Below are 56,325 nucleotides of genomic sequence, written 5' to 3'. Positions count from 1 at the left end.
CCGCGACTGGCTGAACCCGAACCTGGGCTACATCACCACCTCGCGGGCGCGGGCGAAGATCGTCCACTGGTTCAAACTGCAGGCGCGTGACCAGAACGTCGCCGCCGGCAAGACCTTGCTTGAACGCGAACTGGCGCGCCTGGGCCTGCCTCAGGTGGACTTCGACAAGCTGGCCGAAAAGGCCAACATGAAGATCGCCGAAGACATGTTCGCCGCCCTCGGCGCGGGCGACCTGCGCCTGGCGCAACTGGTCAACCTGGCCCAGCAACTGGTCGAGCCGGAGCGCGGCAACGAACAGCTGGAGCTGATCCCGCGCAAAGCCACGGGCTACAAGCCGGGCAAGCGTGGCGATATCCAGATCCAGGGCGTGGGCAACCTGATGACGCAAATGGCCGGCTGCTGCCAGCCGTTGCCGGGCGACGCGATTGTCGGCTACATCACCCAGGGCCGTGGCGTGAGCATTCACCGCCAGGATTGCGCCTCCGTGCTGCAGTTGGGCGGGCGCGAACCGGAGCGGATCATCCAGGTCAGCTGGGGCCCGGTGCCGGTGCTCACGTACCCGGTGGACATCATCATCCGTGCCTACGACCGTTCCGGCCTGCTGCGTGACGTCTCGCAAGTGCTGCTCAACGAGCGGATCAACGTGCTGGCGGTCAACACCCGCTCGAACAAGGAAGACAACACTGCGTTGATGTCGCTGACCATCGAGATTCCGGGTTTGGACGCACTCGGGCGGTTGCTGGGGCGGATTTCCCAGTTGCCGAACATCATCGAAACCCGGCGCAACCGCACACCATGAATAGCAGAATGATTGCTGACTGACATGTGGAGCTGTGTTCTGTGGGAGCTGGCTTGCCTGCGATAGCATCACCTCGGTTTAACTCAAGCACCGAGTCGCCGGCATCGCAGGCAAGCCAGCTCCCACATAAGATATTCAGCGGAAAGAGATACGATGTATTCACTCGAAGACCTGCTGCACCTGATGAACCGCCTGCGCGACCCGCAGTACGGCTGCCCGTGGGACATCAAGCAAACCTACGCCACCATCGTCCCGCACACGCTGGAAGAAGCCTATGAAGTGGCCGACGCCATCGAGCGCGGCGATTTCGATCACCTGCAAGGCGAGTTGGGCGACCTGCTGTTCCAAGTGGTGTATTACAGCCAACTGGCCCGCGAAGAAGGGCGCTTCGAATTTGCCGGCGTGATCGACAGCATTACCCGTAAGTTGATTCGCCGGCATCCTCACGTGTTCCCAACCGGCGACCTGTACGCGCCGCTGGATATCCCGCAGTTGAGCGAAGAACAGGTCAAGCAGCGCTGGGAGCAGATCAAGGCTGAGGAACGCGCAGAAAAGTCCGACGCCCCCGAGCAACTCTCCCTGCTCGATGATGTGCCCACCGCCTTACCGTCGCTGTCCCGCGCGGCCAAATTGCAAAAGCGCGCCAGCCAGGTCGGCTTCGACTGGCCGTCCGCATTGCCGGTGGTGGATAACGTGCGCGAAGAGTTGGATGAAGTGCTCGAAGCCATGGCCGATAACGACTCGGCAGCCATTGCCGATGAAGTCGGCGACCTGCTGTTTGCCGCGGTCAACCTGGCGCGTCACCTCAAGGTCGACCCGGAAACCGCCTTGCGCGGCGCCAATGCCAAGTTCGAACGACGTTTCCGATTTATCGAACAGGCATTGCGCGATACACACCAACCCATAGAAGATTGCACCCTCGAAGTGTTGGACGCCCTCTGGGGTGAAGCCAAACGTCAGGAAAAGAATGTGTCCAACTGCGGTTGAGCAGTTGCCTAAGTGAGTAAGCACCATGAGCCTTTCCCTTCGCGACCAGTTGCTCAAAGCAGGTCTGGTCAACCAAAAGCAGGCCAAGCAGGTCGGCAAAGAGAAACAGAAGCAGCAGCGCCTGGTCCACAAAGGCCAGGCCGAAGTCGATGACACCCAGGCGCGGCTGGCCGCCGAGGCCCAGGCCGAGAAGGTCAAGCGTGACCAGGAGCTGAACCGTCAGCAGCAGGAAAAAGCCGAGGCCAAGGCGCGTACCGCCCAGGTCAAGCAACTGATCGAAACCTCACGCCTGCCCAAGCTGACCACCGAGGACTACTACAACTTCGTGGATGACAAGAAGGTCAAGCGCCTGTCGGTCAACACGCTGATGCGCAACAAGCTGAGCAACGGTTCCCTGGCGATCGTGCACCACGGTGGCGGCTACGAGGTGATCCCGCGCGAGGCCGCGCTGAAGATCCAGGAGCGCGCGCCGGAGCGTATCGTGCAGCTCAACATCCTCACCGAAAGCCAGGTGCCGGATGAGGACGATCCGTACGCCGCTTACCAGATCCCTGATGATCTGATGTGGTAAGCATCTAGAAACGACAAACCCCGCCAAAAGGCGGGGTTTGTGTTTTAAGCGTGCAGCGTCAGCCTGTTACCAATCCACGGCGTAACTCAGGCTGAAGGTACGACCCTCGGCATTCGGGTACGGTGCACGGGCGTTGGCCTGGGCGAACATATTCTGGTAGTTGCGGTTGGTGAGGTTGTACACCGCACCTTCCAGGCGGCCTACCGGTAGCCTTACCGAGCCCAGCAGGTCAACCAGGGTGTAGCCCTGGATATCGCGACCGTTGTTGTCCTTGGCCGCCGCGTCGTAATTGGCCAGGCGCATGCCCTGCAAGCGCAGGCTGTAGTCGTCACGCTCATAGCCGACAAAGGCTGTGGTCTTGGCGGGAGAGATGCGGGTGGCAGGCAAGTCGATCCACTTGCCGTTCTGCTGGGTCTCGCCTTTGGCGTACGCGTAAGTACCGCCGACGGACCATTGGTCGGTGATGTTATAGGTCAGGCCGGTTTCGACGCCACGCACGCGCTCTTTCTGATTGATCAGGCGCAGCACACGATCATTGGCATCATAGAACTGCGTGACATCCGAGGTGTTTTCATACGCGGTGACACTGGCCTGCCACTTGTCCCAATCGCCACGCCAGCCCAGCTCGTAGCTGTCGACTTTAAGGGCCTGGGCGTTGAGGTCCTGGATATCGTATTTGCTGCTCACGTCACGCAGGAAGCGCTGGATATCCGGCAGGGAAAAGCCCTGGCTGAAGTTGACGAACACATCCTGGTTGTCGGTCAGGTGGTACACCGCACCGAGGTTATACAGCGTGTCATCGTATTTGAGCGTGCCACCGGGCAGTGTCGCGCGGTTGCCGGTCTGGACGATTTCGCCGTACGCGATGCTGTCGGAGACCTTGCTCTCAATCCACTCGCGACGTACGCCACCGCGCAAGGTCCAGTTGTCGATGTCGTAGGACAGTTGGCCAAAGATGGCTTTGGTGGTGGTCTCGATATCTGGGCCCAGTTCAAACGTGGTACCGGTTTTGGTGTAGGTCAGGCCATTGACCCGGTACTGGTCGCCACGCTGGCGTGAGGTTTCATGGTCGTAGTCCGCGCCCCATACCAGGTTGCCCGTTGCTGGGCCGATGTCTGGCATCTGGGTATCGATCGCCGCACGCAGACCGTAGACGTCCTGCACGCTGTTGTTGTCTGACACGCCTGCCCGGCCTCGGGACAGGTCCGGGAAGAACAGTGCATCCGCCCGCCGCCAGTAACTTTCGACCTGCAAGCCCTGGCCGTAAAAATCCTTGTCGGCGTAGTTGAGGTTGACCGCCTGGTTATGGGTGTAGGGTTGGTCGCCCAGGTCCAGGCCTTTTACGGCGACTGCGTCGCTGGTGATGCGTGGGTTCTTGGTGTAGCGGGTGTCTTGTTCGTCCTTGTAGTCTTGCAGCGACAGGCTGATCTTCTTGTCGTCATCAAGCTCATAGCCGAAGCGACCTTGCAGGTCGTAGGTATCGGTGTCCATGTTGCTGCCCTGGGACGTGTCCTGGGGAATGCGCTTGCCATTACCGTCGAACTGATCGTTGCGCTGTACGGTGTTGCCCGAGAGGTACCAGTCCACCGGGCCCTTGCGCCCGGTGGCGCTTTGGAACGCCTGGTAAGCGAACCCCTTGTGGCTGAGGTTGTTGCCGGCGGTCATGCCGATCTTGCTGCTGAACGCCAGGTCTTCACCTTGGTTGCGTTTGGTGATGATGTTGATGATGCCGCCCGATGCGCCTGCGCCGTAGACACTGCTGGCGCCAGAGATCACTTCGATACGCTCGATGCTTTCTGGTGCCACGCTGTTGAGCTGGCGGAAGTTATCGCGCGTGGCGTTTTGCGAAACCCCGTCGATCAGGATCAGGGTATTACGCCCGCGAAGCGTCTGACCGAAGTTGCTCATGCCGCCGCTGGAAGGCGCAATGCCAGGCACCAGTTGGCCGAGGATATCGGCGACCCGACGTCCTGCACCCGTCTGCTGGCGGATCTGCTCTTGATTGATCACCTGCACCGAGCCTGGAATCTGCGCAATGCTGGTTTCGCTGCGCGTGGCCGAAACCACTGTCGCCTGTAGTTGCAGGCTGGTCGGCGTTGCCGGTGTCTGCTCGGTTTGATCGGCCCAGGCAGGGGCGCTTATCGACCCAAGAAGTGGCAGCAGTACTGCCCATTGCGATGTGTTCATGATCATGTCTCAGAGTTATTAGAAGTATTGACAGAAAAATCGGATGTCTCAGGCGCTCGCGCAAACGAACGGATGGCGCGGATACTCACGGCGGCCAAGGCGTAGGTCAGTGCGACCAGCCAGAAGCTGTGCGCCAGGCCCACCCATCCCATGCCGATACCGCCCAACAGTGCGCCGCACAGTGCACCGGCTTTGGCGGCGCTGTTGCCCATGCCCAGGGCAAAACCCTGCTGGTTGTGCGCTACGGTAGTGGCGATCAGTGTGTAGGCCACGGGCAACAAAGCACCCTGCCACACGCCCCACAGCAGCCGGCTGGCGATAAAACCCGACCATTCACTGGCCAGTGCCGTGCAGGCCAGCGTGAGCGCGCAGGCCCAGGTGACCCACTCGATGATGCGCAGCGTATGGGCTGGCTGATGCCGATCGAACAGGCGGCCCCACAACGGCGCGGACAGTGCCAGGGTCAAGGCGCTGGCGCCATAGCTGGCGCCGATCAGCCACGCGGGTGCGTGCAAAACCTCGGCGACATACAGGGCGTAAAACGGTTGCGGCATCATCCTGGCTGCCTGGATCAATACGATGATCCCCAGCATCGCGCCAATCCAGCCTTTGGGGAGTGCGGCAGGCTGGGACGTGCGGGCGGGTCTCGATCGTGGTGAGTCGCTGGGTAAGAACGCGCTGATTATCGCGCACAACAGGCAGACGCCGGTGGCGCTGTAGCACAGCAATGCGAAACCGGATATGTCCATCAGCCAGCCGCCCAACACCGGCCCGGCCAGGGAACCTACGGCGGTGGCTGATTGCAGCCGGGCAAGAATGTGCCCCCGTCCGCCGTCACCGCAGCAGGCCAGCGCGTAGGCTTGGGCTGCGGCGATGAAACCGGCCAATGCGCCTTGTACTACACGGATAGCCACCAGCCACCATGGATCAGGCGTAATTGCAGCCAGCGCCTGGCACACCGCTAACGCCAGCAGCGCGCGGATAATCATGAGCTTATGGCCGGTGCGGTCGCCCAGTTTCCCCCACATGGGTGTGAGGATCATCGCCGCCATCATTGGCCCTGCATACACCAGCGAAGACAGCAGGCCGGTGTACTGGGCATTGGCAACGCCCAGCAGCTTCTGGATTTGCAGCGGCCAGAACGGGCCGCTCATTTCCATCGCTCCCATCGACACCAACTGAATCACCACCAGCAGCCGCAGCGCTGTGTTGTTAGTCGGCATTGGCGGCCGCGCTCAACGGGTTAGGCAGACGCCCGACGATATCGGCATGACTCTCCAGCAGGCGCATGCGCATGAACGACTTGGCCGGCCACGCGTGCTCCAGCAGTGCTTCGCGTTCGGTGGCCCAGCGCTGCGGATCAACCTGCGAGCGCAGGTCGTCAAAACACTGGCTGACCTGTGCCGATAGTTCATCCCAGAGCAGCGCCTGAGGGATGTCGAAGTGGCGCGCGGCAAGCAGGATGAGCTCGCCCAGATGGCACATAAATACGGTGTGCAGGAGTTTGTCCCGTACGAAACCGGCGTCGTCGTACAGCGTCATCTTCGGGTCGTGCAGTTCAATGTCCAGGCCATGGGCGTGCAAGGTCTTGCGGTCGATTCGGATATCGCCGAAGTCGCGCAGCAACAGGCGGCTCAATTGTCCGTCTGCGGCCATCACCATGAAGGAATTTTGCTGATGGGCCTCAAAAGCGATGCCGTAGCGCAAATACATGCCCAGCAGTGCTGGCACGGTGATCGCTGCGTAGTCATGGAAGAACGCGAGCATGGCCGCCGCGTCATCCTTGCCTTGGCTCAGGCGCACCCACTGGCGTAGCAGTGGCTGGCCGTGTTGATCAATGGCAAACAGGCTGCCCACCGGTACGGCCATTTCCCTAGGCTGGAGTTGGCTCTGGGGATTGTCGCGATAGAGCACCGCCAGGTGGCGAGCGTGCTCATCATTGGCCGGTTGTGGCTGGAAATGCACGCCGATCCGCTCGGGAACGATGTTCAGGCGTTTTTGAATGACCGGTTCGCGTTCCAGGATGCTCAGCAGCAGATGGCTGATCCGTGGACCCATGCGCGCTGAGCGCGGCGATACGGTGCGCTGTACGCTGGTCAGGCGCAGTGACACGGGCAGCTTGACCATCGGCGCATCGCGACGGCCCTCAGGTAACACGGTCCTGAATGACATGGTGGGGTGGGCGGTAAACGCGACGATATCGGTCAGCACCAGCAGCTTGTCGCCGATTTCGTTGGCGAACAGTTGGGGCAGCTCCTGGCGTGCCTGCCAAGGGTGGGCGGGCAATGGCAGATAATCGCCTGCCTCAAGACCCTGTGCTTGCAGGGCTGCGGTCAATTGCTGTGCCGCTTGCGGGAAGTGCTCGCTCCACCACTGCCAGTAATCGGCGGTACCGGCCAACTTTTCGACATGGGCAAACTGGCGATGTAGCGCACACAGCAGCACCGGGAAGCGTGCTTCGAACTCTGGCGAATAGTCGATGACTTGCTCGGTATTCAGGCCCAGTTTGGTCTTGTAGTTGGGGTGCCATGGATGACCCAATGTTCCCCACTGTTCAAGCACGGAAGTCGGGTTGATAACGCTCGGGCTGTTTTTGAGATGACTCAGCAGATTGTCTTGGTGCTCCGGGCTCATGGACGCATGCAACTTGAGCGTCCATTGCTCATGGAAGGCCAGGCACAAGGTGTCGTTGATGAAGCTGTCGTCGATCTCGACGTTGAGGCGGTTGAGCACTTCCCGGTCGGCAGGCGAAGCAAGGCTGGCGTTAAACAACGTCAACAACTGTGAGGGGAACTGGATTTTCTGTTCGGGCTGGCCTTCGCGCAACAGGATGACTTCGCCGCGCAGGTCCCAGCTTGCCATGCGGCCAGGACGCAAATGTTCGAAACGCAGTCGGGCCTGGCAAGGCAGTGTCAGCGAGCAATGCCCGTGTTCGTCATAAAGGAGGGTGCTGGGGTCCAGCAGGCTTTCACGAAACAAAGCTTGGATCAGGCGTTGGAAGCTACGTTCGGCGGCGGGTGCCAGCGTATTGATCAGGGTTTGGAGGCTGATGTGGCTGGCCTGAAATTGCTCGGTGGCAAGTGCTTCGCTCCAGCGTTCCAGTAACGCGTTTTCTGGCTTGCTGCTATTTCCATGCATCTAATTGATTCCCTGATTCGTGAGCCTGAATGAAAGGTGCACGAATGATATCGAGAATCATTATTTGTGTGTGTTTTTGTTACATTAATTTATGGCGATTATTGACAAAAAAACCGCGCTCCAAAGGCGCGGTTTCTTGTAGACGGCCCGGCTGCGTGGGCCGGGCGTCAACATGATTTCAGAGCTTCAGGAGCTCTTTGCCTGGCGTTGCAGTTCGAGAGTTTCGAGCTCGTTTTTATAATTATGGGCGTCGCTCTCGTTGTGAAACATGCCGACCAATACGTCTTGCTGATGGACATCCCAGATGTGAATCCCGTGGCCTACGGCTTCATGGGACATATGTTCATCGTCGCGTTCAGTTACTTTTACAGTCATCTGCTTGCTCCAATCTCTGGTTGATCTGCGGCAAGTCGTCGCAGGCCTCTGTTATATGATTTGTTAGCTTGCTAAGTAAACTGATTTTGCGCGCAATAATTCATTGCAGGAAGCGCAACAATGCTGGAGGCCGCGTAAACCAAGGCATTGCGTCGCCACCACCGGGGCTTTATGACAAAAGTTTCATGTTCCGGGCGGCCAGGTTGACCTCGGCACCGCCATCGCAGGCAAGCCATAGGTATCTACACAACTTTGTAGGCTGTAGCAGCAGACGGTAACCACGATGCGAAGCGAGCCGCTCTTGATCTGCTTTTGATTTTGATCTTAAGCGCCCCGTTAAACCACGCTGGCCGGAATTCGACAGGGATTTGGGGGGTAAACCGGCAGGGATGCCGGTTTAGCCGCCCCGCGCCATGGATGGCGCGTGGCGGCGGCCCCCCAAATCTCTGGCGGATTACGGGCACACCGAGCCTAAGCGAGGTGCCGAGTGGTGGGGCAAGAGCGTTTTGCTTACTTTTGCGCTTTTCAAAAGTGAGCCGCTGTCAGAGCGGAACCCTGGGTGGCCGTTACCTAAATAACGGATATGTACCCGGTCCAACTGTGTTGACTGTTAGGCCGTCTTCGCGAGCAAGCCCGCTCCCACAGGTTGATCGCGGGGTGCCAGATAGATGGGCGTCGGCTGTCCGGTCGTCACGGGAGCAAGCTCCCTCGCCACAGGTTTAGCGTCGTACCGAAGTTGTGTAGATACCTATGCTGCGATAGCGGTAGTGGCTCCTCCTAAAAATGCCAGGCAAAAAAAAGCCCCGCATTCAGCGAGGCTCTTTTCCGGTGCATCAGCAATCAGCTACCTTTGACGGCCTTACCGTCAACGGTGCCATCCTGCAGCATGATGTTGTATTCCTTGCCATCGGTCTCAACCTGACGCAGGGCAACCAGGATGCCGCCCTGGTTCTTGGCAAACCACATCTGGGTGATGCGCTTGCTCTGCGACGGGTCGCGCACGCGCTCGACCTTGATCGCGTCGATCGAACCGACCTTGGTCTGGACCTTTTCCGAGCCGATCACGCGGAAGTCGTAGGTATCGGTATCGGTACCCTCAACCACGCGGTAGCTCATGCTCTTTTTGCCCGCAGCCACATCACGCTGCAGGGCGAGTTGATAGGTGGACTTGTCGAGCATGCCGCTTTCGAGAGTGACATTGACCGGGTCTTTGTTTTCAAAGCCGGTGACTTTCTTGGCGCTCTGGTCGAAATCCAGGTTGATCTTCTTCGCCTTGCCCAGGCCGCCGCGTTCGAAGCTGTAGCTCTTGGGTTGCAGGGTGTCCTTGTCGAACAGGATCACACTGGTTTCGGTCAGGCTGGCAATCATCATCGAGGCCTTGAAATTCAAGGTCCAGGTACCGTCGCCATTCTTGGCCAGGCTGCGTTCAGCCGAACCGCTCATGGGCAGTTGTTTCCAGTCGGCGGTGTAGCTGACGGAGAAGGGGTGAAGGTCTGCCGCTTGTACGGCAGGCAAAGCGAACAGCGCAAAAGCGAAAAGCAGGGCGCGACGCATAAAATCTCCTAGGTTCGAATCAAGTGGCCGCTGGCCGCGAGTAACTGGCCGTCCAATAATGCACCCTGGTCGCCAAGAATCAACCGTCCTTCGGCAAACCAGCGAACAGCCAGCGGGTAAATCCTGTGTTCCTGGGTATGAACCCGTTGCGCAAGCGTCTGCGCCGAGTCGCCTGACTCTACCGGAACCACTGCCTGTACGACCAGAGGCCCGCCATCGAGTTCCTCGGTCACAAAATGCACGCTGCAGCCATGCTCACTGTCGCCGGCGTCGAGGGCGCGCTGGTGGGTGTGCATGCCTTTGTACTTGGGCAGCAGGGAAGGGTGGATATTGAGCAGGCGCCCTTCGTAGTGCCGGACGAAATCTGCGCTGAGGATGCGCATGAAACCGGCAAGGACCACGAGTTTGGGCTTGAAGGCGTCGATCAGTTCGATCAAGGCGCTGTCGAAGGCCTCGCGACCGTCGAACGCCTTGTGATCCAGGGAGCGAGTATCGATACCCGCGTCACGGGCGCGTTGCAGACCGTAGGCGTCGCTGCGGTTGGAAATCACCGCAGCGATGCGCACCGGGCTGTCGCCGGTGCGCGTGCTGTCGATCAGGGCCTGCAAGTTACTGCCGGTGCCGGAAAGCAGCACCACGACATCACAGGTCTGGGGCATCAGTGAGCCTTGAGGTTCTTCAGTTCAACCTGGGCTGCGCCTTCGGCAGCAGTGGCGATCTGGCCAATGACCCAAGGTTGCTCGCCGGCTTCACGCAGCACGTTCAGTGCGGTTTCAACGTGTTCCTGCGCAACGCAGATCACCATGCCCACGCCGCAGTTGAGCACGCGGTGCATTTCGGTTTCGTTGACGTTGCCTTTTTCCTGCAGCCAATCGAAGACTGCCGGGCGCTGCCAGCTGGCCACGTCGACAATCGCCTGGGCGCCTTTTGGCAGGACGCGCGGGATGTTGTCCAGCAGGCCGCCACCGGTGATGTGGGCCATGGCCTTGACGGCACCGGTGTCCTTGATCAGCTTGAGCAGTGGCTTGACGTAGATGCGGGTCGGCGCCATCAGCAGGTCGGTCAGTGGCTTGCCGTCGAGCTGGATGTTCTCGATGTCGGCGCCGGACACTTCGATGATCTTGCGGATCAGCGAGTAACCGTTGGAGTGCGGGCCGGACGATGGCAAGGCGAGCAGGGCGTCACCAGCGGCTACTTTGGAACCGTCGATGATCTCGGCTTTTTCCACCACGCCGACGCAGAAACCGGCCAGGTCGTAGTCTTCGCCTTCGTACATGCCTGGCATTTCAGCGGTTTCACCGCCCACCAGGGAGCAACCCGACAGTTCGCAGCCAGCACCGATGCCGGTCACGACCTGGGTAGCGGTCTCGACATTGAGCTTGCCGGTGGCGTAGTAGTCGAGGAAGAACAGCGGCTCGGCGCCGCACACCACCAGGTCGTTGACGCACATGGCGACCAGGTCGATGCCGATGCTGTCGTGCTTGTTCAGGTTCAGGGCCAGGCGCAGCTTGGTGCCCACGCCGTCGGTGCCGGACACCAGTACAGGCTGCTTGTAGCCGGCCGGGATTTCGCAGAGGGCGCCAAAACCGCCCAGGCCACCCATGACTTCAGGGCGCGCAGTGCGCTTGGCGACGCTCTTGATGCGTTCGACCAATGCTTCACCGGCGTCGATGTCTACACCGGCGTCCTTGTAGCTCAGGGAGGGTTGCTTGCTCATGATCCAGGCCTTTAGGGGGGATTTCTGGGTAACGACCGGGCGGGCGGGGGCTTTTGAAAAGGGCCCTGCCGTTGACGGTCTGCGAAGGCGCGCGATTTTATCAGGCTTGAGGGGCAGCGGCCATCCTCGGGCCGACGGGCAGGGCATATGAGCTCAAAAAAATGCAAATCGGGCCGGTAATCGTGCGTATTAAGGTATAGCCTTGAACTCGCTAGCGTTATGACAGTATGAAAACTTACCGGGACCCTGTGAATGTTTTACCGGTCGCTGTGTCACAGCCTTGCCAAACCGAGATCACGCGGTCTGTTCCAACCGCTAAATTTGTCGTTCGGGAATCTTCCATGCGTCTGTGTAAATTCTTCTTTGTAGGCTGCTTGTCGTTGGTCAGCCTGGCGAGTCATGCCGAAACCCTCAATGGCCTCTATCAAGTACTTGAACCAGTCAGCAGCCAGTCGCCCCAAGAGCGCGACCAAGCCACCCAGCGTGCCGTTCAGACCCTGGTGATCCGCCTGACCGGCGACGCCAAGGCCGCCGATGGCCCGGGCCTGGCGGCGATCCGCAAAGACCCGCAACAAATCATCAGCCAGTACGGCTACGACGCCGGCCCGCCGGAAAGCCTGCAAGTGGACTTCGACCCGGTCAGCACCGACCGCGCCTTGCGTGATGCGGGCCTGTCGATCTGGGGCAGCAACCGGCCGTCGATCCTGGGTTGGTGGCTGAACGATTCAACTGAAGGCAGCAGCCTGGTCGGCGATGGCCAGGCCGTTGCCCAGGCCCTGCGCCGGGCCGCACAACACCGGGGGCTGCCGCTGCGCTTGCCGTTGGGAGACCTGGATGAACAGGTAGTCGCCACCGCGCCGAATCTTGAAAGCCCGGACGCCACGCCTTTGCGTGCAGCCTCCGAGCGCTACGGTGCCGATGCGTTGCTGGCGGTGCATGCGCGTCAGGAAGGCAGTCAATGGCAGGCCAAATGGCGCCTGTGGCTGGGCGACAAGGCTGAGGAGGGCACCGCCCAAGGCGCTGACACTGCCGCGCTCGCCGACGCTGTCTTGCTGGCGGTCAGCCAAAAGCTGGCGCCACGCTTTGCGGTCAAGCCGGGCGTGAGCACTGAGCAACTGCTTGAAGTACAAGGCATGAACCTGGAGCGTTACGCTGCCCTGGGCCGCTTGCTGGAGCCCTTTGGCGGCCAGCCGCAGTTAGTGGATGGCAACCGGATCGTGTATCGCGTCAATGGCAGCGCTGAACAACTGCGCACCCAATTGAGCCTGGCCAAGCTGCAGGAAATTCCTGCTGGCGAAGCCCCGGCCCAGCCAGCCGTGGTCGATGGCGCGCAACCGGCTGCTGCACCTGAGCCTCAGGCGCAACTGCGTTTTCGTTGGTAAACGGTGTTCCTCCTTCTATATAGAAGAAGGGCGTAGATAACAGATGGAGTGGTTTATGGCGGATACGCGTCGTTGGGTGTGGCTTGGCGGGATTGTCCTGCTGTGCGTTTTTGTGTTCTTGCTGCATTCGATCCTGACGCCGTTCCTGGTGGCGCTGCTGCTCGCCTATCTGTTCGATCCCGTGGTGGATCGCCTGGAAAAAGTCGGCATGTCGCGCACCTGGGGCGTGATCACGGTGTTTGCGCTGTTCACGTTGATCATCACGGCGCTGGTGTTGATATTGGTGCCGATGTTGGCCAAGCAGCTGTTCCGTCTTTATGAACTGGCGCCGCAGATGCTCGACTGGTTGCAGCACACGGCAATGCCGTGGGCCCAGTCCAAGTTCGGGCTGGCGGATGGCTTCTGGAAGTTCGACAAGGTCAAGGCGGCCATCAGCGAGCATATGGACAAGACCACCGACATCGTTACGGTGGTGCTCAGCCAGGCAACCGCGTCGAGCCTGGCGCTCATCGGCTGGTTGACCAACCTGGTGCTGATCCCGGTGGTGGCGTTCTACCTGCTGCGAGACTGGGACATCATGATGGCCAAGATCCGCAGCCTGCTGCCCCGTGACCGTGAAGAGCGCGTGGTTTCCCTGGCGGCGGAGTGTCATGAGGTGCTGGGCGCGTTCGTGCGTGGCCAGTTGCTGGTGATGCTGGCGCTGGGCGTGATTTACGCTGCCGGCCTGATGGCGATCGGCCTGGAGCTGGGGCTGTTGATCGGCTTGATCGCGGGCCTGGCGGCCATCGTGCCGTACATGGGCTTTGTGATCGGCATCGGCGCGGCGTTGGTGGCGGGGCTGTTCCAGTTTGGCGGCGACCTGTACCCGATGCTGGGGATTGTCGCGGTGTTCATGGTCGGCCAGGCCTTGGAAGGCATGGTGCTGACGCCGCTGCTGGTGGGCGATCGAATCGGCCTGCACCCGGTGGCGGTGATCTTTGCGATCCTGGCGGGTGGCGAGCTGTTCGGCTTTACCGGCATCCTGCTGGCGTTGCCGGTGGCGGCGGTGATTATGGTGCTGGTGCGCCATGTGCACGACCTGTACAAGGATTCGGACGTGTACACAGGGGTGGATGAGCCCGAGTTGTAATCGCAATGTCACAAACCCGGCCCTGGCCGGGTTTGTTGTTATTGGCGCCGGGTGCGTCAAACAATTCGCGTAAACCTGCGAGTTAACGCAAACCTTTGATTTTGCTTGTGGTCTGCTGCATTGTGCGCCCGGCGTCACGGGTATAAACTTTGCAAACTTTACACAGAGGCCACTAACGGTTCGATGGGAGCCGTTCAGTCAGCATGAAACCGATTCAGCTGCCCCTAGGTGTGCGTCTGCGTGATGACGCTACCTTTATCAACTACTACCCAGGCGCCAATGCCGCTGCACTCGGCTATGTCGAGCGGCTCTGCGAAGCCGACGCCGGGTGGACTGAAAGCCTGATCTATCTGTGGGGCAAGCATGGCGTGGGGCGCACCCACCTGCTGCAGGCCGCGTGCCTGCGTTTCGAACAGATGGGCGAACCGGCGGTGTACCTGCCCCTGGCAGAGTTGATGGACCGCGGCATCGGCATCTTCGATAACCTTGAGCAGTACGAGCTGGTATGTCTCGACGACCTGCAGGCAGTGGCCGGCAAAGCAGAGTGGGAAGAGGCGCTGTTTCATCTGTTCAACCGCCTGCGTGACAGCGGCCGACGCCTGCTGATTGCCGCCTCTACTTCTCCCCGTGAGCTGCCAGTGAAGCTGGCTGACCTCAAATCGCGGCTGACCCTGGCGCTGATCTTCCAGATGCGCCCGTTGTCCGACGAGGACAAGCTGCGTGCGTTGCAACTACGTGCATCCCGTCGTGGCCTGCACCTGACCGACGAAGTCGGGCACTTTATTCTCACCCGTGGTACCCGCAGCATGAGCGCGCTGTTCGATTTGCTTGAACAGCTCGACCAGGCTTCTTTACAGGCGCAAAGAAAATTGACGATCCCTTTCCTCAAAGAAACCTTGGGTTGGTAAGGTCTTGATTTTCCATATGTCGGCATTTTCAAGGCGTCAGAAAACCTGCGTTTGAGCCTTAAGGGCTACGCAGCTGAAGCAATAAATGGAATCACGGCTTAGATGGCATAGTCGAAACGATAAGTCACATAGATCGCGATTGAATTTGCAAATCGATGTGATAGAGGGCATAGTCTCGGCTTCTTTACACATCAGCCACGGTCGTGCCCATGCTAAATCGCTTCGCACCCCTCGTGCCTCTCGCACTCGTTACCCTGTTGTTTGGTTGTGCCTCCCACCCTCAGCAGGTGGCAGAACAGCAAAAACCACAGGTTCAAAATCAGGCAAAGTTCGTTGCTGCACAGTCTGCTTCTGTTTATGAAGAAGAGGTGGCAACCGAAAAAGAACTCGCCGAGTTCTCTGACAGCAAGCCTTACCAGCTGCCACTTCTGGCCGACAGCATCCTTGAGCGCGGCATGTCCTTGATCGGTACCCGTTACCGTTTCGGCGGCACCTCGGAAGCCGGTTTTGATTGCAGCGGGTTCATTGGCTACCTGTTTCGTGAAGAAGCCGGCATGAACCTGCCGCGCTCTACACGCGAGATGATCAACGTGAATGCACCGTTGGTCGCACGAAACAACCTCAAGCCCGGTGATCTGCTTTTCTTTAGTACCAGTGGCCGCGGTCGTGTCAGCCACGCCGGTATCTACCTGGGCGATAACCAGTTTATTCACTCCAGCAGCCGCCGCAGTGGTGGTGTTCGGGTCGATAACCTGGGTGACAGCTACTGGAGCAAAACCTTCATCGAAGCCAAGCGCGCACTCGCCATGGCCCCGACCACGGTTACCGCTAGTAAGTAAAGTTAAAGTGATACTTGAAGTTTGACGTGTAAGCGCTAGAATCCCTGGACATTGTTGTCATCCGTTCGCGCGAGCTTTGCTTGCGCGTTCTGGTTTTCAACGTTCGGCAGCGAAAGCCGCATCCAGACCAGGATTGTTCTGCACATGTCGACCTCGGCCCGCCTGATGCTTATTGTTTGCGCCGCGCTGCTCAGCGCCTGCGCCAGTCGTACACCGCCCCCCGCGCCCGTCGCGGTCAAGCCTAAGCCGGTGTTCAACTATGCCACCCAGAATTTCTCGCCAGCTGCCGAAGACGTGCTCTTTCGTGCGCTGGGCCTGGTCGGCACGCCTTATCGCTGGGGCGGCAACACACCGGACTCGGGTTTTGATTGCAGTGGCCTGATCGGCTTTGTATTCCGCGACGCTGCTGGCATCTCATTGCCGCGCACCACCCGTGAACTGATCGTGATGCGTGCCCAGGACGTCAGCGAACAAAACCTGCAGACCGGCGACCTGCTGTTCTTCGCCACCGGTGGTGGTTCGCGGGTCAGCCATGCGGGCATTTATGTGGGGGAGGGGCGCTTCGTACACGCGCCGCAAACCGGCGGTACGGTGAAGCTGGATACGCTATCCAAAGCGTATTGGCAGAATGCCTACCTGAGCGCCAAACGGGTACTGCCAGCGAATCTTGCGCGTAACCCCTGAGCCGAACACAGCACCCCATGTGGGAGCGGGCTTGCTCGCGAAAGCGGTGGTTCAGTCAGAAAATTTATTGACTGCTACTCCGCCTTCGCGAGCAAGCCCGCTCCCACATTGTTTTTGTGGCGCTGTTCAAATGGATTATTTGGCCGCAGAAACCCGCCAAACTTTATTGCCCACATCATCGGCCACCAGCAAATCCCCTTGCTGATCAATCACCACGCCAACCGGCCGGCCCATGGCTTTCTCATCGCTATCAAGAAACCCCGTCAGCACATCCACCGGTTGCCCTTTCGGCTGGCCCCCCTCGAACGGCACGAAAATCACCTTGTAGCCACTGTGCGGCTTGCGGTTCCAGGAACCATGCTGGCCGATAAATGCGCCATTACTGAAGGGGGCGGGCAGTTTGCTGCCCTCGGCGAAGGTCAGCCCCAGCGACGCAGTGTGAGGGCCTACCGCATAGTCGGGAGCGATGGCCTTGGCGACCATGTCCAGGTTCTGCGGGGTCACACGCACATCCACATGCTGGCCGTAATAGCTGAACGGCCAGCCATAGAAGCCGCCATCCTTGACCGAGGTGATGTAGTCCGGCACCAGGTCACTGCCAATCTCATCGCGCTCGTTGACCGCCGTCCACAGCTTGCCGCTCTGTGGTTCCCACGCCATGCCGTTGGGGTTTCGCAGGCCGGAGGCAAAAATGCGGTGTTGGCCGCTGGCGCGGTCGACTTCCCAGATGGCGGCGCGGCCCTGTTCGGCTTCCAGGCCGTTTTCGCCGACGTTGCTGTTGGAGCCGACGCTGACGTACAGCTTGCTGCCATCCTGGCTGGCCACCACGTTTTTGGTCCAGTGGTGGTTCAAGGGGCCACCGGGTAAATCCACCACCTTGGTGCCGGGGGAGGTGATCGCGGTTTCACCCGGCTGATAGGGAAAGCGCAGCAACTTATCCGAATCGGCCACATATAAGTCGTTGCCCACCAGGGCCATGCCAAACGGCGAGTTGAGATTCTCAAGGAACACCGTGCGAGTTTCTGCCACGCCATCATGGTCGGCATCGCGCAGCAAGGTAATGCGGTTCGGGCTCGGCACGCCGGCGCCAGCGCGGTCCATGACTTTTTCCATCACCCAGCCACGTACGCCTTTGGCGTCGTCCGGTTTGGGCGGTGCATTGGTCTCGGCCACCAGCACGTCGCCGTTGGGCAGCACGTAGAGCCAGCGCGGGTGATCCAGGCCTTCGGCGAACGCAGATACTTGGGTGCCTGCGGCCGCGATTGGCTTGGCGCCTTCGGGCCAGCCGATGGCCGGGGCGATATTGACGGTGGGGATCAGCGTCTTGTTCGGCTCCGGCAGCCGGGGCGAGGGCCCGGTGCCGTCGGCGACCTGCAGGGTCGAGCTTTCGCCGCACGCAGCGAGGCTACCGGCGAACATGATCAGTAGGGCGAGTCGGGTTTTAGGCATGGTTTTCTCCTTGATACCTGTAGGGGTAGAGAAGCACGAACGGCGGATGGTTCAAGTACAAGGCCAGCTTTAATTGACGCTCCCCCCCCAACCCACTAACCTTCGCGGCTTGTTCCAGGTGCTCTGTGGCGTACGCGTCGACGGAGTGAAACAGGGAAGCCGGTGAGTGAGCGCACTTGTACACAGTGCTGCCGCGATTCCGGCGCTGCCCCCGCAACGGTAAATGAGTCAAGACGGTGCTGTTTGCCACTGTATCGCACGCGATATGGGAAGGCGCACCCTCGGCTGCTAGCTATCAAAAGCGCCACTCATGAGCCCGGAGACCGGCCTGGATCATCCAACAGCATCACGGTGGGCGATGCTTGGCTGTCTGTTTTTCTTTTTCCTGCCCGCCGTTTTTGTCCAGCCCCAACGGAGAGCTGCCATGACTGATTCCCCCGACCGCGACGAACGCCACCTGGCGCGCATGCTGCGCAAAAAAGCCGTGATTGACGAGCGCATCGCCAATTCCCCCAACGAGTGCGGCCTGCTGCTGGTGCTGACCGGCAACGGCAAAGGCAAGAGCAGTTCGGCGTTCGGCATGCTTGCCCGGGCCATGGGCCATGGCATGCAATGCGGTGTGGTGCAGTTCATCAAGGGGCGTAACAGCACCGGCGAAGAATTGTTCTTCCGCCGCTTCCCCGAGCAGGTGCGCTTTCATGTGATGGGCGAAGGCTTCACCTGGGAAACCCAGGACCGCCAGCGCGATATCGCCGCCGCCGAAGCGGCTTGGGCGGTATCTCGGGCCATGTTGAATGACCCCTCCATCGGCTTGGTGGTGCTGGACGAACTGAACATCGCCCTCAAGCACGGTTACCTTGACCTGGATCAGGTACTCAGCGACCTGCAAGCCCGCCCGCCCATGCAGCATGTGGTGGTCACTGGCCGTGGCGCCAAGCCTGAGCTGATCGAAATGGGCGACACCGTCACCGAAATGGGCATGCTCAAGCACGCGTTCCAGGCCGGTATCAAGGCACAGAAAGGCGTCGAACTTTGAATCAGCCCCGTCATTGCCCGGCCGTATTGATCGCCGCTCCGGCGTCCGGCCAGGGCAAAACCACGGTCACCGCCGCGCTGGCGCGTTTGCACCGCAACCTGGGACGCAAGGTGCGCGTGTTCAAATGCGGGCCGGACTTTCTCGACCCGATGATCCACGAGCGTGCCAGTGGCGCGCCGGTGTACCAGTTGGACATGTGGATGGTGGGCGAGCAAGAGAGCCGCCGCCTGCTCTGGGAGGCGGCGGGGGAGGCCGACCTGATTCTCATCGAAGGCGTGATGGGCCTGTTCGACGGCACGCCTTCCAGCGCTGACCTGGCGCGGCACTTCGGTGTACCGGTGCTGGGCGTGATCGATGGCACCGCCATGGCCCAGACGTTCGGCGCTTTGGCCCTGGGGCTGGCGCGCTATCAACCCGACCTGCCGTTCGCCGGCGTGCTGGCCAACCGCGTCGGCACCCTGCGCCATGCGCAACTGCTCGAAGGCAGCCTCACCGAGGGCTTGCGTTGGTACGGTGCATTGTCCCGCGAGACCGGCATCGAACTGCCCAGCCGCCATCTGGGCCTGGTGCAAGCCAGCGAACTGAACGACCTTGATGTACGCCTGGACGCCGCCGCCCAGGCGTTGGGCAGCAGTTGCGAAGTGGCCCTGCCGCCGCCGGTGACCTTTGCCGCGCCCGAGGTGATCGAAGCCGAACCCTTGCTGGCCGGTGTGCGTATTGCCGTGGCGCGTGACGAAGCCTTTGCCTTTACCTACGGCGCCAGCCTGGATCTGTTGCGGGCAATGGGCGCCGAGCTGAAGTTCTTCTCACCGATCCATGATCGCCAGTTGCCTGAGGCTGACAGCCTCTATTTGCCCGGCGGGTATCCAGAACTGCACCACCAGGCATTATCGGCCAATACCGCGATGCTGGACGCCATTCGTGCTCATCATGCCGCTGGCAAGCCACTGCTCGCTGAATGTGGCGGCATGCTCTATCTGCTCGACTCCTTGATAGATGTGGAGGGTACACGCGCCGAACTGGTTGGCTTGTTGCAAGGCGATGCAGTGATGCAGAAGAAACTCGCGGCCCTGGCGCTGCAAAGCGTTGAGCTGCCGGAGGGGACGTTGCGTGGGCATACCTATCACCATTCCCTGACCAGTACCGAATGGGAGCCGATTGCCCGTGGCCTTAGCCCTAACGGTGGGCGCGGGGCTGAAGCGGTCTATCGCCAAGGTCGATTGACCGCCTCCTACGTACACTTTTATTTTCCGTCGAATCCTGGCGCGGTGGCCGCGTTGTTTGCGCCAGACCTTCAGACCGCTATCGCAGGCAAGCCAGCTCCCACAGGGGAATGCATTTCAAATGTGGGAGCGGGCTTGCTCGCGAAGAGGCCATGACTGACAACGCATTCCCCCAAGCCGACCGCGACGCCGTCTACCGCGCCATCGCCGAACGCCGCGACATGCGCCACTTCAGCGGCGGCAGCGTCGCGCCTGAACTGCTGCAACGTCTGCTCCACGCCGCGCACCAGGCACCCAGCGTCGGCCTGATGCAGCCGTGGCGTTTTATCCGCATCAGCGACCGTTCGTTGCGCAGCCAGATTCAACAGTTGGTAGAAGAAGAACGCGTACGCACTGCCGAAGCGTTGGGCGAGCGCTCCGATGCGTTCATGAAGCTCAAGGTCGAAGGCATCAACGACTGCGCCGAGGTATTGGTCGCAGCGTTGATGGACGACCGCGAGCGCCACATCTTCGGGCGCCGCACCTTGCCGGAAATGGACATGGCCTCGCTCTCCTGCGCGATCCAGAACCTGTGGTTGGCGGCGCGCGTGGAAGGATTGGGCATGGGCTGGGTTTCGCTGTTCGATCCCCAGGCCCTGGCCGAGCTGCTGGGCTTGCCGCCCGGCGCAAAACCCCTGGCCGTGTTGTGCCTGGGGCCGGTGGCCGAGTTTTACCCGGCACCGATGTTGCAGTTAGAAGGCTGGGCCGAGCCGCGACCGCTAAGTGACATGCTGTATGAAAACACGTGGGGAGTGAGTCAATGAGTGTGGCCTTGCTGTGTGTGGCTGCGGTGGCGCTGGATGCGCTGCTGGGTGAGCCCAAGCGCTGGCATCCGCTGGTGGCGTTCGGCAATTTTGCCGGGCGCATCGAGCAACGTTTCAATAGCGGTGGGCGTGGCTGGCGCAGCCATGGCGTGACCGCGTGGTTTATCGCCGTGGTGCCGCTGACCCTGCTGGCCACGGCGTTGTCGTGGGCGCCCTATATCGGCTGGCTGCTGGAGATTATGGCGTTGTACTGCGCCCTGGGCATGCGCAGCCTGGGTGAGCATGTGACGCCGGTGGCCCAGGCCCTGCGCCGTGATGACATGGACGAAGCGCGCACGCGTGTGAGTTACCTGGTCAGCCGCCAGACCAGCGAACTGGACCACACTGAAGTCGCCCGCGCGGCCACCGAATCGGTGCTGGAGAACGGCAGCGATGCGGTATTCGCTGCGTTGTTCTGGTTCGTGGTGGCCGGTGTGCCAGGCGTGGTGCTCTATCGCCTCAGCAACACCCTGGACGCCATGTGGGGCTATCGCAATGAGCGCTTTGAGCGTTTCGGCTGGGCAGCCGCCAGGATCGATGATGTGCTCAACTATATTCCTGCGCGTTTGGTGGCCTTAACCTACGCGCTATTGGGTAAAACCCGCCTGGCGCTCAAATGCTGGCGCACCCAGGGCCCGACCTGGGACAGCCCCAACGCCGGCCCGGTGATGGCGGCAGGGGCCGGCGCCTTGGGTGTGGAACTCGGCGGTGCGGCGATTTATCACGGCGAGGTGCATCAGCGCCCGCCATTGGGCGAAGGCCCGCCGGCCAACGCCGATTCCATTGATCGCGGCTGGCAACTGGTGCAGCGCGGCGTATGGTTGTGGCTGCTGGTCCTGTGCGTGGGGGCGCAAATCTATGCTTGAACATGGTGGTCGGCTGCGTAAGGCCGCGATTGAATACGGCATTGCCGAAGCGGATTGGCTTGACCTGTCCAGCGGCCTGGCGCCCTGGCCGTGGCCGATTCCCGAGATTCCCTTGCGTGCCTGGGCGCGTTTGCCGGAAACCGATGACGGCCTGGAAAAGGCTGCCAGCGAGTATTACGGCGCCGGCCCATTGCTGCCAGTGCCGGGCTCCCAGGCGGCGATCCAACTGCTACCGCGCCTGCGTCGTTCCGGCAAGGTCGGCGTGCTTTCGCCGTGTTATGCCGAGCACGCCGAAGCCTGGCGTCGCGCCGGTTATGTGGTGCGCGAAGTGCAGGAGCAGGAAGTCGACTTCTTTCTCGACAGCCTCGACGTGCTGGTAGTGGTCAACCCCAACAACCCAACGGGCTTGAGCCTGAGCCCGCAACGCCTGCTGGACTGGCATGCACGCCTGGCCCAGCGCGGTGGCTGGCTGGTGGTGGACGAGGCGTTCATTGACGTAACCCCGGACTTGAGCCTGGCCAGGCATGCCGATCAGGTCGGCTTGATCGTGCTGCGCTCATTCGGCAAGTTCTTCGGCCTGGCCGGTGTGCGCCTGGGCTTCGTGCTGGCCGAGCGCAAGTTGCTCAAGCTGTTGGCCGAACAGGTCGGGCCCTGGGCCGTCAGTGGGCCGACGCGGGTGTTGGGCCAAGTGTGCCTGCGCGACACCGACGGGCATGCGCGTCAGCGCAGTCGTTGCATCGCAGCCGGCCAGCGTCTGTTCGAGTTGCTTGAGCGCCGCGGCCTTCAACCCCACGGGGGCTGCGCCTTGTTCCAGTGGTTGATTACCCCCCACGCTGAACGGCTGTACGAATTCATGGCCCAGCGCGGCATCCTGCTGCGCCTGTTTGTGCACAACAGCAGCGTGCGCTTGGGCCTGCCTGACACCGAAGCCGACTGGCTGCGCCTTGATGAAGCCCTGGCCGCCTACAAGGACGCCACATGACCACGTTGATGGTGCAGGGCACCACCTCCGATGCCGGTAAAAGCACCCTGGTGACGGCGCTGTGTCGCTGGCTGGTACGCCAGGGCATCGCAGTGGCACCGTTCAAACCGCAGAACATGGCGCTCAACAGCGCAGTGACCGCCGAAGGCGGCGAGATCGGCCGCGCCCAGGCGGTGCAGGCCCAGGCTGCCAACCTGGCGCCCCACACCGACATGAACCCGGTGTTGCTCAAGCCCAACAGCGACACCGGTTCCCAGGTGATCATCCATGGCCGTGCCGTTACCAGCATGAATGCCGTGGCCTACCACGACTACAAAGCCATTGCGATGCAAGCGGTGTTGGCCTCCCACGCGCGCTTGAGTGAGGCCTACCCGGTGGTAATGGTCGAAGGCGCGGGCTCCCCGGCCGAGATCAACCTGCGCGCCAATGATATCGCCAACATGGGCTTCGCCGAAGCGGTGGACTGCCCGGTGCTGTTGATCGCAGACATCAATCGCGGCGGCGTGTTCGCCCATCTGGTCGGCACCCTGGAACTGCTGTCACCCAGTGAGCAGGCGCGGGTCAAGGGCTTCATCATCAACCGTTTTCGCGGTGATATCGCGTTGCTGCAACCCGGGCTGGATTGGCTCGAAGCGCGCACCGGCAAACCGGTGGTCGGCGTGCTGCCCTACGTGATGGACCTGCACCTGGAGGCGGAAGACGGCATCGACCAACGCCAGATCGACAAGGCCGCCCAAGTGCTCAAGGTAGTGGTGCCGGTGCTGCCGCGCATCAGCAACCATACCGACTTCGACCCGCTGCGCTTGCACCCGCAGGTGGACTTGCAGTTCGTCGGGCCGGGCCAGGCGATACCGGCTGCTGACCTGATCATCCTGCCGGGCTCGAAAAGCGTGCGCAGTGACCTGGCCTACCTGCGTGCCAATGGCTGGGACACCGCCGTGGCGCGGCACCTGCGTTATGGCGGCAAGGTACTGGGGATCTGCGGCGGCTTGCAGATGCTCGGCGAGCAAGTCCATGACCCGTTGGGCCTGGAAGGGCTTGCGGGCTCCAGCGACGGCCTCGGGTTACTGGCGTTCAGCACCACCCTGGAACAAGAGAAGCAGTTGCGCAACGTGCGTGGACGCCTGGTGTTGGAAGACGCCGAAGTCAGCGGTTATGAAATCCATGCGGGGGTAACCTGCGGCGCTGCCTTGGCAAGCGCTGCGGTGCTGCTGGACGATGGCCGCAGCGATGGCGCACAGAGCCCCGATGGGCAAATTCTAGGCACCTACCTGCACGGCTTATTCGAGACCCCGGCGGCGTGCAGCGCGTTGCTGCGTTGGGCCGGGTTGCAGGATGTGCAAGAGGTGGATTATCACGGCTTGCGCGAGCGCGATATCGAGCGCTTGGCGGACTTGGTGGAGTACCACCTGGACACCGAGTTGTTGCGCAAGCTATGTGGGATCTGACGATGTTCACACGATCGAACTGTGGGAGCTGGCTTGCCCGCGATAGCCATGTGTATCTACACAACGCTGTAGCCCTCAACGCTAACCACGATGCGAAGCGAGCCGCTCTTGATCTGCTTTTGATCTTGATCTTAGGCGCCCCGTTAAACCACGCTGGCCGGAATTCGACAGGGATTTGGGGGGTAAACCGGCAGGGATGCCGGTTTAGCCGCCCCGCGCCATGGATGGCGCGTGGCGGCGGCCCCCCAAATCACTGGCGGATTACGGGCACACCGAGCCTAAGCGAGGTGCCGAGTGGTGGGGCAAGAGCGTTTTGCTTACTTTTGCGCTTTTCAAAAGTGAGCCGCCGTCAGGGCGGAACCCTAAGTGGCCGTTACCTACATAACGGATATGCACTCGGTCTAATCCAACATCCCAGTTGGCCGTCAGGCCGTCTTCGCAGGCAAGCCAGCTCCCACATTTGGATTGCGGAGCATCAGATGGATATGCGCCGGCTGTCCGACCGTCGTGGGACCGGGCTTGCTCGCGAACGCGGTGGGCCAGCCATAGGTGCATTCACTGACACACCCTATTGGCGAGCAAACCCACCCCCACACTGTTCGCCAGAGACCTTTGCATGTATCAATTGATCCTCGGCGGCGCCCGTTCGGGCAAGAGCCGCCTGGCCGAAAAGCTTGCCTCAGAGAGCGGGCTTGCCGTCATTTATATCGCCACCAGCCAACCCCTCGACGGTGAGATGAACGAGCGCGTCGCGCTGCACCGCCAGCGCCGCCCCGACCATTGGGGCCTGGTTGAAGAACCCATCGACCTGGCGCGCGTGCTGCGCGAAAACGCCGCCACTGATCGCTGCCTGCTGGTGGATTGCCTGACCTTGTGGCTCACCAATCTTCTGATGCTCGAAGACCCGGCCCGCCTTGCATCCGAGCGTGATCACCTGCTGCAAACCCTGGCCTCGCTGCCGGGGGAAATCATTTTTGTCAGCAACGAGACCGGTCTGGGTGTCGTGCCGCTGGGCGAATTGACTCGCCGTTATGTGGATGAAGCCGGTTGGTTGCATCAAGCCTTGGCCGAGCACTGTCAGCGCGTTGTGCTGACGGTTGCCGGCCTGCCCCTGACTTTGAAAGGTACTGCGTTATGACCGATTCCTGGTGGCTCAACCCCTGCAAGACCATTGATGCCGCGGCCCACGAACAGGCGCTGGCGCGTCAGCAGCAGTTGACCAAACCCGCCGGCTCCCTCGGCCAGTTGGAAGCGCTGGCGGTGCAGCTGGCAGGTTTGCAGGGCCAGGCCAAGCCCTCGGTAGAACACCTGTGGATCGCGATTTTTGCTGGCGATCACGGTGTGGTCGCTGAAGGTGTATCGGCATTTCCCCAGGCGGTCACTGGCCAGATGCTGCAAAACTTCGTCACCGGTGGTGCGGCAATCAGCGTGCTGGCGCGGCAACTGCAAGCGCAATTGGAAGTGGTCGACCTCGGCACCATCACGCCGTCCTTGGATTTGCCCGGCGTTCGTCACCTGAATATCGGCGCGGGCACGGCCAATTTCGTCCATGGCCCGGCGATGACCCAAGCCCAAGGGCAGTTGGCCTTGCAAGCTGGACGAGACAGCGCACGCCGCGCCCTGGAAAGCGGTGCGCAACTCTTTATCGGCGGTGAGATGGGCATCGGCAATACCACTGCCGCCAGTGCCTTGGCCTGCGCATTGCTGGATTGCCAGGTCACTGACCTCACAGGCCCTGGCACCGGTTTGAATGCCGCAGGGGTCAGCCATAAGGTCGCAGTCATTGAACGCGCCTTGGCGTTGCACGCCGGCCAGCGCAGTGATGCGCTGCAAACCTTGTTCAATCTCGGCGGTTTTGAAATAGCCGCGCTGGTCGGCGCCTACCTGGCCTGCGCCCAGGAAGGCATCGTGGTGCTGGTGGATGGGTTCATCTGCAGCGTGGCCGCGCTGGTGGCGGTGCGCTTGAACCCGGCGTGCCGCCAATGGCTGGTGTTCGGCCATCGTGGCGCCGAGCCGGGCCATCGCCATGTGCTGCACAGCCTCGATGCGCAGCCGTTGCTGGAACTGGGCCTGCGCCTGGGCGAAGGCAGCGGCGCCGCGTTGGCGGTGCCCTTGTTGCGCCTGGCGTGTGCGCTGCACGGGCAGATGGCGACCTTCGCCGAAGCCGCCGTGGCGGACCGCCCCGCATGACCTTGCGCCTGGACCTGCTGCGCCACGGCGAAACCGAACTGGGCGGTGGCCTGCGCGGCAGCCTGGACGATGCGCTGACCGTCAAGGGCTGGCAGCAGATGCGCGACGCAGTGGTGGGGCAGGGGCCATGGGATCGGCTGATCAGCTCACCGTTGCAACGCTGCGCTCTGTTTGCCCATGAGTTGGGGGCACAGCTCGATGTGCCGGTGAGTCTGGAGCCTGACTTGCAAGAGCTGCACTTCGGCGCCTGGGAAGGGCAGAGTGCGGCCGCGTTGATGGACACCGATGCCCAAGGGCTGGGCTTGTTCTGGGCCAACCCCTATGCCTTCACGCCGCCGCAGGGCGAGCCGGTCATCCAGTTTTCCGAGCGCGTGCTTGGCGCTGTCGCCCGGCTGCATCAGGCCTATGCTGGCCAGCGCGTGCTGTTGATCAGCCATGGCGGTGTAATGCGCCTGCTGCTGGCCCAGGCGCGAGGGTTGCCCCGTGAGCAACTGCTGAATGTCGAAGTGGGTCACGGTGCCTTGTTCGGCCTGCAGGTTGCGGCCGATGGCGTATTGAAGGAAGGACGCTGATGATGCTGCCGTTCTGGATCGCCCTGCAATTTCTCAGCAGTCTGCCCATTCGCTTGCCGGGCATGCCGCAGCCTCAAGAGCTGGGCCGTTCGTTGCTGTTTTATCCGCTGGTAGGGTTGCTGTTCGGCGTGTTGCTATGGGGCCTTAACCATGTGTTGCTGGGCGCACCGTTGCTGTTGCATGCCGCGTTGCTGCTCACGGCCTGGGTGTTGCTCAGCGGTGGCTTGCACCTGGACGGCCTGGCCGACAGCGCCGATGCCTGGCTGGGTGGCTTTGGCGACCGCGAGCGCACCCTCAGCATCATGAAAGACCCGCGCAGCGGCCCGATTGCGGTGGTCACCCTGGGCTTGGTGCTGCTGCTCAAGTTCAGCGCCTTGGTGGCGTTGATCGAACAACACAATGGCGCCGCCTTGATCCTGGCGCCTTTGATCGGACGCGCTTCGATGCTGGCGCTGTTTCTCACCACGCGCTACGTGCGTGCGGGTGGTTTGGGCCAGGCACTGTCAGACCATTTGCCGCGAATTGTCGGCCAACAGGTGCTGATCCTCAGCGGGTTGGCCTGTATCCTGATCGGCGGCTTCAACGGCGGCATCGCGGTGTTGCTGGCGGCATTGTGTTTCGTGTGGCTGCGCCAGTTGATGGTCAAGCGTCTGGGCGGCACCACGGGCGATACCGCCGGCGCACTGCTGGAGCTGCTTGAAGTCGTGGTGTTGGTCGGGCTGGCGTTGTAACGCTTTCTTGCAATTGGTTAACTCCGGGTATATACACGCTCTATGCTTGCCTCCCAATGTTTATGCACCAACCTGCGACGCGCCGCCCGTGGCGTCAGCAGGCACTACGACGGCGCTCTCGACGGCTTCGGGATCAACGTTGCCCAGTATTCTCTGTTGTGCAACCTGCAGCGTCTCGACCAGCCGAGCATTTCCAGCCTGGCGGACGCCATGGGCCTGGATCGCAGCACCCTGGGGCGCAACCTGCGCGTCCTGGAAGGTGATGGGCTGGTGCAGTTGGTAGAGGGCGACGATTTGCGCAACCGCCTGGTGGTGTTGACTGACGCCGGCCATGAACGGCTGGCCGCTGCGTTGCCGGCGTGGGAAGCAGCGCAACAAAAGCTGATTGATAAGCTGGGCGCCGAAAAGCGCGAAATGTTGTTGGCCTTGCTGGATGAACTCGCCTGAACGGCGGTTTGTTCGACTACAAGCGGGTATATACCCGCGAACGGAGAATAAGAAATGACCTCGATGTGGCGCACCAGTGGTTGGGTCCTTTTAGGGAGTGCGCTGATCCTGGCGTTGTCCTTGGGCGTACGGCATGGCTTTGGCCTGTTTCTAGCGCCGATGAGCAGCGAATTCGGTTGGGGGCGTGAAACCTTTGCCTTTGCCATCGCTTTGCAGAACCTGATCTGGGGCTTGGCGCAGCCATTTACCGGGGCCTTGGCCGACCGTTTCGGCGCGACCAAGGCGGTGTTTGTCGGCGGGGTGTTGTACGCCGTTGGCCTGGTGCTGATGGGCATGTCCGACTCCGCGTGGTCACTGTCTTTGAGCGCAGGCTTGCTGATTGGCATTGGCCTGTCCGGCACCTCGTTCTCGGTGATCCTCGGCGTGGTCGGCCGCGCCGTAGCGCCCGAAAAACGCAGTATGGCCATGGGCATTGCCAGTGCGGCGGGGTCGTTCGGCCAGTTCGCCATGGTGCCCGGCACCCTCGGCCTGATTGGCTGGCTCGGCTGGTCGGCAGCATTGCTGGCGCTGGGCTTGATGGTGGCGCTGATCCTGCCGCTGGTCGCCATGCTCAAGGACCGGCCGCTGGCGGTCACAGTGGGCCAGCAAACCCTGGGTGAGGCGCTCAAAGAAGCCTGTTCTCACTCCGGCTTCTGGCTGCTGTCCTTCGGCTTTTTTGTCTGCGGTTTCCAAGTGGTGTTCATCGGTGTGCACTTGCCGGCGTACCTGGTCGACCAGCACCTGCCGGCCACGGTGGGCACCACGGTGCTGGCGTTGATTGGCCTGTTCAACGTATTTGGCACCTATACGGCGGGTTGGCTCGGTGGGCGCATGTCCAAGCCGCGCCTGCTCACCGGCTTGTACCTGTTAAGGGCGGTGGTGATTGTGTTGTTCCTGTGGGCGCCGGTCACCGAAGTCACGGCCTATCTGTTTGGCATGGCGATGGGCTTTTTGTGGTTGTCCACGGTGCCGCTGACCAACGGCACCGTCGCGACCCTGTTTGGTGTGCGCAACCTCTCGATGCTGGGCGGGATCGTGTTCCTGTTCCACCAGCTTGGCTCTTTCCTCGGCGGATGGCTGGGCGGGGTGGTCTATGATCGAACCGGCAGCTACGATTTGATCTGGCAGGTGGCAATTTTGCTCAGCCTGCTCGCCGCCGCGCTGAATTGGCCGGTGCGTGAGCGGCCAGTGGCACGTATACAGGCGCAGATGGAGGCGGCATGAGCATGACAGCGCGTCTTATGCTGTTGGCAGGGGGGATGGTGTTGTTGCTGCTGGCCTGGTGGGGCTGGCAGCGGGGCGGCCTGGCGTTGATGCAACTGGGCATGGCGATCTGTTAAGTTGTGGGTCTGAACCGACTCAAGGACTTTTGACATGCAGATGCGCTGGCTCGCTGTACCCGTCCTGATGGCTATTGGCAGCGTGGCGATGGCCGCCAGTTGCCCACCGTTGCTGGAGGGCCAATTGCCCAAGCTGCGGGCCAAGGAATCCATCGACCTGTGCCAGCAATTCGCTGGCAAACCCTTGGTGATCGTCAATACAGCGAGCTTCTGCGGCTTTGCTCCGCAGTTCAAAGGCTTGGAAGCGTTATATCAGCGCTACAAGGGCGAAGGCCTGGAAGTGATTGGCGTGCCGTCCGATGACTTCAAGCAGGAAGCCAAGACCGGTGAGGAAACCGCCAAGGTCTGCTACGTGAATTATGGCGTGACCTTCACCATGACCGAGCCGCAGAAGGTCAAGGGGCCGGATGCGGTGCACCTGTTCAAGGTGCTTGCGCAGCAGGCCGACGCGGCGCCGAAGTGGAACTTCTACAAGTATGTGGTGGATCGCCAGGGCAATGTGGTTGCCAGTTTTTCCAGCCTGACCAAGCCGGACAGTCCGGAGCTGATCAAGGCGGTGGAACAGGCATTGGCTTCCAAACCCTGACCGCCAGCCAAACAAAAGCCCCGCCTCCTTCACAGGAGAGCGGGGCTTTTTTATACGGCTGCGGGTTAGAACTTGTAGGTCATGCCCAAGCCGAAACCGTTGGCGCTGTTTTCATACTTGGCGTTGTAGCTGGCCAATTGGTTGGAACGCGAAACCTTGACGTCCTCTTCCTTCAGGTAGGAGTAGGCCAGGTCAATGGTCATGTTATCCATGACCTGGTAGCCCAGGCCCAGGCTGAAGATCGTACGGTCGCCGGTCGGGATACGCGGCGAGCGATCCGTGTTGTTGGTCGGCGACTGGTCGAACGTCAGGCCGGTACGCAGCACCACCTGCTTGGTGAGCTGGTACGAGGTACCCACGGCGTAAGCCCAGGTGTCGTGCCAGTTCTGGTCTTCCTTGATCGTGCTGACCAGGCCTGGGGCAAGCGCGCCGCCAGTAGCGCCGCTGACGCCTTCGTTCTTGACGGTGATGTCTTTCAGGCGGCTCCAGCGTGTCCAGGTTGCACCGGCGTAGAGTTTCCACGCGTCGGTCAGGTCTTGAGTGACGGACAGGTCGTAGGACTCAGGGGTGTCGATTTTCAGCGAAGCGTCGTAGCGGTTGCTGCGCAGGAACGGCGAGGTCGCGGTCGGTGCGGTGACTTCGGTGTGGCCGTCCAGCTTGTAGCTGACCTTGGAGTGGTAGGTCAGGCCGACACGGGTGGTATCGGTGGCTTGAACCAGCACGCCGATGTTGAAGCCCAGTGCGGTGTCGTCACCCTTAATCTTGATATTGGTGTCTGGCGCGCGAGGGTTCAGCGTCAGGTCCGATTCCAGGGTACCGGCAATGCGGTTGATGGTCGGGCCGAAACCTACGGAAACGCGATCGTTGAAGGCGTAGCTGACGGTCGGTTGCAAAGTGATGACTTTCACTTCGCTCTTGCTGCCAAAGCCACGGCCCTGGAAGCCGCTTTCGTAGTCGGTCACCAGGCCGAACGGCGCATAGACGCCGAAGCCGACAGCCCACTGGTCGTTAAGTTTATTGGTGTAGAAACCGAAAGGCACGGCAGTGAAAGGCACCATATCGCCTTTATTGCTGCCAGCGGAGCGGCCGCTGACATTGCTGATATCGGTGGAGGCATCAATGGCTGCAACGCCACCAGTGATCTGTTGGCCTTCCAGGCGCGCCATACCAGCAGGGTTACCGAACACAGTGCTCGCATCATCGGCAGAGGAAGAGCGACCTGCGAAACCGGTACCCATCCCGCTCACGCTCTGTTCGTTGAGCGCAAAGCCGCTGGCGAACAGTTGGGAGGATGCCATGGCAACGGCGAGGCTAAGTGTGGTCTTGAGCATTACTTTTTTCATTATTAGAACTCCGTGTGATCACCGCTGCGGAAAGTATCAATAAATTTCAGATCGCGCTATAGGCTGTAATGCTGGAGATAGAGCGGTTTTGTAGGACAATCCGACCAAAATTGCCGTTTTTTGCCGAATCTTGCAATTTGCCCGGTCAACAAGTTGCCTGTTTCATTGGGCTTACACAGGTTTGCCAGGCTTGAGTGAAATCTCGCAGGCGGCCCTGGGGGTGGAATATTTCTTTCCAGATACGCGCCATGGCCAGTACATCGCCGGGCGCGGGCAGGGCAGGACGATGTTGTTCCACCAACAGCCAGGCGATCGCCGTGGCGTAGCGCAGATTTACCGTCAACTCCAACTGGGGCGCGCTGAGGAACGCATGTTGGCTGGCTAGCCCACGCACCAGGCTGGCGCGTTCCGGGTCCAAGGCCAGGTAGCCATCCCAGAGGGCGCGGTGGCGGGGTTCAGTGATGCTGTAAAGGCCATGGCCGCGGCGGTCATGCAGCGCCGAGCCCAGTTCTGACTGGCTGGCGGCAATGCCCAGCAACAGGGATTCGGCTGTTGGGCTGTGACGGCCGAGGTACATCAGCGTCGGCCGGATCACATAACGACACAATTCACTGGCGGCAATACCCATACGAGCCTCAGTCCGTGCAAAGAGTGGACGAGCCTGAGAAGGGGAGCTTGGCAGCGGTGAATCGGATCTCAGGCCCGTCGTAAGCGGATCATGCCGCTTGAGTTGAAGTGTAGTGTCATATTCACGATGTAAAGGACTGTTTTTAAAACATCTTCTGCAACCGGTTATAACGTTTATATCGATTTGTACTTAGCGCCACCGGCTCAAGGCCAAATTCCAGGCAATAAAAAACCCTGTTATTCAAACAGGGTTTTTTGAGTTTCAGCGACGCGGGTCGATCAGGCAGTCAGTGCCTGACGGGTACGATCGATCACGGCCTGCAGCGGTTCTGCGCTGGAGTATTGATCGGGGTACAGGCGTTCGCTGTGACGAGCGATGCCGTGTTCGTTGACCAGGGTGAAGCTGAAGCAGCCTTTGCGAGCGGCCATGATCAGGCAGTTCATTGGGGCAAAAGCGTTGGTGAGGGTGCGAATGGCATCCTGAGTGTGGATTTGAGCGTTCATATTATTGGTGTTCCTACAAATGACACGGATAAGAACCGTGCAACGTTAAAACGTTCCAGTAACGCTGATCACCATTGATCAAACGAAGAACCCGACTGGAACAAAGCAGCCAGTTTGAAGCGCTATTAAATTAGGCGCGCTTGGGCTGGCAGGTAGGTACTTAGGAGGGCAGGCAACACAACAGGGGCAAAGGTTCTGGGCCCGGGGTGAAGATCCTGATCAATTTGCAGGTTGGTTCGGTCAGAGTATTGGAACTTCGCGCCACCCTTTGTTTGTTCAAAGGCAGTGTCGTCGCAAGGAATACCTGGAAACCATCGAGGTGGTCGATCCCATGTGGTTCAGGGGACGTGTTCGACCAGAATTGACTTTCAGCTTGGTACTAACGCCGCGGATAGTAACGGATTGAAGCAGGGAAGGGAAGGCTGATTGCAAAAAAACTTCGATCAGCCGCCGAGCAACTCGCGATACACCAGCACGGTCATGGACGCTGCCAGGGCGCACCCCAACCCGTAGGCGGCGAGCGTCAACCGCAAGGACTGCCCGGTCTCGATCATGCGGATCACATCGCCCATGTCGTTGATTCTGCCATCACTGAGTTCGATGCACAGAATCACGGCGGTAAAGGCGGCCGATAGCAGGATAGCAATAGCAAACAGTGCGCCGTCCGGCGAGGGGAGCGCGGCATTGATCCCAAGCGAGGTCGCGCAGATGGCCAGCAGCAGCCCAGCGAATAACAGAATTCCTTTCATCGGCCCTACTGGTTTGCATTGGCGGTGGCGCAGTGTGGCGAGCCGAGGCAGATTTGAAAAGCCCTTGGGTTTGCCCGCTCAGTAACATGTTTAACCGGTGTTGAATCAAAAAACGCCGACGATATAACCAGCCGATCGGGACTTGTGCACATTCGTGGCCAAGGGTGTAACCCTGCTGTCACGGGTGTGCAAGTGCGCCCATTTGCCTGTAATCAAAATTTAAGTCAATGAAAAATCTCGCTTTTTTTTATTGGTGAAAAAATCGTCAGTTTGACTGCGGCCCCCGTTCCATGGGGCTTTGCGCCTGTTCAAGGGGGGTTGTCCACTGAGTTATCCACAGCTTCTGTGGATTGTCCCGAGCGCTTGCTCTAGGACGGGCGTGCAGGGTTTTTTCAGCTTTACCTGTACGAAAAAAAGAGTAGAGTGGCGCGCCTTCCGTTCTGCCCCACAGTGCTTTATGAAGTTTCGCTCAGTATCACCTTCTGTTACCGACACGCCCCAAACTGTTACCGCACCCAAGCGTTTTTCCTTGAAGGTCGCTTTGTGGCTGCTCGACAGCCCGCGCCTGGGGCAGAGTACCAATATCAAGCATCTTGCTGGACGCTTGCTCAAGCAGCCTGCCCGGGAAGGCGTGGTGGCCGCTCAGAGCCGTCTTGGCCAACTGATGTGCCGCGAGTGCGGAAACGCCCGTGACCGGCGCATCGGCCACGATTTGTTGCGTTCGGCTGCTCGCGCCGGCGACCGTCGCGCCCAGCGCGAACTGGGCCAGGTCGAAGACTGAGCTGTCCTCCGGCCTTAGGCTTGGTTACCCTTGATCTTTTTCGGTGATGGCAGAAATGGCTATGGTGTTTGACTGGACCAGTATCGCCTTGGGTCTTGTGGGCGCAGCCGTGCCGCTACTGGCGCTGTGCTGGCAACTCCAGCGGCGCCTGACCGCGCGCACCACCGGCTGGGAGCTGTTGGAGGAGCGCCTGGCGACTGCACAACTGGCCCAGGAAGGGCTCGCCGCCCAACTGGACGCCAGCCGCGATGAGATCAGTGACCTGAGCCAGGCCAATGCTGCCAAGCAAGCCGACCTGGCGGCGCTGCGCCGTGAAGTCGAGCTGTTGCAGATCGACCGCGATAACGCCCGCGACGCCGCGCACGCCTGGAACCTCGACCGCAGCGCCAAGGAAACCGAACTGCGGCGCCTCGACGCCTTGGCCGCGGCCCTGAGCGCCGAATTGCGCGAGCAGCAAGAGAGTCATCAGCAACGCCTCACCGACCTGCAAGGCTCACGGGACGAGCTGCGTGCGCAATTTGCCGAGCTGGCCGGCAAGATCTTCGACGAACGTGAGCAACGCTTTGCCGAAACCAGCCAGGAACGCCTCGGCCAACTGCTCGACCCGCTCAAGGAACGTATCCAGTCCTTCGAGAAGCGTGTCGAAGAAAGCTATCAGAACGAAGCCCGTGAGCGCTTTTCCCTGGCCAAAGAGCTTGAGCGCCTGCAGCAATTGAACCTGCGCCTGTCGGACGAAGCCACCAACCTGACCCGCGCCCTCAAGGGCCAGAAAACCCAGGGCAACTGGGGCGAGCTGATTCTTGAGCGGGTGCTGGAGCACGCCGGCCTGGAGAAGGGCCGTGAATACCAGACCCAGGTCAGCCTCAAAGGCCCGGACGGCGAGCGTTTCCAGCCTGACGTGCTGATCATGTTGCCGGGCGACAAGCAGGTGGTGGTCGACTCCAAAGTCAGCTTGACCGCCTATCAACAGTACGTTGCGGCGGATGACGAGGTGATTGGCCAGGCCGCCTTGAAGCAGCACGTGCTGTCCCTGCGCAATCATGTCAAAGGCTTGGCCGGCAAGGACTACAAGCGCCTGGAGGGTTTGCACAGCCTGGATTTCGTGCTGCTGTTCGTACCGATCGAGGCCGCCTTTTCCGCGGCATTGCAGGCCGAGCCCAACCTGTTCCAGGAAGCCTTCGACCGCCATATCGTGATCGTCAGCCCCACCACCTTGCTCGCCACCCTGCGCGTGATCGACAGCCTCTGGAAGCAGGAACGCCAGAGCCAGAACGGCCGGGAAATTGCCGAGCGTGCCGGCTGGCTGTATGACAAGTTCGTGCTGTTTATCCAGGACCTGGACGAAGTGGGCAACCGACTGCAACAGTTGGACAAGGCCTACAGCGCGGCACGCAACAAGCTGACGGATGGGCGGGGGAACCTGGTCAGCCGTACCGAGCAATTAAGATTGCTCGGCGCCCGCGCCAGTAAGAGCTTGCCGGCAGATCTGCTGGAGCGGGCAATGACCGATTCGGACGGCGTGGCGCATCTCCCGGAATAAACACGGACCTAAATTGTGGGAGCGGGCTTGCTCGCGAAAGCGTAATGTCAGCCAGCACATCTAACACTGAAACACCGCTTTCGCGAGCAAGCCCGCTCCCACACATAGATCGAGTTCAGCCCCGTCATAGGCATAGTTATCTACAACTATGCAGCGCTCAACGGTAACCACGATGCGAAGCGAGCCGCCCTTGATCTTGATCTGCTTGTGATCTTGATCTTAAGCGCCCCGTTAAACCACGCTGGCCGGAATTCGACAGGGATTTGGGGGGTAAACCGGCAGGGATGCCGGTTTAGCCGCCCCGCGCCATGGATGGCGCGTGGCGGCGGCCCCCCAAATCACTGGCGGATTACGGGCACACCGAGCCTAGGCGAGGTGCCGAGTGGTGGGGCAAGAGCGTTTTGCTTACTTTTGCGCTTCTCAAAAGTGAGCCGCCGTCAGGGCGGAACCCTAAGTGGCCGTTACCTAAATAACGGATATGTACCCGGTCCAACTGTGTTGACTGTGAGGCCGTCTTCGCAGGCAAGCCAGCTCCCACATTTGGATTTCGGAGCGTCAGATGGATATGCGTCAGCTGTCAGGCCATCGCGGGAGCAAGCTCCCTCGCCACAGGTTCGGCGTCATACCGAAGTTGTGCAGATACCTATGCCGTTACAGGGGCAAATGCCTGCTCAACAGCGCCCTCAACGCCGCCGGCTTCACCGGTTTGGCCAAGTAATCCAACCCCGCCCCATGCACCTCGGCCACCATCTCCGGTCGCCCATCGGCACTGATCACCACACCGGGAATCGGCTCGGCCAGTTGCGCACGCAACCAGCCCATCAACTCGGTACCGGTTTCGCCGTGGTCCAGGTGGTAATCCACCAACGCCAGTTGCGGGCGGATACCCTCGGCCAGCAATGCCGCGCATTCGGCCTGGTTGGCGGCTGTCCAGACTTCACAGCCCCAGCGCGTGAGCAGGCTGCGCATGCCGATCAGGATGCTGTCTTCGTTATCCACGCACAGCACCCGTGCGCCACTCAAGGGCAGGCCGGTTTCTGCCGGCGCCTTGGGTTGCACGCTGGCCTGGTTGCGGGCCAGCGGCACGCACACGCTGAAGACGCTGCCTTTGCCCGGCCAGGAGCGCACGCTCAGGCGATGGCCCAGTACGCGGCACAGGCCGTCGGCAATCGCCAGGCCCAGGCCCAGGCCCTTTTCGGCTCGGGTCTGGTGGCTATCCAGGCGCTTGAACTCTTCGAAGATCACCTTTTGTTTATCCGGCGCAATGCCAGGGCCACGGTCCCAGACCTCCAGGCACAGTTCGCCCTTGCGACGACGTACGCCCAGCAGCACCGGGCCGTCGGCATAACGGAAGGCATTGGTCAGAAAGTTCTGCAAAATCCGCCGCAGCAGCTTGATGTCGCTGTCCACCCGCATACGGCTGCCGCGCCAGCGGAAGCGTAAGTGTTGCTCCTGGGCCAGTGCCTTGAATTCTGCGCCCAGGGTGTCGAACAGCTCGTTGAGGACAAAGGGCTGGCGCTGCGGATTGATCTTGCCGTTTTCCAGGCGCGAAATATCCAGCAAATCACTGATCAAGTCTTCAGCCGAGCGCAGCGAGCTGTCCAGGTGTTGCACCAGCTGCCGTGCTTCGCCGGACAGGCCATCGGTCTGGTGGGAGAGGGCGGCGGAAAACAGCCGCGCAGCGTTCAGCGGCTGCATCAGGTCATGGCTCACGGCCGCCAGGAACCGCGTCTTCGACTGGCTGGCGGATTCGGCCACGCCCTTGGCGTCGGTGAGGGCCACGTTCAGTTGCGACAGTTCATGGGTGCGCTCGGTCACCCGCTGCTCCAGGCCCTCGTTGGCCTCGGTCAGCGCTTGTTCGGCTTCGCGGAACGCGGTGATGTCTGTGAAACTCATGACAAACCCGCCACCGGGCATCGGGTTGCCGATCAACTCGATCACTCGGCCATTGGGGAACAGGCGCTCGGAGGTGTGGGCACGCCCCTGGCGCATCCAGTGCAGGCGACGCGCCACGTGCACTTGCGCTTCACCGGGGCCACACAGGCCGCGCTCGGCGTTGTAGCGAATGATGTCTGCAATGGGCCGGCCAACGCTGATCAAGCCGTCCGGGTAGTTGAACAGTTCCAGGTAACGCCGGTTCCAGGCCACCAGCTTGAGCGACTGGTCCACCACGCTGATGCCCTGGGTGATGTTCTCGATGGCGCCTTGCAGCAGGGCGCGGTTGAACTGCAGCACTTCGGAGGCTTCGTCGGCGATACGGACCACGTCCTCCAGCTGCATTTCCCGCCCTTCAATCGCCGCTTTCACCACCGCCCGCGTCGAGGAGGCGCCGAGTACGCCGGCCAGCAAGCGTTCGGTGTGGGCGATCCAATCGTTATCGGCATTCTGGTTGGGGTTGAAGCCTTTGCCCTGGCGATAGGCGAAGCGAATAAAACTCTGCTGGGCCCGTTCTTCCCCGACGAAACGTGCCGCCAGGCTGAGCAGGTCGCTGATCTGTACCGACAGCATGGAACGCGCACTCGCGCGCTGGCTGATTTCCTGGCCGATAAAACGACCTGCCTGCCAGTGCTCGGAAACCCGTGTGCGCGACAGCATCGACACCCACACGAAGAGGGTGAAGTTACCGGCCAGGGAGAACACAGTGCCCAGGGTCAGCGAGGTTACCGACAGCCCGAACGGGTGGGAGTGCATCCAGGTCAGGCCGGGGAAAAGGTTGAGCGACCAGCCCAGACTTTTCGCCGTCACCGGCAGGACCAAAGTGTAGAACCACAAGAAGGTACCGGCGGCCAAACCGGCAAACACCCCACGCCGGTTGGCTTGCTTCCAATACAGCGCACCGAGCATCGCCGGGGCCAGTTGGGTCACGGCGGCAAAGGCGATCTGGCCGATGGTCGCCAGGCTGGCGGTGGAGCCCAGCAAGCGGTAGCTCACGTACGCCAGCAGCAGGATGATCACAATGCTCACCCGGCGCACCGACAGCATCCAGTGGCGGAAGACTTCGAATGGCCGTTCGGCGCTGGACCGGCGCAACAGCCACGGCAGCAGCATGTCGTTGGAGACCATGGTCGACAAGGCGATACTCGCCACGATCACCATGCCGGTGGCCGCCGACGCACCGCCAATAAACGCCAGCACCGCGAGCGCCGGGTGCGCCTCGGCCATCGGCAGGCTGATCACATAGGAGTCCGGCAGCACTGAGCTTGGCAACAGCATCTTGCCGCCCAGGGCGATGGGCACCACGAACAGTGCCGCGAGGATCAAGTAAGCCGGGAACACCCACTTGGCCAGGCGCAAATCCTGGGGGTCGATGTTCTCCACCACCGTCACATGAAATTGTCGTGGCAGGCAGATGATCGCCATCATGGCGACGCCGGTCTGCACCACCATCGATGGCCAGTTGATGGTCTCTTTCCAGTACTCCTCCAGGCGCGGGGCGAGCATGGCCTGGCTGAACAGGTCGCCGAAACCGTCGTACAAGCCGTAGGTGACAAACGCACCGACGGCAAGAAAAGCGAACAGCTTGACCAGCGACTCAAAGGCAATCGCCAGCACCATGCCGCGGTGGTGTTCGGTGGCGTCGAGGTTGCGCGTGCCGAACACGATGGTAAACAGCGCCAATACCAGCGACACAATCAAGGCCGTGTCCTGGGCGCGGGTGCCGGTGGTGTCGGGGCCGGCGCCGATCAGCAGGTTCACGCCCAGCACAATGCCTTTGAGCTGCAGCGCGATATAGGGCAGTACGCCGACCAGGCAAATCAGCGCCACCACCACCGCCAGGGACTGGGACTTGCCGTAACGGGCGGCGATAAAGTCGGCGATGGAGGTGATGTTTTCCTGCTTGCTGATCAGGATCATCTTCTGCAGCACCCAGGGGGCCAGCACCAGCAACAGCACGGGCCCCAGGTAGATCGGCAAGAATGCCCACAGTTGTTCGGCCGCTTGGCCCACGGCGCCGAAGAAGGTCCAACTGGTGCAGTACACCGCCAGCGACAGGCTATACACCCAGGCACGCACGCGCGGCGGCAGCGGCGCATGGCGGCGGTCACCGTAAAAGGCGATGGCAAACATGGTGGCCATATAGGCCAGGGCAACGGCGGCGATCAGCCCGCTGGACAGCGTCATGGTAACTCCGAGCATAAGAACACCCGGGCATTCCAGGCCCGGTTGGACAGTCTCGCATGATGCCTGGTGTTAGTCAGTGTCGACCAAGGTCGTGTGGGATCGAATGTCGCAGGCGGCGCTCAGCGCGGTGGCAGGGTTTTCTGGCGCAGGATGTAGATCGTCACCAGCACCGCACTGGTCAGCATAAAGCCCCGTGCCCAGGGCAGTGGCACCAGGTAGCAGGAGATCGAGATGCTCAACCACATCAAGCCAATGGCGTAGACCTTGCCTTTGAGCGGGATGCCATTGCCGTCCAGGTAGTCGCGCACCCAGGGCCCCAGGCGCGGGTGTTCCACCAGCCAGTGGTAGAAGCGCGGGGAGCTGCGAGCGAAGCAGGCGGCGGCGAGCAGCAGGAAGGGTGTGGTCGGCAACACCGGCAGGAAAATACCGATGACGCCTAGCGCTACGCTTAGCCAGCCAATGGCCAGCAGCGCGTAGCGCAGGAGCAGTGGACGGTTGCCCATGGGTGCCACGGGCAAGCGACTCAGTGGTGACGTGGCTTGAGGATCGCCGGTTTTTCGTCGGGCGCGTTGCACAGCAGGTACAGGGCGGTCAGGGCTTCCGGGATCTGCACGATCATGTCGTCCATCAGGTTGGCGTCGGCGGCGATGTCGGAGAACTCTGCCTCCTCTTCGAACAGGCCCGAACCGACCATGATCGGCAGCAGCATTTCACTGACTTCTTCTTCGGCGGTTTCGAACCAGGCGGCTTCGCGCAGGAACACGCCTTCCATGAAACCGATGCACCAGCCGCGCAGGTCGGAGTCATCCGGGTCGTCGCCCAGGTCCAGCTCGCACGGCAGCTCGAACTCTTCGTCGGAGGCCAGTTGGCGGGCGATGTGGGCTTTGAGGGCGAGCAGGGTGGATTCGATTTCTTCGCGCTGGGCGTCGTCGCTGTAGTGAGGCTCTTCAGCGAACAGCGCGTCGATCCATTCACGGTCCGGGACGGGGTCGGAGCAGATCGACAGGGCGGTCAGGTAGCCGTGGGCGGCCACGTAGTCCAGCGCCTCGTCATGCAGCTCATCGGCGTCGAGGAAGGCTTGCAGGCGGGTTAGTTGCTCAGCGAAGGACATTGAAGGGCTACCTTGGGAATAAACGATGCTGAATTCTAGGCTTTCTTGAGCGCCCAGGCCAGCCGCACGGCATATTTGCCCGGTTTTAGCCTGGTGCGTCTATTCGTCAGTCGCGCCCTTTGGGGGATAACGCTCGGGTATACTGCCGCGTTTTGTGATGCCCCTGCAGGCCCAGCGCCAATCCGGGAAAACTTCGCTTACGGATTATTTTTCGTGAACGCGGATTTTTTCGGCCAGCCTGTATAGAGGGATTTCGGCACCATTTTGGAGTTTTACATGCTCGAGCAGGCTCAACGCGTCCTCAAGGACATCTTCGGCTACGACAGTTTTCGTGGCCGCCAGGGTGCGATCATTGAGCGCGTGGCCAGTGGCGGCGATGCCCTGGTACTGATGCCTACCGGTGGCGGCAAGTCGCTGTGCTTCCAGGTGCCGGCGCTGTTGCGCAATGGCCTGGCCGTGGTGGTGTCGCCGCTGATTGCGCTGATGGACGATCAGGTCGCCACCCTTGAAGAACTCGGGGTCGCTGCCGCGTCGTTGAACTCCACCCTCAGCGCCGAGCAGCAGCGCGACCTGGCAGCGCGCATCAAGCGTGGCGAAGTGAAAATGCTTTACCTGGCGCCGGAGCGCCTGGTGCAGCCACGCATGCTGGCCTTTTTGCAGAGCCTTGAGATCGCCCTGTTTGCCATCGACGAAGCCCACTGTGTGTCGCAATGGGGTCACGATTTCCGTCGCGAATACCTGCAGCTTGGCCAATTGGCCGAACTGTTTCCCGATGTGCCGCGCATTGCGCTGACCGCCACCGCTGACAAGCGGACCCGCGAAGAGATCGTCGAGCGCCTGCATTTGCAGAACGCCGAGCGCTTCCTGTCGAGTTTTGACCGGCCCAATATTTTCTACCGCATCGTGCCCAAGGAGCAGCCGCGCAAGCAGTTGCTGGCGTTCCTGTCCGAACGGCGCAGTGATGCGGGCATCGTGTACTGCCTGTCGCGCAAGAAAGTCGACGAGGTCGCCGCGTTCCTCTGTGAGCAAGGCTACCCGGCGCTGCCTTACCACGCCGGCCTGCCCAATGACACGCGATCTGCGCACCAAAAACGCTTCCTGAACGAGGAAGGCCTGATCATGGTGGCGACCATTGCCTTTGGCATGGGTATCGACAAATCCAACGTGCGTTTCGTGGCGCACATGGACCTGCCCAAGTCCCTTGAGGCTTATTACCAGGAAACCGGGCGTGCTGGCCGTGATGGCCTGCCGGCGGATGCCTGGATGGTGTACGGCCTGCAAGATGTGGTGATGCTCAAGCAGATGCTGCAGAACTCCGAAGGCGACGAGCGCCACAAGCGTCTGGAGCAGCACAAGCTCGACGCCATGCTCTCGTTGTGCGAAGAGACCCGCTGCCGCCGCCAGACCCTGCTGGCGTATTTTGACGAAGACATGCCTGAACCCTGCGGCCACTGCGATAACTGCATCGATGGCGTGCAAACCTGGGACGCCACCGAACCGGCGCGCCAGGCGTTGTCGACGATCTATCGCACCGGCCAGCGCTATGGCGTGGGCCATCTGGTGGATGTTCTGCTGGGCAAGGACAACGAAAAAATCCGCAGCTTCGGCCACGAGAAACTCTCGGTGTACGGTGTCGGCAAGGCCCGGGCTGAAGGGGAGTGGCGTTCGCTGTTTCGCCAGATGGTTGCCCGTGGTCTGGTCGACATCGATATCGAGGGCTACGGCGGGCTGCGCCTGAATGACAGTTGCCGGCCCTTGCTCAAGGGCGAAGTAAGCCTGGAACTGCGCCGCGACCTCAAGCCGCAGACCACCGCCAAGAGCAGCAGCACCAGCCAGGCCAGCCAACTGGTGCGGGGCGAGGAGCGCGAACAATGGGAAGCCTTGCGCACCCTGCGGCGCAAACTGGCGCAGGAGCACAGCGTGCCACCCTACGTTATCTTCCCCGACTCCACCTTGCTGGAGATGCTCCGCGAGCAGCCCACCACCATGGCCGAGATGGCCCGGGTCAGCGGCGTGGGCGCGCGCAAACTGGAGCGCTACGGCCAGGCCTTCCTGGAAGTGCTCGGCGGCGAGGCCGAAGCGCCGAAGGAAATCGCCGATATTCGCCACGAACTGATCAGCCTGGCCCGTGCCGGCATGACCCCGCTCCAGATCGCCGGCCAGCTGCAATGCTCGGAAAAAAACGTGTACACCTTGCTCGCCGAAGCCATCGGCAAGCAGCAATTGTCCCTGGAGCAGGCTCTTGATTTGCCAGAGGATTTGCTCGGTGAAATCCAGGACGCCTTTCTCGATGGAGAAGGCGAATTGCCAGCTGTCACGGAGATTGCGCCGTTGTTTACCGGGCGTGTTCCGGAAGGCGTTTTGTACTGCGTGCGTGCCGCTTTGCAGTCCGAATTCGAAATTTAGTGTGCCAATTACGACAATGTAACGAATCAGTACATAGCGGGCCTTGCCTACGGGCAGGGCTCATGCTTAGCTGACTAATAATTAGCCATACTTTATTTTCAGTCTTAAACACGAGTTTTTTATGCCGTTAACCGATCAACACCGTTTTGGCATGCAGTTGGCGCAAATGTCCCGAGGTTGGCGCGCCGAACTGGACCGCCGTCTGGCGGGGCTGGGCTTGTCCCAGGCGCGCTGGTTGGTGCTGCTGCACCTGGCCCGTTTTGTCGAAGCACCCACCCAGCGTGAATTGGCCCAAAGTGTCGGCGTGGAAGGGCCCACCCTGGCGCGTCTGCTCGACAGCCTCGAAGGCCAGGGCCTGGTACAACGCCAAGCCGTGGTGGAAGACCGGCGCGCCAAACGCATCCTGCTGTGCGATACGGCTCAACCGCTGATCGACCAGATCGAAACCATCGCCACGGCATTGCGCCATGAATTGTTCGTGGGCGTGAATGAAGAAGACCTGCGGGTGTGCATGCGGGTGCATGAGCACATCTTGGCGAACCTGGAAAAGTCCTGATCTTCAGCAACACAGCAATCAAAGTGTGGGAGCGGGCTTGCTCGCGAATGTGGAGTGTCAGCCAATGTATCAGGTGGCTGATTGACCGCATTCGCGAGCAAGCCCGCTCCCACATTTGATTTGCGCAAAGTTTTAGAACGTCTGGCCCAGGTTCAAGTACACCGCCTTCTGATTATCATCATTGAACCCATAGCTGAAATTCAGCGGCCCCAATGGCGTATCAAACCCCAGGAAAATACTCGCGGCGTTGATATAGCCGCTGTCGAACTCGTTATCGTTGTTCCACGCCCGGCCCCGTTCAAGGGATGCACCCAGGTACAACGGGAAGTCCAGCGGCAGGTAAGAGCGCGGAGTGAGCCTGCGGAAGTACACCGCGCGCATCAGGCTGATGTTCTGCCCCGAAATCGCATCCTGGCGGAAGCCCGACAATTGCCGTGCGCCCCCCAGCAGAAAGCTGGAAATCACCACATCCGAATCATCCAGGGTGCGTCCATAGCGGCCGCCCAGTATCAGGGTGTCCGGGCCGTGGCTCATGGCCTTGTCCAGTTTGAACTCCCATTGGCGGTAGCGCTGGTCCGAGCCCAGGCCGGGTTCGAACTCGCGAAAGGCCAGGCTGATGTCTTCGCCGCTGTGGGGGAAGTACACGTTGTCCAGGGAATCGAAGGAGTATTTGAGCTCATAGAAGCCTTCGCTGAAGCTCACACTCGGTAGATCGCGGTCGCCAATGCGCACGTCCGCCTTGCCCCAGGCTTCACCTACGCCAAAGCGGATCTCGCCGCTGTTGCCGATCTGTCGGCCCACGTTCAAACCAAAGCCGTAGCGTTCCAGGCGGTATTCGGAGATGGGGTCGTTGTCCAGGATCAGCTCGACGTTCTGTGCCTCGGCCCTGATGTAGGGGGCCACAAAGTAGCGTGAGCCGGTGTCCATGGGTTGGTAGAACTCGCTGTACAGCTCCTGCCGATCACCAATCTGCACCCGCGTCAGCCATTCCGCGCCGAGGCGGTTGATGCCGTTCACGCGGTAACTGGCGCCGAGGTTGAAGGCGCTGTCGCCGCGCATGTCGTCCGAGAGGTTCAAGCCCAGGCGCAGGTAGTCGGTGCCGCTGCGCTTGCCGCGTGCGCTGATTACCAGGGTGTTGTCCTGGCCTTTTTTTACCACGCGGTATTGCACCTGCTCGAAGTAATCCAGGCCGTACAGGGTGCCCATATCCGATTGCAGGCGGCCCAGGTTCAGCGGTTCTCCCAGGCCCTGGCGGATGTAGTAGCGGATAACGTCGTCGCTGACCTTGGAGTCGTTCTCCACCTGGATTGCGGTGATCACCGGGGTGCGTTCGCCCGGCGTGCGCGCAGCTATCAGGTCGGCGTCGATGGGTTCGGCAGGGCGCAGGTGTGCCAGGCGTACGTCGAGGGCACGGGTGGCGCGGTAACCGGCTTCGATCATGTCCTTGGCGCGGCCGAAGTCGGTGACGCCATAAGCGGCCAGCGGCGGTTGGATCAACACGTCCTTGGGGTACAGGGCCTTGAGTTGCTCCTCGGAGTTGCGCCGGGTCATCAGGGTGATGGACTGGTTGAGCACGTCCACCACGGTGGCCAGTTGCTTGCGCGAGCGCAGCGGGGTGCCGATGTCGACCACGATGGCGATGTCGACGCCCATCTCCCGCGCCACGTCCAACGGGATGTTGTCGGTCATGCCGCCGTCCACCAGCAGGCGGCCATCCAGCTCCACCGGGGCGAACACCGCAGGGATCGACATGCTGGCGCGGATCACCTGGGGCAGGTGGCCTTTGCTGAACACCACTTTTTCGCCAGTGGTGATGTCGGTGGCTACGGCGCGGAAAGGGATCGGCAGCTTGTCGAAGTTACGCGTGTTGCTGCTGTGGGCGAACATGCTCTCCAGCAACAGTGCAAGGTTCTGACCCTGGATCACGCCCAGCGGCAGGCCGAGGCTGCCATCGTCGCGGAAACTGAGTTTTTGTTTGACCAGGAAATCCCGGTCATCCTGCTTGCGCCGAAACGGTACGTCTTCACGCGGTGGCGCGTCGGACAGGGCCTGCTGCCAGTCGATCCCCAGCGCCAATTTCTCCAGCTCGTCGATCTTGTAGCCCGACGCGTACAACCCGCCAATCACCGCACCCATGCTGGTGCCGGCAATCGCATCGATATGAATCCCTTGCTCTTCAAGCGCCTTGAGTACGCCGATATGCGCCAGGCCACGGGCGGCACCGCCAGACAGCACCAGGCCGATTTTCGGGCGGGGGGCTTCTACAGCGTCGGCAAGTAGGGGGACAAGGCACAGGAACAGGCAAGACAGCAGGCGGCGCATCATCAATCTCGTGGCTGGGCGACAAAGGCCGCTATTATAGCCACCCGATTCGCTGAGCCTGTTACGCCAGGAGCCGCTTAATGATGTCTGCATGCAAACCCGAGATCGTTATCACCTATTGCACCCAGTGTCAGTGGTTGCTGCGCGCCGCGTGGTTGGCCCAGGAGTTGCTCAGCACCTTTGCCGATGACCTGGGGCGCGTGGCGCTGGAACCGGCCACCGGCGGCGCGTTTCGCATCACCTATGATGGCGTGCAGATTTGGGAGCGCAAGGCCGATGGCGGTTTTCCCGAGGTCAAGGTGCTCAAGCAGCGAGTGCGCGACCAGATCGACCCCCAACGCGACCTCGGGCATAACGACCGTGCCGCCTGAAATCAGGCCGGCGCCGGTTGTTTGGCCTGGCTGGCGCTGCCCATCAGGCCCGAAAGCACGATGGCGACGATGATCAAGGCGCCGCCCAGCAGCATGCGCAGGGTCGGGGTTTCGGCAAACAGCAGCCAGGCCACGGTGATGCCGTAGACCGGCTCCATGGCAAACACCACCGACGCGGTGCGCGCCTTGATCACCGCGAGGCTGGCGACAAACAGACTGTGGGCCAAGCCAGTACAAAACACCCCCAGCAGCCCGATCCACAGCCAATCTATCCCACGCACCTGCGCCAGCCCCGGCGCGGCCACGGGCAGCAGGAGCGCGGCGACCACGACGTTCTGGCACAGCGCGGCCTGTACCGCAGGAATGCGCCCGGAACTGGCGCGATTGTTCAGCGACAACAACGAGAACAACAGGCCCGAGGCGATACCGCATAGCAGGCCGCCCGTAGCTTCGCTGGCGAGATTGAAATTCGGGGTCACAAGCACCAGGCCAACGGTGACCAGCACCACCAGCAGCACTTCGTTGGCCCGAATACGCTCGCGGAAAATCAGTCCCTCAAGGATCACCGTAAAGGCCGGAAACGCGGTGAAACCCAGGGTCGCCACAGCCACGCCCGCGACCTTGACGGCAATAAAGAACGTCACCCAATGGGCGGCCAACAACACACCGCTGACCAGCAGCCGGCGCCAGTCACGCATCTCCAGTTTTTTCCAGGGAGCGTTGCTGGCAAAGCGGGCGAATACCGCCAGCGCCAGCACGGCAAACGCCGCCCGGCCAAATACGATGATGGCGGGGGAGGCCGCCGCCAGCTTGCCGAATACGCCAGTGAGGCCAAACATCAATGCGCCGATATGCAGGGCGCCAAGGGCTGAGCGGGGAGTCATTGCGATCCTTGATCCAACAGGGGGTGACAGCCTCGCAGTCTAGAGGGTTGGCGGGGGGGCGTCTGTCGCGGGTGGGGTGGTTTTTAGCGCAAGACTCTTGCTAGCCCGCCCGACGCAACGCCCCGGGCGAGGCGCCAAAGGCCCGTAGCATGGCCGCGCAAAATGCGCTTTGTGAGGCGTAGCCGACGCGCTCGGCAATCTCGCCGATGGGCAGGGAGGTTTCGCGTAACAGCCTGAGCGCCATGTGCAGGCGGCGACTGCGTAGATAGTCCATCGGCGTCTGCCCGCATTCCGCCATAAACCGTGCATGCAGGCGCGGCACGGACAAATCGGCGATCCGTGCCAGGTCGGCCACCTGGAGAGGGCGCGCCGCATGGCGCTCGATATGGGCATTGAACGCCGCGTAAGGCAGGCGCCGGCCCGGCAGTGTTTGGGCCTGAGGATGGTTGAGGCTGGCCAGTAACAGCACAGCCCCTTGCTGGACGATCAGCGGGTCGTGCACCGGGCTTTGTGCCAGCCACTGCACCAGTTGGTGTTGCCGGGCATCCAGCGCCAGGCGCGCGGGTTGGTCGAGCAAGCGGCGGCTGGCATCGGCATGTTCGCCCAAGGATTGCACCATCCAGTTTTCAGTCGGTACATCCAGCACCAGGCAGCGGCTGCCATCGCGGCTGATGCAGGCATGATGGGTGGAGAAGGGCAGCACCATCACGCTGCTTTCGCGCACCTGGCTGCCACGGCCATCGACTTCCAGGTCCAGGTGCCCGGACAGGCCGAACACCAACTGCGCATGGTCATGGCTGTGGGCAATGGGCGCTTCGAGGTAGTGGCGTAGCGTGAGGGTCGGGCTCATCGCGGTCTCCAGGGCGGCAAGCTGTCAGTCTACAACGCTTGGCGGGCAGCGGGGGCTGTCATCAGACTGACGCACGCTTGTCATGGGCTATTAATCGCGAGGGTGCAAGCTCGCCAAAACAGCGTCGAGGGATGCCCATGACCCGTGCCGAGTTCACCAAGCCCAGCCGCAAGCAACGGGTGCGAACCCTGTGGATTTCCGACGTGCACCTGGGCACCCGGGATTGCCAGGCCGAACACCTGTCGCACTTTCTCAAGGGCTACCACGCCGACAAGGTCTACCTGGTCGGTGACATCATCGACGGTTGGAAAATGCGCGGCGGCATGTATTGGCCTCAAGCCCATACCAACGTGATCCGCCGCCTGCTGACCATGGCCAAGCGTGGCACCGAGGTCATCTATGTCACCGGCAATCATGACGAGTTCCTGCGTCGCTATTCCAAGCTGATCCTGGGCAATATCCAGTTGGTCGATGAAGCCGTGCACGTCACCGCCGATGGTCGCCACTTGCTGGTGATTCATGGCGACCAGTTTGATGTAATCACGCGCTATCACCGCTGGCTCGCCTTCCTTGGCGATTCGGCCTACGAATTCACCCTGACGCTGAACCGCTGGCTGAACCACTGGCGTGCGCGGTACGGCTACGGTTACTGGTCGCTGTCGGCTTACCTGAAGCACAAGGTCAAGACAGCGGTGAGTTTTATCAGCGATTTCGAAGAGGCGATTGCCCACGAAGTGACCAAGCGTGAATTGCACGGGGTGGTGTGCGGGCATATTCACCATGCCGAGATTCGCAAGGTGGGCGAGGTGGATTACCTCAACTGCGGGGATTGGGTGGAGTCGTGCACGGCCTTGATCGAGCACTGGGATGGGCATATCGAGTTGTATCGGTTGGCGGATGCGCAGGCTAAAGAGGCACTGCTCAAGGCTGAAATGGTTGCTGGCTGAAGGTGGAAGCTGGCTTGCCTGCGATTGCTTTAGGTCTACACAACTTTGTAGGCTGCAGCAGCAGACGGTAACCACGATGCGAAGCGAGCCGCTCTTGATCTGCTTTTGATCTGCTTTTGATCTCAGGCGCCCCGTTAAACCACGCTGGCCGGAATTCGACAGGGATTTGGGGGGTAAACCGGCAGGGATGCCGGTTTAGCCGCCCCGCGCCATGGATGGCGCGTGGCGGCGGCCCCCAAATCACTGGCGGATTACGGGCACACCGAGCCTAGGCGAGGTGCCGAGTGGTGGGGCAAGAGCGTTTTGCTTACTTTTGCGCTGTTCAAAAGTGAGCCGCCGTCAGGGCGGAACCCTAGGTGGCCGTTACCTAAATAACGGATATGTACCCGGTCCAACTGTGTTGACTGCTAGGCCGCCTTCGCGAGCAAGCCCGCTCCCACACCTAATCCCGTTTCTTCAGTTAGAGACGTCAGCAATGGCTTGAGCCAGCAACGTCAAGCGCGTCGCATCAACCCCGGCCACGTTAGCCCGCCCCGAACTGACCATATACACACTGTGCTTCTCGCGCAGTTGCTTGACCTGCTCGGCACTCAAGCCGGTATAGGAAAACATCCCCCGCTGCGCGCCGATATGCGCAAAGCGCTCGGCCAGCCCATGGGGCGCAAGCGCTTCCACCAACCCGGAACGCAACTGGGCGATCCGCGAACGCATGGCCTCGACTTCCTCGCTCCACTGCTTTTTCAGCTGCGCATCACCGAGGATGGTCGCCACCACGGCGGCGCCGTGATCCGGCGGCGTCGACCACAGGTTGCGCGCGATATTCGCCAGTTGGCTACGTACATCGGTGAGCTTTTCAGCATCCGCCGCACACACAATCAATGCACCTACGCGGTCGCGGTACAGGCCGAAGTTCTTCGAGCACGAACTGGTAATCAGCACTTCCGGCAGCTCGGCGGCAAACAGGCGCACCGCCCAGGCGTCCTGCTCCAGGCCATCGCCAAAGCCCTGGTAGGCGAAGTCGATCAGCGGCAGCAACTGGCGTTCACGCACGATCTGCAAGACCTGGCGCCAGTCATCCTGGGACAGGTCAAAGCCGGTCGGGTTATGGCAGCACGCGTGCAGTAATACCACGTCGCCCTTGGGCACGCTGGACAGGGTCGCCAGCATCGCCGTCAGGTCCAGGCGGTTGTCGCTGCCCACGTAAGGGTAATGACTGACCTTGAGCCCGGCCTTGGCAAAAATGGTTTCGTGTATCGGCCAGGTCGGGTTGCTCAGCCACACGCCACGGCCCGGCAGGCTGTGGGCGATAAAGTCGGCACTCAGGCGCAGGGCGCCGGTGCCGCCGGGGGTTTGCGTGGCGCCAGCGCGGCGGTCACGCAGCAAGGCCGAGTCGGCGCCGAGCACCAGTTCGCTGATCAGGCTGCCGAAGGCTGCATCGCCATGGCCACCGATATAGGTCTTGGTCACTTGGGTGTCGACCAGGCGCTGTTCCGCCAGCTTCACCGAGTGAGGAATCGGCGTCAGGCCTTGGTCGTCCTTATAGACACCTACGCCCAGGTCGAACTTGTTCGGGTTGGCATCCTGGGCATACAGGTCCATCAGCCCGAGGATCGGGTCGCCGGGCACGCGACCAATGGCATCGAAATGCATTACTTGCGGCCCTCGGCGGTCTTGGCCACTTCGTCGGTGCGCGCGGCCATGATGAAGTCGTTACGGTGCAGGCCCTTGATGGAGTGGCTCCACCAGGTCACGGTGACTTTGCCCCACTCGGTGAGCAGGCCTGGGTGATGGCCTTCGGCTTCGGAGATTTCACCCATGGCGTTGGTGAAGGCCAGGGCGAATTTGAAGTTCTTGAACAGGAAAACCTTTTCCAACTGCATCACGCCGTCGCGCACTTCGATGTTCCAGTCAGGGATCTGCTTGATCAGTACCGGCAGTTCTTCATCGCTGACTTGCGGGGCATCGGCGCGGCAGGCTTCGCAGTGGGCTTGGTTCAAGGTGGTCATGGAAGGTGTCCTGAATTCGAATGATTGAAGGTCAGTGGCGTTACCCTAAAGCAACGCGGGGCCAGGGAACAGACTCACCTGGCCTTAAAACGTGAGGTTCACGCGGCTTTGGGCTTGGGTGGGAATTTCGGTGCGTGCAGACCCAGCTGCATACCGCGCTCGACCATGCCCATGATGTCTTCCTGCGCCACGTCGAACAGGCGCTTGAGTTCGGGCAAGACGAAGTACAGCGGTTGCAGGATGTCGATGCGATAGGGGGTGCGCATCGCTTCCAGCGGGTCGAAGGCCTGGTGCTCGGGCTCGTCCGACAGGCAATACACACTTTCTTTAGGCGACGACAGAATGCCGCCACCGTAGATACGCCGGCCCTGGGGCGTGTCCACCAGGCCGAACTCGATAGTCATCCAGTACAGGCGCGCCAGGTACACCCGTTGCTCCTTGGTGGCCGCCAGGCCGAGCTTGCCGTAAGTGTGGGTAAATTCAGCGAACCAGGGGTTGGTCAGCAGCGGGCAGTGGCCAAAGATCTCGTGGAAAATATCCGGCTCTTGCAGGTAGTCCAGTTCTTCACGGGTGCGAATAAAAGTCGCCACCGGGAACTGCTTGCTGGCCAGTAATTCAAAAAAGGTCTGGAAGGGGATCAGCGCCGGCACGCGGGCGACTTGCCAGCCGGTGGTGTCGGCCAGCACCTTGTTGATCTCGTCCAGTTGGGGAATGCGGTCCAGGGGCAGGCCGAGCTTGTCGATGCCGTCCAAGTATTCCTGGCAGGCGCGGCCCTCGATCACTTTCAATTGGCGAGTGATCAGGGTGTTCCACACCGCATGTTCTTCGGGCGGGTAGTGGATAAAACCTTGCGCATCGGGCTCGCGGGCCACGTAGTGCGTCTGCTTCATACGGCTCTCCTGCTAGGCATTCGTTCTTGTTATGTCCTGGGATGCCTCTATTGATAACCGGATAGGCGCAGGATTCCATCCGCCTTTAGCGGACGTATGTAGGAAAAATTACCGGTAATCGTAAAGTATTCGTTACGATAGGCCCGCTTGTCGCAGCTATAGGCTGGGAATAGCTGCCGTACTGTCACATAATCTTGACGACTATCTGCGCCCAGCGACAAAAAGACGCGGCGCCTACTCCCTTTTCGAGTTTTTCCATGCGTATCAAAGTGCACTGCCAGAACCGCATCGGCATCCTGCGGGACATCCTCAACCTGCTGGTGGAGTACGGCGTCAACGTCGCCAAGGGCGAAGTCGGCGGTGAGCATGGCAACGCCATCTACCTGTTTTGCCCTAACCTGGTGAATATGCAATTTCAGGCGTTGCGCCCGCAGTTCGAGGCGATTGCCGGGGTGTTTGGCGTCAAGCGGGTAGGGCTGATGCCTAGCGAGCGTCGGCATATGGAACTCAATGCATTGCTCGGCGCCCTGGAATTTCCGGTGCTGTCCATTGATATGGGCGGCTCCATCGTGGCCGCCAACCGTGCGGCGGCGCAGTTGCTGGGCGTACGGGTGGATGAAGTGCCGGGGATACCCCTGTCGCGGTATGCCGAGGACTTTGACCTGCCGGAACTGGTGCGCGCCAGCAAATCGCGAATCAATGGCCTGCGGGTCAAGGTCAAGGGCGACGTATTTCTGGCGGACATCGCGCCCCTGCAATCTTCCGAGCACGATGACAGCGAAGCCATGGCCGGCGCCGTGCTCACCCTGCACCGCGCCGACCGTGTCGGTGAGCGTATCTATAACGTGCGCAAGCAAGAGCTGCGCGGTTTCGACAGCATCTTCCAGAGCTCCAAGGTCATGGCCGCGGTGGTGCGTGAAGCGCGGCGCATGGCGCCGCTGGATGCACCGCTATTAATAGAAGGCGAAACCGGCACCGGCAAGGAGCTGTTGGCCCGGGCCTGCCACTTGGCCAGCCCCCGCGGGCAATCGCCGTTGATGGCGCTCAACTGTGCGGGGTTGCCCGAGTCGATGGCCGAGACCGAACTGTTTGGCTACGGCCCCGGCGCATTTGAAGGGGCGCGGGCCGAAGGCAAGTTGGGCCTGCTTGAGCTGACGGCGGGCGGTACCTTGTTTCTGGATGGCGTGGGGGAAATGAGCGCGCGCTTGCAGGTCAAGCTGCTGCGCTTTCTGCAGGACGGGTGTTTTCGCCGGGTAGGCAGTGATGAAGAGGTGTACCTGGATGTGCGGGTGATCTGTGCGACCCAGGTGGATTTGTCGGAGCTCTGCGCCCGGGGTGAGTTTCGCCAGGACCTTTATCATCGGCTGAATGTGCTGTCGTTGCATATCCCGCCATTGCGCGAATGCCTGGATGGCCTTGCGCCGTTGGTCGAGCACTTTCTCGACCAGGCCAGCCGGCAGATCGGTTGCCCACTGCCCAAGTTGGCCCCCGCCGCGATGGACAAGCTCAGCCACTACCACTGGCCGGGCAATGTGCGGCAACTGGAAAACGTGCTGTTCCAGGCGGTGTCGTTGTGTGAGGGCGGTACGGTCAAGGTTGAGCATATTCGCTTGCCGGATTATGGCGTGCGCCAGCCGCTGGGTGATTTTTCCCTGGAGGGCAGCCTGGAGGATATCGTCGGGCGCTTTGAGAAGGCGGTGTTGGAAAGCCTGTATGCCGAACATCCGAGCAGTCGCCAGTTGGGCAAGCGCCTGGGGGTGTCGCACACCACCATTGCCAACAAGCTGCGTGATTACGAAGTGCTCAAGGCTGATCGCAGTTAAAACGGTGGTAGCTTGCTCCTGTGACGGCCGGCGCTGATCTAACTGACGCACCGCGATCCAAATGTGGGAGCTGGCTTGCCTGCGAAGACGGCCTAACAGTCAACACAGCTGGACCGGGTACATATTCGATATTTAGGTAACGGCCACTTAGGGTTCCGCCCTGACGGCGGCTCACTTTTGAACAGCGCAAAAGTAAGCAAAACGCTCTTGCCCCACCACTCGGCACCTCGCCTAGGCTCGGTGTGCCCGTAATCCGCCAGTGATTTGGGGGGCCGCCGCCACGCGCCATCCATGGCGCGGGGCGGCTAAACCGGCATCCCTGCCGGTTTACCCCCCAAATCCCTGTCGAATTCCGGCCAGCGTGGTTTAACGGGGCGCCTGAGATCAAGATCAAAAGCAGATCAAGAGCTACTCGCTTCGCATCGTGGGTACCGTCTGCTGCTACAGCCCACTGTCAGTTGGCATATCAGTGTCTGTTCCACCGCTATCGCAGGCAAGCCCGCTCCCACATTAGTTGGGTATTGGCCACGGAATCAGCGCCCGGCATCAATCCTCTGTGGGAGCGGGCTTGCTCGCGAATACGGTAGGTCATTCAACATATCAGTGACTGAGCCACCGCATTCGCGAGCAAGCCCGCTCCCACATTTGATCTTTGTCGTTTTCCAGGCCGGTGTTTGCCGCAGGCGGCAGTAGTCCGCCGTTTTTTCGACTGTTTCTGCCCTGCCTATTTCAGCTACCTCCACGAAACCCCCGCCGCGCCTGGACTTTGGCCTCTTTTTAAAAGTTGGTTCGCAAATTGCTTAAGCCTCCTCAGTACAGCGGTGGGCGGCAAGCGTCCGTCAGAAAGAGGATAGAGCGTGGACAAGTACCTTTATGTGGCAATGACCGGCGCCAGCCAGAATGCACTGGCGCAGAAGGCCCATGCCAACAATCTGGCGAACATTTCCACCAACGGTTTCCAGCGCGACCTGGAGCAGGCGCGTTCGATGCCGGTGTTCGGTGACAGCTTTCCGGCGCGGGCGTTTGCCATGACCGAGCGGCCGGCCACTGATTTTTCTCCTGGCGCGATGATCGAAACCGGCCGCGACCTCGATGTGGCCGTCAGCGGCGACGGCTGGATGGCCGTGCAAACCCCCGATGGCGGCGAAGCCTACGTGCGCAGCGCCAGCATGAACGTGGATGCCCTGGGCGTGCTGCGGGCTGGCAACGGTATGCCGATCATGGGCAACGGTGGCCCGATTGCCGTGCCGCCCCAGCAGAAAATCGAAGTGGGTTCGGACGGCACCATCAGCATCCGTGCCATGGGTGAAGGCCCGCGGGTGATGGCGGAAGTGGACCGTATCAAGATGGTCCAGCCAGACCTCAAGAACATGACCAAAGGCCTGGACGGCACCATCCACACCAAGGATGGCCAGCCGGCCCAGGCCGACGCGAACGTGCGGCTGACCTCGGGTTTCTTGCAGGCGAGTAACGTCAATGCCGTGGAAGAAATGACCGCGGTGCTGGCGCTGGCCAAGCAGTTCGAGTTGCACATCAAGATGATGAACAGCGCTAAAGAAGACGACCAGGCCATGACGCGCGTCATGCAGATGAGCTGATTCAAGCCCACTCACTAATTTGCAACGCAGCGCCAACCATCCGGCGCACGAAGGAGAACAGCATGCTTCCGGCTCTATGGGTTGCCAAGACAGGCCTGTCCGCCCAGGACACCAACCTGACGACCATTTCCAACAACCTGGCAAACGTGTCGACCACGGGCTTCAAACGTGACCGCGCCGAGTTCCAGGACTTGCTCTACCAGATCAAGAAGCAACCGGGCGCCCAATCGACCCAGGACAGCGAGCTGCCGTCGGGCCTGCAACTGGGTACCGGTGTGCAGATCGTCGGCACCCAGAAAAACTTCAGCGCCGGTAACCTGCAGCAAACCGGCCAGCCCCTGGACATGGCGATCAATGGCCGCGGCTTTTTCCAGGTGCTGCAGCCGGATGGCACCACCTCTTACACCCGTGACGGCACTTTCCACCTGGACTCCAACGGCCAGATCGTGACCGCCAACGGTTTCGCCCTGGAGCCTGCTGTCGTGGTGCCGCCCGACGCCAAGACCTTCACCGTCGGCAACGACGGCACCGTGTCCATCACCGTGGCTGGCAACCCGGCCTCCCAAGTGATCGGCAACCTGCAAACCGCCGACTTCATCAACCCGGCCGGCCTGCAGGCGATGGGCAACAACCTGTTCCTGGAAACCGCCTCCAGTGGCGCGCCGCAAATCGGCACCCCTGGCTTGAACGGCTTCGGCACCACGCTGCAAAGCACCCTGGAAACCTCCAACGTCAGCACCGTTGAGGAGATGGTCAACATGATCACCACCCAGCGCGCCTACGAGATGAACTCCAAGGTGATTTCCACCGCCGACCAGATGCTTTCGTTCGTTACGCAGAATCTGTAATCAGTCTATGGGGCGCCCTTGAGGGT

The 56,325-nt window shown here is 61.1% G+C and carries 51 protein-coding genes and 1 riboswitch (1 of these 52 cut by a window edge); of the genes, 30 read left to right on the top strand and 21 right to left on the bottom strand.

The features are described from left to right. From relA to N2A98_RS18945, 3 genes are all read left to right on the top strand, one after another. On the top strand, positions 1–799 hold the final stretch of the coding sequence (gene relA / locus N2A98_RS18955; protein WP_003193076.1) for a GTP diphosphokinase. The gene continues 1,445 nt to the left of window position 1, outside the view; the window shows 799 of its 2,244 coding nt (coding positions 1,446–2,244); its start codon lies off the left edge, out of view; the stop codon is at positions 797–799. A gap of 153 nt (positions 800–952) precedes the next feature. Beyond that, complete coding sequence (gene mazG, locus N2A98_RS18950) at positions 953–1,786, top strand: nucleoside triphosphate pyrophosphohydrolase (protein WP_044275008.1); 834 nt, start codon at positions 953–955, stop codon at positions 1,784–1,786. 25 nt (positions 1,787–1,811) lie between these two features. Beyond that, on the top strand, positions 1,812–2,357 hold the full coding sequence (locus N2A98_RS18945; protein WP_003193073.1) for a DUF2058 domain-containing protein: 546 nt from the start codon (positions 1,812–1,814) through the stop codon (positions 2,355–2,357). A 66-nt stretch (positions 2,358–2,423) separates the two neighbouring features. On the opposite strand, the gene N2A98_RS18940 is transcribed toward N2A98_RS18945, so the two are convergent. The 7 genes from N2A98_RS18940 to purM all read right to left on the bottom strand — a co-directional run bounded on the left by N2A98_RS18940 (position 2,424) and on the right by purM (position 11,328). After that, positions 2,424–4,544 (bottom strand): TonB-dependent receptor, encoded by a 2,121-nt coding sequence (locus N2A98_RS18940; RefSeq protein ID WP_069557105.1) that lies wholly within the window; start codon positions 4,542–4,544, stop codon positions 2,424–2,426. A gap of 2 nt (positions 4,545–4,546) precedes the next feature. Next, positions 4,547–5,767 carry an MFS transporter gene (locus N2A98_RS18935; protein ID WP_069557104.1) on the bottom strand — a complete coding sequence of 407 codons (1,221 nt, stop codon included), beginning with the start codon at positions 5,765–5,767 and terminating at the stop codon, positions 4,547–4,549. After that, positions 5,757–7,682 carry an IucA/IucC family protein gene (locus N2A98_RS18930; RefSeq protein WP_275622497.1) on the bottom strand — a complete coding sequence of 642 codons (1,926 nt, stop codon included), beginning with the start codon at positions 7,680–7,682 and terminating at the stop codon, positions 5,757–5,759. Before N2A98_RS18930 ends, N2A98_RS18935 begins: the two co-directional genes overlap by 11 nt. A 186-nt stretch (positions 7,683–7,868) precedes the next feature. Beyond that, a complete protein-coding gene (locus tag N2A98_RS18925; RefSeq protein WP_003193064.1) occupies positions 7,869–8,057 on the bottom strand; it encodes a hypothetical protein in 189 nt (62 codons plus the stop codon). 840 nt (positions 8,058–8,897) lie between these two features. After that, the gene (locus N2A98_RS18920) at positions 8,898–9,611 is read right to left on the bottom strand and encodes a DUF3108 domain-containing protein (RefSeq protein ID WP_032895894.1); all 714 of its coding nucleotides are present in this window, start codon (positions 9,609–9,611) and stop codon (positions 8,898–8,900) included. Between the two features lie 8 nt (positions 9,612–9,619). Then, complete coding sequence (purN, locus tag N2A98_RS18915) at positions 9,620–10,270, bottom strand: phosphoribosylglycinamide formyltransferase (protein ID WP_044268401.1); 651 nt, start codon at positions 10,268–10,270, stop codon at positions 9,620–9,622. Next, complete coding sequence (purM, locus tag N2A98_RS18910) at positions 10,270–11,328, bottom strand: phosphoribosylformylglycinamidine cyclo-ligase (RefSeq protein WP_014719398.1); 1,059 nt, start codon at positions 11,326–11,328, stop codon at positions 10,270–10,272. Before purM ends, purN begins: the two co-directional genes overlap by 1 nt. 341 nt (positions 11,329–11,669) lie before the next feature. On the opposite strand from purM, the gene N2A98_RS18905 reads away from it, so the two are divergent. From N2A98_RS18905 to N2A98_RS18885, 5 genes are all read left to right on the top strand, one after another. Further along, positions 11,670–12,710, top strand: coding sequence for a DUF2066 domain-containing protein (locus N2A98_RS18905; protein ID WP_044268405.1), 1,041 nt, complete (start codon positions 11,670–11,672; stop codon positions 12,708–12,710). Between the two features lie 55 nt (positions 12,711–12,765). After that, positions 12,766–13,839, top strand: a complete 1,074-nt coding sequence (locus tag N2A98_RS18900) for an AI-2E family transporter (protein WP_003193054.1) — start codon at positions 12,766–12,768, stop codon at positions 13,837–13,839. Positions 13,840–14,042: 203 nt separating this feature from the next. Next, positions 14,043–14,747: a DnaA regulatory inactivator Hda gene (hda, locus tag N2A98_RS18895; RefSeq protein WP_003193052.1), complete on the top strand. Its 705-nt coding sequence runs from the start codon at positions 14,043–14,045 to the stop codon at positions 14,745–14,747. Positions 14,748–14,956: 209 nt separating this feature from the next. Next, complete coding sequence (locus N2A98_RS18890) at positions 14,957–15,586, top strand: NlpC/P60 family protein (protein WP_003193051.1); 630 nt, start codon at positions 14,957–14,959, stop codon at positions 15,584–15,586. Between the two features lie 144 nt (positions 15,587–15,730). Continuing rightward, entirely contained in the window at positions 15,731–16,270 is a 540-nt protein-coding gene (locus N2A98_RS18885; protein ID WP_032895899.1) for a C40 family peptidase, read from the top strand. A gap of 135 nt (positions 16,271–16,405) precedes the next feature. On the opposite strand, the gene N2A98_RS18880 is transcribed toward N2A98_RS18885, so the two are convergent. Then, complete coding sequence (locus tag N2A98_RS18880; protein WP_275622496.1) at positions 16,406–17,719, bottom strand: sorbosone dehydrogenase family protein; 1,314 nt, start codon at positions 17,717–17,719, stop codon at positions 16,406–16,408. Positions 17,720–17,818: 99 nt separating this feature from the next. Continuing rightward, positions 17,819–18,066: riboswitch (cobalamin riboswitch) on the top strand. A gap of 77 nt (positions 18,067–18,143) precedes the next feature. Here N2A98_RS18880 and cobO point away from each other — a divergent pair. From cobO to N2A98_RS18815, 13 genes are all read left to right on the top strand, one after another. After that, positions 18,144–18,755: a cob(I)yrinic acid a,c-diamide adenosyltransferase gene (gene cobO / locus N2A98_RS18875; RefSeq protein ID WP_005790169.1), complete on the top strand. Its 612-nt coding sequence runs from the start codon at positions 18,144–18,146 to the stop codon at positions 18,753–18,755. Beyond that, positions 18,752–20,134, top strand: coding sequence for a cobyrinate a,c-diamide synthase (locus N2A98_RS18870; protein ID WP_275622495.1), 1,383 nt, complete (start codon positions 18,752–18,754; stop codon positions 20,132–20,134). The genes cobO and N2A98_RS18870 overlap by 4 nt, the downstream gene beginning before the upstream one ends. Further along, positions 20,131–20,781, top strand: a complete 651-nt coding sequence (bluB, locus tag N2A98_RS18865; protein WP_275622494.1) for a 5,6-dimethylbenzimidazole synthase — start codon at positions 20,131–20,133, stop codon at positions 20,779–20,781. Before N2A98_RS18870 ends, bluB begins: the two co-directional genes overlap by 4 nt. Next, entirely contained in the window at positions 20,778–21,686 is a 909-nt protein-coding gene (gene cbiB / locus N2A98_RS18860) for an adenosylcobinamide-phosphate synthase CbiB (RefSeq protein ID WP_275622493.1), read from the top strand. The genes bluB and cbiB overlap by 4 nt, the downstream gene beginning before the upstream one ends. Beyond that, a complete protein-coding gene (cobD, locus tag N2A98_RS18855; RefSeq protein ID WP_044268418.1) occupies positions 21,679–22,668 on the top strand; it encodes a threonine-phosphate decarboxylase CobD in 990 nt (329 codons plus the stop codon). The genes cbiB and cobD overlap by 8 nt, the downstream gene beginning before the upstream one ends. After that, the gene (locus N2A98_RS18850; protein ID WP_275622492.1) at positions 22,665–24,116 is read left to right on the top strand and encodes a cobyric acid synthase; all 1,452 of its coding nucleotides are present in this window, start codon (positions 22,665–22,667) and stop codon (positions 24,114–24,116) included. Before cobD ends, N2A98_RS18850 begins: the two co-directional genes overlap by 4 nt. Positions 24,117–24,732: 616 nt before the next feature. Beyond that, positions 24,733–25,254, top strand: a complete 522-nt coding sequence (gene cobU, locus N2A98_RS18845) for a bifunctional adenosylcobinamide kinase/adenosylcobinamide-phosphate guanylyltransferase (protein WP_078803578.1) — start codon at positions 24,733–24,735, stop codon at positions 25,252–25,254. Continuing rightward, positions 25,251–26,306: a nicotinate-nucleotide--dimethylbenzimidazole phosphoribosyltransferase gene (cobT, locus tag N2A98_RS18840; protein ID WP_047711516.1), complete on the top strand. Its 1,056-nt coding sequence runs from the start codon at positions 25,251–25,253 to the stop codon at positions 26,304–26,306. The genes cobU and cobT overlap by 4 nt, the downstream gene beginning before the upstream one ends. After that, entirely contained in the window at positions 26,303–26,878 is a 576-nt protein-coding gene (gene cobC, locus N2A98_RS18835; RefSeq protein WP_078803576.1) for an alpha-ribazole phosphatase family protein, read from the top strand. Before cobT ends, cobC begins: the two co-directional genes overlap by 4 nt. Positions 26,879–26,880: 2 nt before the next feature. Beyond that, a complete protein-coding gene (locus N2A98_RS18830; RefSeq protein ID WP_078803581.1) occupies positions 26,881–27,609 on the top strand; it encodes an adenosylcobinamide-GDP ribazoletransferase in 729 nt (242 codons plus the stop codon). A gap of 42 nt (positions 27,610–27,651) precedes the next feature. Then, positions 27,652–28,056, top strand: coding sequence for a MarR family transcriptional regulator (locus tag N2A98_RS18825; RefSeq protein ID WP_044268436.1), 405 nt, complete (start codon positions 27,652–27,654; stop codon positions 28,054–28,056). 63 nt (positions 28,057–28,119) lie between these two features. Then, positions 28,120–29,319, top strand: a complete 1,200-nt coding sequence (locus N2A98_RS18820) for an MFS transporter (protein WP_161975084.1) — start codon at positions 28,120–28,122, stop codon at positions 29,317–29,319. A 150-nt stretch (positions 29,320–29,469) separates the two neighbouring features. Continuing rightward, entirely contained in the window at positions 29,470–30,021 is a 552-nt protein-coding gene (locus tag N2A98_RS18815; protein WP_044268443.1) for a redoxin domain-containing protein, read from the top strand. Between the two features lie 65 nt (positions 30,022–30,086). On the opposite strand, the gene N2A98_RS18810 is transcribed toward N2A98_RS18815, so the two are convergent. The 4 genes from N2A98_RS18810 to N2A98_RS18795 form a co-directional block, all read right to left on the bottom strand. Next, a complete protein-coding gene (locus N2A98_RS18810) occupies positions 30,087–31,364 on the bottom strand; it encodes an outer membrane protein transport protein (protein ID WP_044268446.1) in 1,278 nt (425 codons plus the stop codon). A 145-nt stretch (positions 31,365–31,509) separates the two neighbouring features. Continuing rightward, the gene (locus N2A98_RS18805) at positions 31,510–31,992 is read right to left on the bottom strand and encodes a hypothetical protein (RefSeq protein WP_044268450.1); all 483 of its coding nucleotides are present in this window, start codon (positions 31,990–31,992) and stop codon (positions 31,510–31,512) included. Between the two features lie 278 nt (positions 31,993–32,270). After that, positions 32,271–32,495: a hypothetical protein gene (locus tag N2A98_RS18800; protein ID WP_003193022.1), complete on the bottom strand. Its 225-nt coding sequence runs from the start codon at positions 32,493–32,495 to the stop codon at positions 32,271–32,273. A 443-nt stretch (positions 32,496–32,938) separates the two neighbouring features. Next, positions 32,939–33,244 carry a hypothetical protein gene (locus tag N2A98_RS18795; RefSeq protein ID WP_032895920.1) on the bottom strand — a complete coding sequence of 102 codons (306 nt, stop codon included), beginning with the start codon at positions 33,242–33,244 and terminating at the stop codon, positions 32,939–32,941. A 457-nt stretch (positions 33,245–33,701) separates the two neighbouring features. Between N2A98_RS18795 and N2A98_RS18790 the strand changes: the two genes are divergently transcribed. Together N2A98_RS18790 and rmuC are read left to right on the top strand one after the other, a co-directional pair. Further along, the gene (locus N2A98_RS18790; RefSeq protein WP_034128342.1) at positions 33,702–34,025 is read left to right on the top strand and encodes a hypothetical protein; all 324 of its coding nucleotides are present in this window, start codon (positions 33,702–33,704) and stop codon (positions 34,023–34,025) included. Between the two features lie 175 nt (positions 34,026–34,200). Then, on the top strand, positions 34,201–35,565 hold the full coding sequence (gene rmuC, locus N2A98_RS18785) for a DNA recombination protein RmuC (protein WP_275623623.1): 1,365 nt from the start codon (positions 34,201–34,203) through the stop codon (positions 35,563–35,565). 651 nt (positions 35,566–36,216) lie between these two features. Here the strand turns inward: rmuC and N2A98_RS18780 are convergent. From N2A98_RS18780 to N2A98_RS18770, 3 genes are all read right to left on the bottom strand, one after another. Continuing rightward, entirely contained in the window at positions 36,217–39,687 is a 3,471-nt protein-coding gene (locus N2A98_RS18780) for a PAS domain-containing hybrid sensor histidine kinase/response regulator (RefSeq protein ID WP_275622491.1), read from the bottom strand. 119 nt (positions 39,688–39,806) lie between these two features. Then, positions 39,807–40,190: a YbaN family protein gene (locus N2A98_RS18775; RefSeq protein WP_019818414.1), complete on the bottom strand. Its 384-nt coding sequence runs from the start codon at positions 40,188–40,190 to the stop codon at positions 39,807–39,809. A gap of 20 nt (positions 40,191–40,210) precedes the next feature. Then, complete coding sequence (locus N2A98_RS18770; RefSeq protein WP_044268462.1) at positions 40,211–40,798, bottom strand: YecA family protein; 588 nt, start codon at positions 40,796–40,798, stop codon at positions 40,211–40,213. 276 nt (positions 40,799–41,074) lie between these two features. Between N2A98_RS18770 and recQ the strand changes: the two genes are divergently transcribed. After that, positions 41,075–43,204: a DNA helicase RecQ gene (gene recQ, locus N2A98_RS18765; protein ID WP_047711510.1), complete on the top strand. Its 2,130-nt coding sequence runs from the start codon at positions 41,075–41,077 to the stop codon at positions 43,202–43,204. Positions 43,205–43,325: 121 nt separating this feature from the next. Then, positions 43,326–43,760 (top strand): MarR family transcriptional regulator, encoded by a 435-nt coding sequence (locus N2A98_RS18760; protein ID WP_003193007.1) that lies wholly within the window; start codon positions 43,326–43,328, stop codon positions 43,758–43,760. A gap of 132 nt (positions 43,761–43,892) precedes the next feature. On the opposite strand, the gene N2A98_RS18755 is transcribed toward N2A98_RS18760, so the two are convergent. Further along, positions 43,893–46,082 carry a patatin-like phospholipase family protein gene (locus N2A98_RS18755; protein WP_044268468.1) on the bottom strand — a complete coding sequence of 730 codons (2,190 nt, stop codon included), beginning with the start codon at positions 46,080–46,082 and terminating at the stop codon, positions 43,893–43,895. A gap of 83 nt (positions 46,083–46,165) precedes the next feature. On the opposite strand from N2A98_RS18755, the gene N2A98_RS18750 reads away from it, so the two are divergent. Then, positions 46,166–46,453, top strand: a complete 288-nt coding sequence (locus N2A98_RS18750; protein WP_275622490.1) for a SelT/SelW/SelH family protein — start codon at positions 46,166–46,168, stop codon at positions 46,451–46,453. A gap of 2 nt (positions 46,454–46,455) precedes the next feature. Here N2A98_RS18750 and N2A98_RS18745 read toward each other — a convergent pair whose 3' ends face one another. Both N2A98_RS18745 and N2A98_RS18740 read right to left on the bottom strand, forming a co-directional pair. Further along, positions 46,456–47,337 (bottom strand): DMT family transporter, encoded by an 882-nt coding sequence (locus N2A98_RS18745; protein WP_275622489.1) that lies wholly within the window; start codon positions 47,335–47,337, stop codon positions 46,456–46,458. A 100-nt stretch (positions 47,338–47,437) separates the two neighbouring features. Further along, positions 47,438–48,187, bottom strand: coding sequence for an AraC family transcriptional regulator (locus N2A98_RS18740; protein ID WP_044268471.1), 750 nt, complete (start codon positions 48,185–48,187; stop codon positions 47,438–47,440). Positions 48,188–48,324: 137 nt separating this feature from the next. Between N2A98_RS18740 and N2A98_RS18735 the strand changes: the two genes are divergently transcribed. Beyond that, the gene (locus N2A98_RS18735; RefSeq protein WP_003192999.1) at positions 48,325–49,134 is read left to right on the top strand and encodes a UDP-2,3-diacylglucosamine diphosphatase; all 810 of its coding nucleotides are present in this window, start codon (positions 48,325–48,327) and stop codon (positions 49,132–49,134) included. 456 nt (positions 49,135–49,590) lie between these two features. On the opposite strand, the gene N2A98_RS18730 is transcribed toward N2A98_RS18735, so the two are convergent. The 3 genes from N2A98_RS18730 to phhA form a co-directional block, all read right to left on the bottom strand. After that, positions 49,591–50,784, bottom strand: a complete 1,194-nt coding sequence (locus N2A98_RS18730; RefSeq protein ID WP_275622488.1) for an amino acid aminotransferase — start codon at positions 50,782–50,784, stop codon at positions 49,591–49,593. Beyond that, positions 50,784–51,140: a 4a-hydroxytetrahydrobiopterin dehydratase gene (locus tag N2A98_RS18725; protein WP_003192995.1), complete on the bottom strand. Its 357-nt coding sequence runs from the start codon at positions 51,138–51,140 to the stop codon at positions 50,784–50,786. Before N2A98_RS18725 ends, N2A98_RS18730 begins: the two co-directional genes overlap by 1 nt. A 98-nt stretch (positions 51,141–51,238) precedes the next feature. Continuing rightward, entirely contained in the window at positions 51,239–52,030 is a 792-nt protein-coding gene (phhA, locus tag N2A98_RS18720) for a phenylalanine 4-monooxygenase (RefSeq protein ID WP_275622487.1), read from the bottom strand. 257 nt (positions 52,031–52,287) lie between these two features. Here phhA and N2A98_RS18715 point away from each other — a divergent pair, with 257 nt between their 5' ends. The 3 genes from N2A98_RS18715 (at position 52,288) to flgG (ending at position 56,299) form a co-directional block, all read left to right on the top strand. Beyond that, entirely contained in the window at positions 52,288–53,853 is a 1,566-nt protein-coding gene (locus tag N2A98_RS18715) for a sigma-54-dependent phenylalanine hydroxylase transcriptional regulator PhhR (protein WP_003192990.1), read from the top strand. 857 nt (positions 53,854–54,710) lie between these two features. Then, the gene (locus N2A98_RS18710; protein ID WP_003192988.1) at positions 54,711–55,451 is read left to right on the top strand and encodes a flagellar basal body rod protein FlgF; all 741 of its coding nucleotides are present in this window, start codon (positions 54,711–54,713) and stop codon (positions 55,449–55,451) included. 62 nt (positions 55,452–55,513) lie between these two features. Then, positions 55,514–56,299: a flagellar basal-body rod protein FlgG gene (gene flgG, locus N2A98_RS18705; protein WP_003192986.1), complete on the top strand. Its 786-nt coding sequence runs from the start codon at positions 55,514–55,516 to the stop codon at positions 56,297–56,299. Positions 56,300–56,325: the final 26 nt, after the last annotated feature.

Origin of the sequence: Pseudomonas sp. FJ2-5-13, assembly GCF_029201605.1 — a bacterium.
GTDB lineage: Bacteria > Pseudomonadota > Gammaproteobacteria > Pseudomonadales > Pseudomonadaceae > Aquipseudomonas > Aquipseudomonas lactis.
This window is presented reverse-complemented; position numbering and strand designations above follow the sequence as displayed.

What these genes read in the sequence shown, in the direction of transcription:
- cobU (WP_078803578.1), top strand. Translation starts at nt 24,733, where the DNA reads ATGTATCAATTGATCCTCGGCGGCGCCCGTTCGGGCAAGAGCCGCCTG.
- N2A98_RS18790 (WP_034128342.1), top strand. Translation starts at nt 33,702, where the DNA reads ATGAAGTTTCGCTCAGTATCACCTTCTGTTACCGACACGCCCCAAACT.
- N2A98_RS18795 (WP_032895920.1), bottom strand. Translation starts at nt 33,244, where the DNA reads ATGAAAGGAATTCTGTTATTCGCTGGGCTGCTGCTGGCCATCTGCGCG.
- N2A98_RS18780 (WP_275622491.1), bottom strand. Translation starts at nt 39,687, where the DNA reads ATGACGCTGTCCAGCGGGCTGATCGCCGCCGTTGCCCTGGCCTATATG.
- N2A98_RS18940 (WP_069557105.1), bottom strand. Translation starts at nt 4,544, where the DNA reads ATGAACACATCGCAATGGGCAGTACTGCTGCCACTTCTTGGGTCGATA.
- N2A98_RS18815 (WP_044268443.1), top strand. Translation starts at nt 29,470, where the DNA reads ATGCAGATGCGCTGGCTCGCTGTACCCGTCCTGATGGCTATTGGCAGC.
- N2A98_RS18755 (WP_044268468.1), bottom strand. Translation starts at nt 46,082, where the DNA reads ATGCGCCGCCTGCTGTCTTGCCTGTTCCTGTGCCTTGTCCCCCTACTT.
- N2A98_RS18745 (WP_275622489.1), bottom strand. Translation starts at nt 47,337, where the DNA reads ATGACTCCCCGCTCAGCCCTTGGCGCCCTGCATATCGGCGCATTGATG.
- cobT (WP_047711516.1), top strand. Translation starts at nt 25,251, where the DNA reads ATGACCGATTCCTGGTGGCTCAACCCCTGCAAGACCATTGATGCCGCG.
- N2A98_RS18825 (WP_044268436.1), top strand. Translation starts at nt 27,652, where the DNA reads ATGCTTGCCTCCCAATGTTTATGCACCAACCTGCGACGCGCCGCCCGT.
- flgG (WP_003192986.1), top strand. Translation starts at nt 55,514, where the DNA reads ATGCTTCCGGCTCTATGGGTTGCCAAGACAGGCCTGTCCGCCCAGGAC.
- N2A98_RS18760 (WP_003193007.1), top strand. Translation starts at nt 43,326, where the DNA reads ATGCCGTTAACCGATCAACACCGTTTTGGCATGCAGTTGGCGCAAATG.
- N2A98_RS18730 (WP_275622488.1), bottom strand. Translation starts at nt 50,784, where the DNA reads ATGCATTTCGATGCCATTGGTCGCGTGCCCGGCGACCCGATCCTCGGG.
- N2A98_RS18805 (WP_044268450.1), bottom strand. Translation starts at nt 31,992, where the DNA reads ATGGGTATTGCCGCCAGTGAATTGTGTCGTTATGTGATCCGGCCGACG.
- N2A98_RS18920 (WP_032895894.1), bottom strand. Translation starts at nt 9,611, where the DNA reads ATGCGTCGCGCCCTGCTTTTCGCTTTTGCGCTGTTCGCTTTGCCTGCC.
- N2A98_RS18800 (WP_003193022.1), bottom strand. Translation starts at nt 32,495, where the DNA reads ATGAACGCTCAAATCCACACTCAGGATGCCATTCGCACCCTCACCAAC.
- N2A98_RS18725 (WP_003192995.1), bottom strand. Translation starts at nt 51,140, where the DNA reads ATGACCACCTTGAACCAAGCCCACTGCGAAGCCTGCCGCGCCGATGCC.
- N2A98_RS18750 (WP_275622490.1), top strand. Translation starts at nt 46,166, where the DNA reads ATGTCTGCATGCAAACCCGAGATCGTTATCACCTATTGCACCCAGTGT.
- phhA (WP_275622487.1), bottom strand. Translation starts at nt 52,030, where the DNA reads ATGAAGCAGACGCACTACGTGGCCCGCGAGCCCGATGCGCAAGGTTTT.
- N2A98_RS18775 (WP_019818414.1), bottom strand. Translation starts at nt 40,190, where the DNA reads ATGGGCAACCGTCCACTGCTCCTGCGCTACGCGCTGCTGGCCATTGGC.
- cobC (WP_078803576.1), top strand. Translation starts at nt 26,303, where the DNA reads ATGACCTTGCGCCTGGACCTGCTGCGCCACGGCGAAACCGAACTGGGC.
- purM (WP_014719398.1), bottom strand. Translation starts at nt 11,328, where the DNA reads ATGAGCAAGCAACCCTCCCTGAGCTACAAGGACGCCGGTGTAGACATC.
- bluB (WP_275622494.1), top strand. Translation starts at nt 20,131, where the DNA reads ATGACTGACAACGCATTCCCCCAAGCCGACCGCGACGCCGTCTACCGC.
- N2A98_RS18905 (WP_044268405.1), top strand. Translation starts at nt 11,670, where the DNA reads ATGCGTCTGTGTAAATTCTTCTTTGTAGGCTGCTTGTCGTTGGTCAGC.
- N2A98_RS18890 (WP_003193051.1), top strand. Translation starts at nt 14,957, where the DNA reads ATGCTAAATCGCTTCGCACCCCTCGTGCCTCTCGCACTCGTTACCCTG.
- N2A98_RS18735 (WP_003192999.1), top strand. Translation starts at nt 48,325, where the DNA reads ATGACCCGTGCCGAGTTCACCAAGCCCAGCCGCAAGCAACGGGTGCGA.
- recQ (WP_047711510.1), top strand. Translation starts at nt 41,075, where the DNA reads ATGCTCGAGCAGGCTCAACGCGTCCTCAAGGACATCTTCGGCTACGAC.
- mazG (WP_044275008.1), top strand. Translation starts at nt 953, where the DNA reads ATGTATTCACTCGAAGACCTGCTGCACCTGATGAACCGCCTGCGCGAC.
- N2A98_RS18740 (WP_044268471.1), bottom strand. Translation starts at nt 48,187, where the DNA reads ATGAGCCCGACCCTCACGCTACGCCACTACCTCGAAGCGCCCATTGCC.
- N2A98_RS18820 (WP_161975084.1), top strand. Translation starts at nt 28,120, where the DNA reads ATGTGGCGCACCAGTGGTTGGGTCCTTTTAGGGAGTGCGCTGATCCTG.
- purN (WP_044268401.1), bottom strand. Translation starts at nt 10,270, where the DNA reads ATGCCCCAGACCTGTGATGTCGTGGTGCTGCTTTCCGGCACCGGCAGT.
- N2A98_RS18880 (WP_275622496.1), bottom strand. Translation starts at nt 17,719, where the DNA reads ATGCCTAAAACCCGACTCGCCCTACTGATCATGTTCGCCGGTAGCCTC.
- hda (WP_003193052.1), top strand. Translation starts at nt 14,043, where the DNA reads ATGAAACCGATTCAGCTGCCCCTAGGTGTGCGTCTGCGTGATGACGCT.
- N2A98_RS18935 (WP_069557104.1), bottom strand. Translation starts at nt 5,767, where the DNA reads ATGCCGACTAACAACACAGCGCTGCGGCTGCTGGTGGTGATTCAGTTG.
- N2A98_RS18850 (WP_275622492.1), top strand. Translation starts at nt 22,665, where the DNA reads ATGACCACGTTGATGGTGCAGGGCACCACCTCCGATGCCGGTAAAAGC.
- N2A98_RS18810 (WP_044268446.1), bottom strand. Translation starts at nt 31,364, where the DNA reads ATGAAAAAAGTAATGCTCAAGACCACACTTAGCCTCGCCGTTGCCATG.
- N2A98_RS18715 (WP_003192990.1), top strand. Translation starts at nt 52,288, where the DNA reads ATGCGTATCAAAGTGCACTGCCAGAACCGCATCGGCATCCTGCGGGAC.
- N2A98_RS18930 (WP_275622497.1), bottom strand. Translation starts at nt 7,682, where the DNA reads ATGCATGGAAATAGCAGCAAGCCAGAAAACGCGTTACTGGAACGCTGG.
- cobD (WP_044268418.1), top strand. Translation starts at nt 21,679, where the DNA reads ATGCTTGAACATGGTGGTCGGCTGCGTAAGGCCGCGATTGAATACGGC.
- cobO (WP_005790169.1), top strand. Translation starts at nt 18,144, where the DNA reads ATGACTGATTCCCCCGACCGCGACGAACGCCACCTGGCGCGCATGCTG.
- N2A98_RS18830 (WP_078803581.1), top strand. Translation starts at nt 26,881, where the DNA reads ATGCTGCCGTTCTGGATCGCCCTGCAATTTCTCAGCAGTCTGCCCATT.
- cbiB (WP_275622493.1), top strand. Translation starts at nt 20,778, where the DNA reads ATGAGTGTGGCCTTGCTGTGTGTGGCTGCGGTGGCGCTGGATGCGCTG.
- N2A98_RS18925 (WP_003193064.1), bottom strand. Translation starts at nt 8,057, where the DNA reads ATGACTGTAAAAGTAACTGAACGCGACGATGAACATATGTCCCATGAA.
- N2A98_RS18885 (WP_032895899.1), top strand. Translation starts at nt 15,731, where the DNA reads ATGTCGACCTCGGCCCGCCTGATGCTTATTGTTTGCGCCGCGCTGCTC.
- N2A98_RS18770 (WP_044268462.1), bottom strand. Translation starts at nt 40,798, where the DNA reads ATGTCCTTCGCTGAGCAACTAACCCGCCTGCAAGCCTTCCTCGACGCC.
- N2A98_RS18945 (WP_003193073.1), top strand. Translation starts at nt 1,812, where the DNA reads ATGAGCCTTTCCCTTCGCGACCAGTTGCTCAAAGCAGGTCTGGTCAAC.
- N2A98_RS18900 (WP_003193054.1), top strand. Translation starts at nt 12,766, where the DNA reads ATGGCGGATACGCGTCGTTGGGTGTGGCTTGGCGGGATTGTCCTGCTG.